Genomic DNA, 56,042 nt, shown 5'->3' on the forward strand with positions numbered 1-56,042 from the left:
TTGGCAATCCACACCTGACCGATGACTTCGGCGGCGGTGAGGTTGCTGTTGAAGCCTTGCTTGCCGGTGGAGCAGAAACTGCAATCCAGGGCACAGCCTGCCTGGGACGAAACGCACAGAGTGCCGCGCTTGCCCTGGGGAATGTACACGGTCTCGACGCAGCTGCCGGACGCCACGCGCACCACCCATTTACGGGTGCCGTCGCTGGAGATGTCCTCGCTGACCACTTCCGGACCACGTACTTCAGCAATGGCCTTGAGCTTGTCGCGCAAGGCTTTGCTGACGTTCGTCATGGCGTCGAAATCATCGACGCCAAAGTGGTGAATCCATTTCATTACCTGACCGGCACGGAAACGCTTCTCCCCGATTGAGTCGAAGAATTTTTCCATTTCCGGCTGGGTCAGACCCAGCAGGTTTGTTTTAACAGTCGATGTAGTCATGGATTCACCTTCACTCTGCAAGCAATGCTTAGCGAGTGGTTACTTCAGTAGCTGCGAAGAAGTAAGCGATTTCGCGAGCGGCAGCAGCTTCGGAGTCCGAACCGTGAACGGCGTTGGCGTCGATCGATTCAGCGAAGTCAGCACGGATGGTGCCGGCAGCAGCTTCTTTAGGGTTGGTAGCGCCCATCAGCTCACGGTTGCGAGCGATAGCGTTTTCGCCTTCCAGAACCTGAACGACAACCGGACCGGAAGTCATGAAAGCAACCAGGTCACCGAAGAAACCGCGCTCGCTGTGCTCAGCGTAGAAGCCTTCGGCTTCGGCTTTGGACAGTTGCTTCAGTTTCGAAGCTACAACGCGCAGGCCAGCGTCTTCGAAGCGAGTGGTGATCTTGCCGATCACGTTTTTAGCAACGGCGTCAGGCTTGATGATGGAGAAAGTACGTTGAACAGCCATGGTGTAACTCCAGAAACGGTAATTTGCGAAAAATTAAACCCGCGAATTATACGCGGGTTCTTGGGTATTGCCTAACCTGCGAGACGATCAGTCCAATTCTGCGGCCCAGAGCTCCTGAACCGCTTCGAGCACCTTCTCGCCGACCCGGCCAGAAGTAGCATCGAAGTCAGGCAGTTCAAGAATCATCTGCTGCAAACGGACAAAACCTACAGAATACGGGTCGAGTCCCTCATGGGCCTCGGCCAGCTCTTCTGCAATGCGTTGAACATCATTCCAACCGTAGCTCATGACAGTCTTACCAGTCAGTGCGGCGCTTCGGCCGCATGGTTAAGCGAATATTTCGGAATCTCGACGGTGAGGTCTTCCTCACCGACGATGGCCTGGCAAGCCAGACGCGATTGCGCTTCCAGGCCCCAGGCACGGTCGAGGAAGTCCTCTTCCAGCTCGTCGGCCTCTTCCAGCGAGTCGAAACCCTCGCGGATGATGCAGTGGCACGTGGTGCAGGCGCAGACGCCGCCGCACGCGCTTTCCATCTCGATATGGTGTTCGTGGGCCAGTTCGAGAATCGATGTGCCGGGCGCAGCCTCGACCACCATGCCTTCAGGGCAGAACTTCTCGTGGGGCAGAAAAATGACCTGCGGCATCAGATATCCTCGATTTCATTCAGGTTGCGCCCCGACAGAGCGGCTTTCACCGTCAGATCCATGCGGCGGGCAGCAAAAGCATCGGTCACTTGCGACAGACGTTTGGTCTGCTGCTCGATGGCGTAACCATCGGTACCTTTCATCAGTTCGGCCAGTTCCTGCATTTGCAGTTCGATGACCATGCGCTCTTCGGCGTCGAGCAGACGCTCGCCATCGGCCTCCAGCGCGCCCTGCACCGCTTCGAGCAGGCGCTGGGCATCGACTTGCTGCTCACGCAGAACGCGGGCGACCTTGTCGTCATTGGCGTGCTGGAACGAATCCTTGAGCATCTTGGCGATTTCGCCATCGGTCAGACCATAGGAAGGTTTGACCTGAATGCTCGCTTCAACGCCCGAACCCAACTCACGGGCAGACACGCTGAGCAGACCGTCGGCGTCGACCTGGAAGGTCACGCGAATTTTCGCTGCACCGGCCACCATTGCCGGAATGCCGCGCAATTCAAAGCGCGCCAGAGAGCGGCAATCGCTGATCAGCTCGCGCTCACCCTGCAAGACGTGGATCGCCATGGCCGACTGGCCGTCTTTATAGGTGGTGAAGTCCTGGGCGCGGGCGACGGGGATGGTGGTGTTGCGCGGAATCACCTTTTCCATCAGACCGCCCATGGTTTCCAAACCAAGGGACAGCGGAATCACGTCGAGCAGCAGCAGTTCGCCGCCATCGCGTTTGTTGCCAGCCAGCGTATCAGCCTGGATCGCGGCCCCGATGGCCACCACTTGATCCGGGTCGATTTCCGTCAATGGCTGACGACCGAAGGCTTCGGCAACGGCTTCACGAACACGTGGCACGCGGGTCGAACCGCCGACCATGACCACAGCGTGGACGTCTTCCAGTTCAATACCGGAATCGCGAACGGCGCGGCGGCAGGCTTTCAGGCTGCGCGCGACCATCGGCTCGATCAGCGCATCGAAGGCTTCGCGGGTCAGCTGTGCTTTCCAGTCGCCGTAAGCCACTTCCACACTGGCCGCATCGGTCAGGGCCTCTTTGGCCGCGCAGGCGGTTTGCAGCAGATTGCGTTGCGCGCCCGGGTCGAGATCGGCAGAGAGGCCAGCGCTCTCGATGATCCAGCCGGCAATCGCGTGATCGAAGTCATCGCCGCCCAGCGCACTGTCGCCGCCGGTGGCCAGAACCTCGAAAACGCCGCCAGTCAGACGCAGAATGGAAATATCGAAAGTGCCGCCACCCAGGTCGTAGATCGCCACCAGACCTTCAGCGTGTTGATCCAGACCATACGCCACAGCAGCAGCGGTCGGCTCATTGAGCAGACGCAACACGTTCAGACCGGCGAGCTTGGCCGCATCTTTGGTGGCCTGACGCTGCGCATCGTCGAAGTAGGCAGGAACGGTGATCACCGCGCCAACCAGTTCGCCACCCAAGGTCGCCTCAGCGCGCTGACGCAGGACCTTGAGGATATCGGCGGAGACTTCAACCGGGCTTTTCGGGCCTTGCACGGTGTCGATGAACGGCATGTGCGATTCGCCACCGACAAAGCGGTACGGCAGTTGTTCGCCCAATTGCTTGACGTCGGACAGACCACGACCCATCAAGCGCTTGACCGAGAGCACGGTGTTCAGGGGATCGGAGGCTGCTGCCAGCTTGGCGGACTCACCGACTTCGACGCGGTCGGCGTGATAACGCACGGCGGACGGCAGGATGACCTGCCCGTTGGCGTCGGCCAGCGGTTCGGAAAGACCACTGCGCAGCGCAGCGACCAGCGAATTTGTAGTACCCAAGTCGATGCCCACAGCCAGACGACGCTGGTGCGGTTGAGGACTTTGGCCGGGTTCGGCGATCTGCAGTAGAGCCATGGTGATCAGGTCTTGTCTGTCTGTCAGCGTGCAATCAGGGCAGCACTGGATTAATCGTCGAGGCGCTCTTCCAGCTGGCGCACTTCGTAGGTGAGCTTGTCGAGGAACTGCATGCGCCGCATCAGGCGTTCGGCCTGCTCGCGTTGCGCTGCATCATCCCAACAGGCTGCGAAGCTTTCGTTGAGCTGTTCCTGAGCCGCCTTCAAGCGACGCTTGAATACCGCGACACCGTCGAGGTCGGCACTGTCCTGCAGATCTTCGAGCTCTTCGCGCCATTGCATCTGCTGCAGAAGGAATTCGGGATCGTGGACAGTGACTTCCATCGGCACTTCGTGCCCGCTGATTTTCAGCAGGTAGCGTGCGCGCTGGGCCGGGCTCTTGAGCGTCTGGTACGCGTCGTTGAGCCGCGCCGATTGCTCGAGCGCCGAGCGCTGCTCGCGTTCGGATGCATCGGCAAAACGGTCAGGATGGACGCCGCGCGCCAACTCACGGTAGCGCGTGGCCAACTGCTCGAGATCCAGGCGGAAGCTCGGTTGCAGCTCGAATAAAGCGAAATGACAAGGAATACCCACGACCAGCCTCAGATGTTGAAGCTTTCGCCGCAGCCACATTCACCGCGCACGTTGGGGTTGTTGAACTTGAAGCCTTCGTTCAACCCTTCCTTGACGAAGTCGAGCTCGGTGCCATCCAGGTAGGCCAGGCTTTTCGGGTCGATGATCACCTTTTCGCCGTGACTCTCGAACACCTGATCCTCCGCCACTACCTCGTCGACAAACTCCAGCACGTACGCAAGGCCGGAACAGCCTGTGGTGCGAACACCCAGACGAATCCCTTCACCTTTGCCGCGCCCGTCGAGGGAGCGCCGCACGTGTCGAGCAGCCGCTTCTGTCATGCTGATAGCCATCGTTGACTCCTTACTCGTCGCCGAATCTTGAAATTCAGATCAAGCCTTTCTTCTGCTTGTAGTCGCGAACAGCCGCTTTGATAGCGTCTTCTGCGAGCACGGAGCAGTGGATTTTCACTGGCGGCAAAGCCAGTTCTTCGGCCAGCTGAGTGTTCTTGATGGTTTCGGCTTCGTCCAGAGTCTTGCCCTTCATCCACTCGGTAGCGAGGGAGCTAGAGGCGATTGCCGAACCGCAACCGTAGGTCTTGAACTTGGCGTCTTCGATAACGCCCTGATCGTTGACCTTGATCTGCAGACGCATCACGTCGCCGCACGCCGGAGCGCCGACCATGCCGGTGCCGACATCAGGATCTTCCGCGTTCATCTTGCCGACGTTGCGCGGGTTTTCGTAGTGGTCGATGACCTTTTCGCTGTAAGCCATGATTCTCAATCCTCACTCATCAGGGCCGCTCTTGAGACCCTGCAACTGCGCTGCGTTAACGCCGCGTCGCTACAGGATCTGTATCCGGCGGCTTCTATAGTTAGTGTGCCGCCCACTCGATTTTCGATATATCGACGCCGTCTTTGTACATGTCCCACAGCGGCGACAGAGCGCGCAGCTTGGTAACGGCCTCGCAGACTTTCTGCGCGGCGTAGTCGATTTCTTCTTCGGTGGTGAAACGGCCGAAGGTAAAGCGGATCGAGCTGTGTGCCAGTTCGTCGTTGCGGCCCAGGGCGCGCAGTACGTACGAAGGCTCCAGCGACGCCGAGGTGCAGGCCGAACCGGACGATACCGCCAGATCCTTGAGCGCCATGATCAGCGACTCGCCTTCAACGTAGTTGAAGCTCAGGTTCAGGTTGTGCGGAACGCGGGCGGTCAGGCTGCCGTTGACGTACAGCTCTTCCAGGTGCTCGACCTGCTTGTAGAAGCGATCGCTCAAGGCTTTGATGCGCACGTTTTCGGCAGCCATGTCTTCCTTGGCTACGCGGAACGCTTCGCCCATGCCGACGATCTGGTGGGTCGCCAGGGTGCCGGAACGCATGCCGCGCTCGTGACCGCCGCCGTGCATGGTCGCTTCGATGCGCACACGCGGCTTGCGGCTGACGTACAGCGCGCCGATGCCTTTAGGGCCATAAGTCTTGTGGGCGGAGAACGACATCATGTCGACTTTCAGCTTCTGCAGGTCGATCTCGACCTTGCCAGTGGACTGAGCCGCGTCGACATGGAACAGCACGCCTTTGGCGCGCAGCATCTCGCCGATGGCAGCGATGTCGTTGATGGTGCCGATTTCGTTGTTGACGTGCATCACCGACACCAGAATGGTGTCTTCGCGCAGTGCGGCGTCAATCATTGCCGGGGTGATCAGACCGTCTTCGGTCGGCTCGAGGTAAGTCACTTCGAAGCCTTCACGCTCCAGCTGGCGCATGGTGTCGAGGACAGCCTTGTGCTCGATCTTGCTGGTGATCAGGTGCTTGCCCTTGGAGGCGTAGAAATGTGCCGCGCCCTTGATCGCCAGGTTGTCGGATTCGGTGGCACCGGAGGTCCAGACGATTTCACGCGGGTCGGCGTTGACCAGATCGGCCACCTGACGACGGGCGTTTTCGACGGACTCTTCAGCCTTCCAGCCGAACACGTGGGAGCGGGACGCCGGGTTACCGAAGTTTCCGTCGACCAGCAGGCATTCACTCATTTTCTGCGCAACGCGCGGATCAACCGGGGTGGTTGCAGAGTAATCAAGGTAAATCGGCAATTTCATGGACTATCTCCTAAATCAGGGCTGGCGTGCCGCGGGTAGCTCTTCGGCTGTCATTCGACGGCGGACGCTTCAATCTTGTCCAGGCGTGGCGCCTTGCTGCTGCAACGGCGCTGGTCCTGACGCTGGGCCACTTCTTGTACCTCACGGCGAGTCACAAGGTCGGCCAAGCTGATACCGCTCAGAAATTCGTGAATCTGCAGGCTCAAGTCGCACCACAGATGATGGGTCAGGCAGGTATCACCGGAATGGCAATCGCCCTGGCCCTGGCACTTGGTGGCATCGACCGATTCGTTCACCGCATCGATCACCTGGGCGACCTGGATGCCCTGCATGTCGCGGGACAACTGGTAGCCACCACCCGGACCGCGAACGCTGGAAACCAGGTTGCTGCGGCGCAGCTTGGCGAACAGCTGCTCGAGGTAGGACAGCGAGATGCCTTGGCGCTCGGAGATATCGGCCAGAGACACCGGCCCGTGCTGCGCGTGCAACGCCAGGTCAAGCATGGCGGTCACGGCGTATCGGCCTTTTGTAGTCAGTCGCATGGACAGTTACCACGGAGTTCGGAATGGGCGGGAGTATGCAATTCCCGAGCATTTAAGTCAACTATAAGACCTAGTGCTTTAGTCGGGTTTACCCGCAAAAGAGCGCGCGCACTATAGCAAAGACGGGCTGCGGACAGCCAGCGCAACCGCGTGATCGATCTTCGCGAGCAGGCTCGCTCCCACATTGGAATGCATTGCTCTTGTGGGAGCGAGCCTGCTCGCGAAAAGCAGCGCCGCGGTTCAGCCGGCTTTCGATTCGTCCTTGCCTTTGACGCAAGCGAAGTCCTCTTCACGCAGCTCAGGCAGATCTTTCGCACAGTAATTGCTGCCCAGATCCTTCAGCGCGCCGCACATGCCTTCCAGACGCCCGTCCACCGCTTGCAGATGATCGAGCAACTGGCCGATGGCGCGGGCCACCGGGTCGGGCATGTCTTCGCTGACACCGTAGGCATCGAAACCGATCTTTTCCGCCATGGCTTTGCGCTTGGCGTCCTGCTCTTCATCGGTCTTGACGATGATCCGCCCCGGAATCCCCACCACAGTGGCGCCGGGCGGCACTTCCTTGGTGACCACAGCGTTGGAGCCGACTTTGGCGCCTGCACCCACCGTGAACGGACCGAGAACCTTGGCCCCGGCACCGACTACAACGCCGTCTCCGAGAGTCGGGTGGCGCTTGCCTTTGTTCCAACTGGTGCCGCCGAGGGTCACGCCTTGATAGATGGTGACGTCGTCGCCGATCTCGGCGGTTTCACCAATGACGATGCCCATGCCGTGATCGATGAAGAAACGCCGACCTATCTTGGCACCCGGATGAATCTCGATCCCGGTCAGCCAGCGACCGAAGTTCGACACCAGCCGCGCCAGCCATTTCAGTTCGTTGCGCCAGAGCATGCCGGCCAGACGATGAATCCAGATCGCATGCATGCCGGGGTAGCAGGTCAGGACTTCAAAAGCGTTACGCGCCGCCGGGTCTCGATGGAATACGCTCTGGATATCTTCACGCAAACGCTCAAACATCATTCAATCCTTCCGCTTTAGAAGCTCGCCACGGGCCGCTTTCTGGGTTTCCGTGAGGATGCCACGCAAAATATTCATTTCCGCCCGACTGACCGAGCTGCGTCCGTACAACCGGCGCAGGCGCGCCATCAAGTGCCGTGGTTTTTCCGGGTCGAGGAATTCGATGGCAACCAGCGTCTGCTCCAGGTGCTCATAGAATCGCTCCAGCTCATCCATGGTCGCCAGCTCGGCGCTTTTCACCGAGGCCACTTCTTCTTTCTCAACCTTGCTCGGCTGACCCTGTGCAGCCAGCCAGGCCATGCGCACTTCATAACTCAATACCTGCACCGCCGCCCCGAGGTTCAGCGAACTGAACGTCGGGTCGGAAGGGATGTGCACGTGAAAGTGACATCGCTGCAGCTCTTCATTGGTCAGGCCGGAGTCTTCACGGCCGAACACCAAAGCAATCTCCGCGCCCTGCCCGGCTTCCTCGACCACCTTGTTGCCGCATTCGCGCGGGTCCAGCAGTGGCCAGGGAATGCGCCGGTCGCGGGCGCTGGTGCCGAGCACCAGATTGCAGCCGACCAGAGCATCTTCCAAGGTGGCGACGACTTGCGCGTTTTCAAGGATGTCACCGGCACCGGAGGCGCGGGCGTCGGCCTCGTGGTGCGGGAAGACCCGCGGTTCGACCAGCACCAGTCGCGACAGACCCATGTTTTTCATGGCGCGCGCGGCCCCGCCGATGTTGCCGGGGTGGCTGGTGTTGACCAGGACGACACGAATGTTCTGCAGCAAGGGAGGCGCTCTCGGACACAGGAAAGGGGGGCAAATCTTACAGAACAGCCTACCGTTAAGCTATGAAAGCGAACAGCGTCCTTCACCTGAAGAAAAGTTCTGATAGAATGCGCGGCTTTCTTTAACAACCTTAGGTGACACATCCATGCAGCCCATGCTGAATATCGCGCTGCGCGCCGCCCGCAGCGCCAGTGAACTGATCTTCCGCTCCATCGAGCGCCTGGATACCATCAAGGTCGACGAAAAAGACGCCAAGGATTACGTATCCGAGGTCGATCGCGCCGCTGAACAGAAAATCATCGATGCCCTGCGCAAGGCTTACCCGAATCACTCGATTCAGGGTGAAGAAACCGGCCTGCACGCTGGCACCGGCATCGAAGGCGAAGAGTACCTGTGGATCATCGATCCGCTGGACGGCACCACCAACTTCCTCCGTGGCATTCCGCACTTTGCAGTGAGCATTGCCTGCAAATATCGTGGTCGCCTGGAACACGCAGTGGTTCTGGACCCGGTCCGCCAGGAAGAATTCACCGCCAGCCGTGGTCGCGGCGCTCAACTGAACGGTCGTCGCCTGCGCGTCAGTGGTCGCACCAGCCTCGACGGCGCTCTGCTCGGCACTGGGTTCCCGTTCCGTGACGACCAGATGGACAACCTCGACAACTACCTCGGCATGTTCCGCGCCCTGGTTGGCCAGACTGCCGGCATCCGCCGCGCCGGTTCGGCGAGCCTGGACCTGGCTTACGTGGCTGCCGGTCGTTTCGATGCGTTCTGGGAATCGGGCCTGTCCGAGTGGGACATGGCTGCAGGCGCCCTGCTGATTCAAGAAGCCGGCGGCCTGGTGAGCGATTTCACCGGCGGTCACGACTTCCTGGAAAAAGGCCACATCGTTGCCGGCAACACCAAATGCTTCAAGGCAGTGCTGACGGCGATCCAGCCGCACCTGCCGGCCTCGCTGAAGCGCTAAGCTTTACGCGAAACCAAAAAGCACCCTTCGGGGTGCTTTTTTTGTGCCTGCAATTCCAAACAGCACAATTCCCTGTGGGAGCGAGCCTGCTCGCGAATGGGCGTGCCAGCAAAGTAAATATCAACTGGTAGACCGTATTCGCGAGCAGGCTCGCTCGCACAGGTGAGAATCGCGCGCTGCCCTGAATCGCGGGTATAAAAAAAGCACCCCGCAGGGTGCTTCTTTTCACAACCGTAAATCCTTACTGAGCCGGCTCATTCTGCGACAGGATCAGCTTGCCTTCCTTGTCGACCGGAATCTGGTTGCCCGGATCGCGATCCATCCGCACTTTGCCTTCCTTGCCATCAAGCGAGTAACGCACATCGTAACCGACGACCTTGTCGCTGATGTCATTGACCGTGTTGCAGCGGGTTTGCGTGGTGGTGTAGGTGTCACGCTCCTGCATGCCCTCCTGCACCTTGTTGCCCGCATAACCGCCACCGACCGCACCGGCCACCGTGGCAATCTTCTTGCCGGTACCGCCGCCAATCTGGTTGCCCAGCAAACCACCGGCCAGCGCGCCGACCACGGTACCGGCGATCTGGTGTTGATCTTTTACCGGTGCCTGACGGGTCACCGTTACATCCTTGCATACTTCACGTGGAGTCTTGATCTGTGTCTTGACCGGCTCAACGGCTAATACTTGCGCATACTCAGGGCCGCTTTTAACCAGGCTGTAGGTGGCAACAGCACCCCCGGCTGTGACACCGACAGCACCCAATACCGCACCAACCAGCAACGACTTGTTCACATGAACCTCCTGACCATCACATGCGGGACACGCCCGCGCTTCTCCCAGCCTTGGAGCACAAAAAAAGGCGCGAGTTCAACTCGCGCCTTTTGTTGGCTGACAGCCGGGAAATCGCTGACCGTTATGGACGTTCGTCGACTTCCTTATCGGTGTTGGCCGGAGGAATCAGATCCTCGGTGGTCAGGTTCAGCCAGATCAGCACCACGTTGGCGATGTAGATCGACGAGTAGGTACCCGCCAGTACACCGATGAACAGTGCGATGGAGAAACCGAACAGGTTGTCGCCACCGAAGAACAGCAGCGCCGCGATCGCCAGCAGAGTGGAGATCGAGGTCGCCATGGTGCGCAGCAGGGTCTGGGTGGTCGAGATGTTGATGTTCTCGATCAGCGTCGCCTTGCGCAGCACGCGGAAGTTCTCACGCACCCGGTCGAAAACCACGATGGTGTCGTTCAGCGAGTAACCGATGATCGCCAGCACCGCTGCCAGCACTGTCAGATCGAAAGTGATCTGGAAGTACGAGAGGATACCCACGGTCACGATCACGTCGTGGATCAGCGAGACAATGGCGCCGACCGCAAACTTCCACTGAAAGCGGAACGCCAGGTAGATCAGGATGCCGCCGAGCGCCAGCAGCATGCCGAGGCCGCCCTGGTCGCGCAGCTCTTCACCGACCTGTGGGCCGACGAACTCGACACGCTTGACCGTAGCCGGGTTGTCACCGCCGACCTTTTGAAGCGCTTCCGCTACTTGATGGCCCAACTGCGGGTCTTCACCCGGCATGCGCACCAGCAGATCGGTGGTCGCACCGAAGTTCTGCACCACGGCTTCGTGATAACCGGAAGTCGCCAGTTGCTCGCGCACCTTGGTGACGTCGGCCGGACGCTCGTAGGTCAGCTCGATGAGCGTACCGCCGGTGAAGTCCAGGCCCCAGTTCATGCCCTTGGTGGCGACACTGAACAAGGCAATGACGGTAAGCAGCAATGTGACGCCGAACGCGAAGTTGCGAACGCCCATGAAGTTGATTGTACGTAACATGGCAGCCCCTTAAATCCACAACTTCTTGAAGTCACGTCCGCCAAAGATCAGGTTGACCATTGCGCGGGTCACCATGATGGCCGTGAACATCGAGGTAAAGATCCCGAGGGACATCGTCACTGCGAACCCCTTCACCGGGCCGGTGCCCATGGCGAAGAGAATGCCGCCGACCAGCAACGTGGTCAGGTTGGCGTCGAGAATCGCGGTGAATGCCCGGCCGAAGCCTTCGTTGATTGCCCGCTGCACAGTCATGCCAGCGGCGATCTCTTCACGAATCCGCGAGAAGATCAGTACGTTGGCGTCGACCGCCATACCCATCGTCAGGACGATACCGGCGATACCCGGCAGGGTCAGCGTGGCGCCCAGCAAGGACATCAACGCCAGCAGCAGCACCATGTTCACCGCCAGAGCGACGGTGGCGATGACGCCGAAGAAGCGGTAGATGGCGATGATGAACAGCGATACGAACAGCATGCCCCACAGGGAAGCATCGATACCTTTGGTGATGTTGTCAGCACCCAGGCTCGGACCGATTGTGCGCTCTTCAGCGAAGTACATCGGTGCAGCCAGACCACCGGCACGCAGCAGCAGCGCCAGTTCGGACGACTCGCCCTGACCGTTCAGGCCAGTGATGCGGAATTGCGCACCCAGCGGCGACTGAATGGTCGCCAGGCTGATGATCTTCTTCTCTTCCTTGAACGTCTGCACCGCAACGTCTTTCTCGACGCCATCAACCACTTGCTTGGTGTAAGTGGTGACCGGACGCTGTTCGATGAAGATCACCGCCATGCTGCGACCGACGTTGGAACGGGTCGCGCGGCTCATCAGCTCGCCACCATGACCATCCAGACGGATGTTCACTTCAGGCGTGCCGTGCTCGCCGAAACCGGCCTTGGCGTCGGTGACCTGGTCACCGGTGATGATCAGGCCACGCTCGATCTGCGCTGGCGGACGGTTGCCTTCGCGGAATTCGAACGATTCGGAAGTGGCTTTCGAAGCGCCCGGCTCGGCGGCCAGACGGAACTCAAGGTTGGCCGTCTTGCCGAGAATACGCTTGGCTTCGGCAGTGTCCTGCACGCCCGGCAGCTCAACCACGATGCGGTTGGCGCCCTGACGCTGCACGATCGGTTCGGCAACACCCAGCTCGTTGACGCGGTTACGTACCGTGGTCAGGTTCTGCTTGATGGAGTATTCACGGATTTCCGCCAGCTTGGCCGGGGTCATCGCCAGACGCAGCACCGGTTGACCGTTGAGGTCGGCCGGAACAATGTCGAAATCGTTGAAATTCTTGCGGATCAGCGCACGGGCCTGTTCGCGGGAATCTTCATCGCTGAAGCCCAACTGAATGGCACCGCCCAGTTGCGGCAGGCTGCGATAGCGCAGCTTCTCTTTGCGCAGCAGGCTCTTGACGTCGCCTTCGTAGACTTTCAGGCGCGCATCGAGGGCTTTGTCCATGTCCACTTCGAGCAGGAAGTGCACACCACCGGACAAGTCCAGACCCAGCTTCATCGGGTGCGCACCGAGGTTGCGCAGCCATTGCGGGGTGGTCTGTGCCAGGTTCAGCGCGACGACGTAGTCATCACCCAATGCCTTGCGTACAACGTCCTTGGCCGGCAGCTGATCTTCAGCCTTGCTCAGACGGATCAGACCGCCCTTGCCGCCCGCCGTCAGCGTAGCCGCCTTGACGTTGATGCCGGACTCTTTCAGCGCTGTGCTGACGCGAGCCAGATCGGCGTCATTGACCTGCAGAGCCGTGCTGGCGCCGCTGATCTGAATCGCCGGGTCATCGGGGTAAAGATTGGGAGCGGAATAAATCAGACCGATCGCCAGCACCGCCAGGATCAGAATGTATTTCCACAGAGGGTATTTGTTCAGCATCACGCCGCCCGTTATGAACGCGGGGCGCCTTGCGCGCCCCGTCGATTGAGTAGAAGTTGTTGCTCTTAGATCGCTTTCAGCGTGCCTTTTGGCAGCGTGGCGGCGATGGCGCCTTTCTGGAACTTCATTTCCACGGTGTCGGACACTTCCAGAACCACGAAGTCATCGGCAACCTTGGTGATCTTGCCGGCGATGCCGCCAGTGGTCACGACTTCGTCGCCCTTCTGCAGGCTGCTCAGCAGGTTCTTCTGCTCTTTGGCGCGCTTGGCCTGTGGACGCCAGATCATCAGGTAGAAGATGACCAGGAAGCCGACCAGGAAAATCCACTCGAAGCCGCCGCCCATTGGGCTTGCAGCAGCCGGTGCAGCTGCGTCAGCCATGGCGTTAGAGATAAAAAAGCTCATTTAGCACTCCAGTTGCAAATGTTGAATCTTGGGGTCAGAAAACTCAGTCCAAAGGCGGAACGGGAAGTCCGCGTTTGGCGTAGAAGGCATCGACAAAGGCGGCCAATGTACCCTGTTGAATAGCCTCGCGCAAACCAGCCATCAGCACCTGATAATGGCGCAAGTTATGGATGGTATTGAGCATGCTGCCGAGCATTTCGCCGCACTTGTCCAGGTGATGCAGATAAGCGCGTGAGAAGTTCTGGCAGGTGTAGCAATCGCAGGTCGGATCCAGCGGCGATTCATCATGGCGATGGAACGCGTTACGGATCTTCAGCACACCGGTATCGATGAACAGATGCCCATTGCGGGCATTACGGGTTGGCATCACGCAATCGAACATGTCCACCCCGCGGCGCACACCCTCAACCAGATCCTCCGGTTTGCCAACGCCCATAAGGTAACGAGGTTTGTCAGCGGGCATCTGGCCCGGCAGATAATCCAGCACCTTGATCATTTCGTGCTTCGGTTCGCCCACCGACAGACCGCCGATGGCGAGGCCGTCGAAGCCGATCTTGTCGAGGCCTTCGAGCGAGCGCATGCGCAGGTTTTCATGCATGCCGCCCTGAACGATGCCGAACAGCGCTGCGGTGTTGTCGCCGTGGGCATTCTTCGAACGCTGCGCCCAGCGCAGCGACAATTCCATCGATACGCGCGCGACGTCTTCGTCAGCCGGATACGGCGTGCATTCGTCGAAGATCATCACGATGTCGGAACCGAGATCGCGCTGCACCTGCATCGACTCTTCCGGGCCCATGAACACTTTGGCGCCGTCGACCGGAGAAGCGAAGGTCACGCCCTCCTCCTTGATCTTGCGCATCGCGCCGAGGCTGAACACCTGGAAACCGCCGGAGTCGGTGAGGATCGGGCCTTTCCACTGCATGAAATCGTGCAGGTCGCCGTGCTCCTTGATCACCTGAGTGCCGGGACGCAGCCACAGGTGAAAGGTGTTGCCCAGAATGATTTCCGCGCCCGTGGCGACGATGTCGCGCGGCAGCATGCCCTTGACCGTGCCGTAGGTGCCGACCGGCATGAACGCCGGGGTCTCGACGGTGCCACGGGGGAAGGTCAGGCGACCACGACGAGCCTTGCCATCGGTGGCCAGCAGCTCAAAGGACATTCGACATTCGCGACTCATTCTGTTTCCTCTGGGCCTGTCTGTTCAGGGGCAGTTGGAGCGGGATTGCGGGTGATGAACATTGCATCCCCGTAACTGAAAAAGCGGTATCCGTTTTCCACGGCGGCCTTGTAGGCGGCCATGGTTTCGGGATAACCGGCAAACGCGGAAACCAGCATCAACAGCGTGGATTCCGGCAAATGGAAATTGGTCACCAGGGCATCGACCACATGAAACGGCCGGCCCGGATAGATAAAGATGTCGGTGTCGCCACTGAACGGCTTGAGCACACCATCGCGCGCCGCGCTCTCCAGCGAACGCACGCTGGTGGTGCCGACCGCAACCACCCGACCGCCACGCGCACGGCACGCCGCCACCGCATCGACCACATCCTGGCCGACTTCCAGCCACTCGCTGTGCATGTGGTGATCTTCGATATTCTCGACACGCACCGGCTGAAACGTCCCCGCGCCGACGTGCAACGTCACGAACGCAGTCTCGACGCCCTTGGCAGCAATCGCCTGCATCAGCGGCTCGTCGAAATGCAGCCCCGCCGTCGGCGCTGCGACCGCGCCCAGACGCTGGGCATACACGGTCTGATAACGCTCGCGATCCGAGCCTTCATCCGGGCGGTCTATATAAGGAGGCAACGGCATGTGCCCGACGCGGTCGAGCAACGGCAAGACTTCCTCGGCAAAACCCAGCTCGAACAGCGCATCATGACGCGCGAGCATCTCGGCTTCGCCACCGCCGTCGATAAGGATCTTCGAACCCGGCTTCGGCGACTTGCTGGAGCGCACATGGGCCAGCACGCGGTGCGCATCGAGCACGCGCTCGATGAGAATTTCCAGCTTGCCGCCGGACGCTTTCTGCCCGAACAGCCGCGCCGGAATCACCCGGGTATTGTTGAACACCATCAAATCGCCCGGTCGCAAATGCTCAAGCAAATCAGTGAATTGACGGTGTGCCAGGGCGCCGCTCGGCCCATCAAGGGTCAGCAGGCGACTACCGCGACGCTCGGCCAACGGATGGCGGGCGATCAGCGAATCAGGAAGCTCGAAAGTAAAGTCAGCAACGCGCATGATGGGGTTCGTCTAGCAGGGCCGGAAAGTCTAGCGGAAATATCGAAAATTGACCATGAAACGTGATTGACCAACGGTAATCACCTCTCTATACTTCGCCGCCATTGAGCCCTGATGGCGGAATTGGTAGACGCGGCGGATTCAAAATCCGTTTTCGAAAGGAGTGGGAGTTCGAGTCTCCCTCGGGGCACCAACACAGAGAAAAAGGTCTTGCGAAAGCAAGGCCTTTTTTTTCGTCTGGTGGAAAGTGGTTGGTGCCTATCTGGCCTTCCTACCCAAGATCAAATCAGTTCCCGAAATCGGACGTGTGCCCACCCTACTCCTTGACTGCAAACATCCGATCAGCAATCTCCCGCCCCCGCTCCAACCCTTCCTCCGTCAACCATATCGATTTGTTCCGGTTCACCGGATTACTGATCAAACCCTGTTCGTGCAAGCGGTTCATGATCTCGAAGTCATAGCCCTTCCACGCATTGCCAGCGTCGGAGCTATAGGCTGCCAGGAGAGCAAGGACGGCGTCGTCGATCAGTTTCATGTCGTATTCCATGATGGTCGCTCCGCTGATGTTCAGTGTTTGTAATCAAAGCGTCGTATCAAAGTGGATGTCAATGCTGCGCGAGCTTGTAGGTTTTAGATGCCCGATTGCTGGTTGCCTCGACTGCGATCCCCGCCCGTATAATCACGCCCGCACGGCAAACCTCCTCTGGCGTTTTGCGCATTGGTTTCAAGCCTTCCACTTCACTGACAGACATCCCCATGGAAACCTCACTGGAAACCGTCGCCCTCTTCTCCCTCAAACTCGCCTACGAAGAAGAAGGCCTGAGCCCGATCCTGCGCGATGACATGGTCATGGGCGATTATCAGAAAGACGTTTTCGAGTTACTGGTGAAACGCGGCGATGTCGAGGCCATTCAGTTCAAGATGAACGAATGCCTGAACCTGGCGCTGGATGCCTTGGGTGGGGTCGAAAAGCCGTTGGGGCGGGAGTTGCGCAAGTTGTCGGCGGAGTTGGCTCAGGCGCGGTCGGTGGAGCAGCTGGGTCAGCCGCTGCTCGCGCTGAAGGGGTATCTGCGCGACATTCTTTGAGTGGTGCGCTACAGCCATGCCGCTATCTCGTCCGATCAGCGACGAGCTTTCAGTACTCGAATATCCGTTGGAAAGCCGTCAGCGCCAGCCAGTTTTTTCCAGCCCATGTATTGAAACTCACCATTGGGATCAATGTAGTCGCCCTTCTCTGCCTGCCCGCCGCCAACTATCGCGACACGCTTCACTTCGCCGCAGCCGCCATCCGATGGTCGCACCGTGTAGATCACATAGGGCTTCACGTATTGCGTGGCGCGGAAGTATTGGCCGCAGATTTCGTCGACGGTGATGAGCATGGTTTTCAGGCGGGCTTCGCCGTCGGTGTCTTCGTGCAGTTTCAGGAAGGAGATGTCGCCGACGTCGCTGTAGCCGAGAGAACGGGCGCGTTGGTAGGCGGGGGAGTTCTGGTGTGCAATTCTGCCTTCCTCCACACCGCGTTGCATTTGCGCGGCGAACTCGGCTTTGCCTTGGGCCAGGGTTGCCTCGGCGTGGGCGGCGACGTTTTCGCAGTGGGCGTACTCGCTGGAGTCGAGGTGTTGCGGTAGCAGGTTGAGGCGGCGCTCGTTCATGGAGGCGAGGCTGTCTTGCAGGCCCGACGTGGCTGCATAGGCAGCGGAGACGCGACCGCTCTGGACGTCGGCGATTGTCTCCTGCATCCGCTGGCAATTGGCGAGGTAGTAATTCCAGCTGGCTTGCGGGTGTTCTTTCGCGAAGCAGAAGGCTGGGGTAATGGAGATGGCAAGGGTGAGAGCGCCGAGTAGTTGCAGCAAACGGGTTGTGGAAAACATGGGTAGTCCATTACAGAGAAGGCATGGCGGGACGCTACTATTTTGCTATCGTGCCGTCCACTCTCTACAGGCGAGCAAGTTGCCGCCTCTGTCTCGTAGCCAGGAAAGAAATCCGATGGATGCTGTGTTGTGTTTGGTAGTCATGGCTGCAATGTGGTTCTGGGTGGTGCGACAGCGCGGGCACTGGAATCTGTTGTTGGCAAACCTCGCCGGAGCGGGCAGCGCTGTGGTGGCGGGCATTGTCTTCACGCTGCTTTACGACGGGCTGTTCGGCACCACCATGGCAGCGCCGGGACTGCATAATAGCCTGGTGGTGTTCATGACCAGCGCGGGCGTTCTGGCGGGTGTGTGGTTGTGGATCGCCAAACGTCGTCAGCCAGCGCATCCGGTTGCACGTCAACTGCTCGCGGGCGCCTGTGGCGTTGCCGCAGGCATGGTCACGTTGATTTTTCTGGCGGCGAATTATTTTCCGCAACCGTAGCCGGACGGCGCGTCTATTTTGCTATCTTGCCGCGCATCGTCGGGGCTTGCTGATCGTCTCGCGCCGCGCTTGGATTGTTGAAAGGTAAGGAAAGGATCAAATGGAGTTTTTGCGTTTTCTGGCGTTCGTCGCTGTCTGGGGTTTCATGTGGCGCTGGGTGGTGAAGAACCGCGGCAGCTGGAATATTTTCTACGGCAACATCGTTGGCGCGGCGGGTGGGTTCATTGTCGGGCTGGTGATGTTGTCGATCACCTTTTCGCTGTTTCCTTCGTCGCTCGATCACGAGGCGCAGGCGCAAAACACGCCAGTCGTCGAGTCGACCTCTGTACTGCCTGACGCCGAGGCAGTCACGCCCGCCACCGAACTGAAAGATGCGACGGTTTTTGCTGCCATCGAAGCGGATGACAAGCCTTCCCCGCCGGACTCCGCACTGTTGCCGAATAACGTCAGCCGAGCGCCGAAATCAATGGCGGTACAGACGGTGCTGAATCAGAGCGACTACGAGGGTCGCATGGCCCTGGCCGCGCTGAACAAGAAGTTGCGCGGCGACGCACAGGCCGACAAGTCGATGATCGCGTATGTCATGTGCAGCCCGTTTGTCACCAGCACCCTGCGTTATCCCGCTTCGGCGCGTTTTGCCGACAGCAAAGCGCTGGTCAGCCATCGCTACAAGGATCAGGTCTACAGCTTCAGCAACAGCGTCACTGCGCGCAACATGAATGGCGACGATGTCACCTACCGTTTTGATTGCTCCGTGCAGGAATTGCCACGGGTTGATGCGACGGCTGGGGAGTGGCGTTTGCTGGCGCTGAAACTGCAAAAAGCCGACTCTTAAGGCTGATTTAAGGGATCAAGGCGCCGGCTGCGCTATCATCGCCGGCCTGTGCGCCTTGAACTTTATCCTCAATGTTTCCAACACCCGATAACCTGATCTCGCTGCCTCCCGTCCTGGCCGGCCCGCTGCTGCGGCGGCTGGAGCCGACGCGCGTAGTGCTGTGGCTAGTGGGCTCGCGTGAACTGTCGCTGACCTTGCGCCTGCAAGGTGTAGGAGATATTCCGCTCGACTCAGAGAAATGCACGGTCATTGCCGTAGGCCGTCATGCGTTCGTGCATCTGATCGACGTTCAACTTGAAAGCGCCCTGCCCTGCGACACGTTTATCGCTTACGACCTGCTGATCGATGACGCCATCGGTATGGCTGAGTGGGCGCCTCATCTGCTTTACCCCGGCGCTACCTGCGCGAACCTCGTCGTGCGTTCGCGGATCGAGCAATTGCTCCACGGCTCCTGCCGCAAGCCGCATCATCCGGCAACCGATGGTTTGCTCTGCGTCGATCAATTGCTGGCCGACGAAACCGATGCGCAACGGCGCCCGGCGCTGCTGATGATGAGCGGTGATCAGGTCTATGCCGACGACGTTGCCGGGCCGATGCTGCGGGCGATTCATGCCCTTATCGAGCGTCTGGGTCTGTTCGATGAGCACCTTGACGGTGCCGTGGTCAGCGACAGCGCCAAGCTCTATCAACACCCGGCCAGCTACTACCACCGTGCGGATTTGTTACCGGCGCTAGAGAGCAACGAGACCTTGCGCGAGCGATTTTTCGGTGGCGCGCGTAAGCCGATTTTCACCAGCAGCAGTGCCGACAATCACCTGGTGACATTCGCCGAAGTCATGGCCATGTACATGCTGGTGTGGTCGCCGACGCCGTGGTCGCTGATCAATCCGAGCGCGCCGACGCTGACGCCGGAACGCCGCAAGCGCTACCACCTCGAGCAGACGCGCATCGATGCCTTCAAGACGGGCCTGGGCAACGTCGCGCGGGCGCTGGCGCATCTGCCGAGCCTGATGATTTTCGATGACCACGACATCACCGATGACTGGAATCTTTCTGCGCAGTGGGAGGAAACCGCCTACGGCCATCCGTTCTCCAAACGCATCATCGGCAACGCGCTGATTGCTTATCTGTTGTGTCAGGGCTGGGGCAACAATCCGGATGCCTTCAAAGGAATGCTGGAGCAGACCGCGCAACTGAGCGCCAGTGGCGACGACGGCTATCTGGACATGCCGGTGCAGGACAATCTGATTGATCAGTTGCTGCGTTTTCAGCAGTGGCATTTCGTATTGCCGAGCACTCCGGCACTGGTGGTGATCGACACGCGCACCCGGCGCTGGCGCAGCGAGATGGCGCTCAAGCAACCATCGGGCCTGCTCGACTGGGAAGCCTTGAGCGAACTGCAACAGGAACTGCTCGATCACCCTTCGGCAATCATCGTGTCGCCGGCGCCGATCTTCGGCGTCAAGCTGATTGAAACCGTGCAGAAGGTGTTCAGCTGGTGCGGTTATCCGCTGCTGGTCGACGCGGAAAACTGGATGGCCCATCGCGGCGCGGCACAGGTGATCCTGAACATTTTCCGACACTCGCGCACACCGGGGAACTACGTGGTGCTGTCCGGCGATGTGCATTATTCCTTCGTCTACGAAGTCCTGATCCGCCACCGCAAGGCCGGCCCACGGATCTGGCAGATCACCAGCAGCGGCATCAAGAACGAGTTCCCGCCAACGCTGCTGGAATGGTTCGACCGCCTCAACCGCTGGCTCTACTCACCGCGCTCGCCATTGAACTGGTTCACCAAACGCCGCCTGATGCGCATCGTCCCGTATACGCCGGAACATGCCGAGGCCGGGGAGCGGCTGTGGAATTCGGCGGGGATTGGACAGGTGTTTTTCAATGAACAGGGGCAACCGAGCGAGATTGTTCAGCACAACTCGAATGGGGCGGAGAAGACGAGGATGCTGGCGCCGGAGTTGGGAGATGGGCCAGACTGAAACCAGATCTGAGCATAGGTGGAGGGCCCGGCAACGGGCACTCCACCTGCTGACAATTACAGCAGATAAGGATTACAAGCCTCTCGGAAACGTCTCCGAAGTGCTTAAGTGATACTGGGCGCAATCACAGTCGACCTCGCTGTGTACCAACCACTCGCAGGCCCACATCATGCAAACCATCACCTTCAGCAAAACCACAGCTCACCTGGCCTTGTCGATGGACCAAGCAACCAATGATCGCGAACCGTTGCTGATTACCAGGCGCGGTGCCGAACCGGTTGTGATGATAGGTCTGACTGACTATGAGTCACTTTTGCGGACAGTCAATTCGCTGTCCTTACCAGACACTCCGCAGCAGTGATTATGCAGATAGGGCTGACGACAACGCCCGCCCAACCCCTCTGACAATCATCCCTACCTCGCGCTCATCAATCGTCAGCGGCGGCAGCAACCTGATGGTCTTGCCACGAGTCACGTTGATCAACAAGCCGTGATCCCGCGCGGCGATCAGCGTCAGGTCGCGCACCGGTTGTTTCAGCTCGATGCCGATCATCAGGCCCTGCCCCCGGATTGCCAGCACGTTCGGGTTGTCTGCCAATTCGGCGCGCAAGCGTTCCAGCAGCCGTGCGCCCTGCACCCGCGCATTCTCCAGCAGGCCTTGCTCTTCGATGATGTCCAGCACCGTGCAGCCAACCCGACAGGCCAGCGGATTGCCACCGAAGGTGCTGCCATGGCTGCCCGGGGTGAACAGGTCGGCCGCGCGGCCACGGGCCAGGCAGGCGCCGATCGGCACGCCATTGCCAAGGCCTTTGGCCAGGGTCATGACATCGGGCACGATGCCTTCGTGTTGAAAGGCGAACCACTGCCCGGTACGGCCGATGCCGGTCTGGATTTCATCGAGCATCAGCAGCCACGCGTGGCGATTGCACAGGTCGCGCAGGGCCTTGAGATAACCCGGCGGCGCGATTTGTACGCCGCTTTCGCCCTGAATCGGCTCGACCAGAATCGCCACGATGCGCGCGCCGTGTTTGCGTTGTATTTGCTCCAGCGCGGCGAGATCGCCGAAAGGCACTTTGACGAAATCCCCCGGCAGTTCGTTGAAGCCCAGGCGCACCGCCGGGCCATCGCTGGCAGACAGCGTGCCGAGGGTGCGGCCATGAAACGCGTTGGCCATGACCACCACCAGCGGCTGCTCGATGCCTTTGCGCCAGCCGTACAGACGCGCCAGTTTCAGTGCCGTCTCGTTCGCTTCGGCGCCGGAGTTGTTGAAGAACGCGCGCTCCATCCCCGACAACGCCGTCAGCCGTTTGGCCAGTTGTTGCTGCCAGTCGATGCTGTACAGGTTTGAGGTGTGCAGCAGCAGCCCCGCTTGCTCACTGATCGCCGCGACGATGCGCGGATGCGAGTGGCCGACATTGGTCACTGCCACACCGGCAACGGCATCCAGATATTCGCGCCCCGCCTGATCCCACAGGCGCGTGCCCAGGCCCTTGGTGAAACTCAGGGCCAGGGGTTGGTAGGTGTTCATCAGGGCGGCGGTCATGACGCGAAACTCCATTGCAGGTCGGTGTATTTGCAGTATGGTTAGCCACCTGAGCTGGATAAACTCGGAAAAACTTCAATCATTTAAAAGCCGAGCTTGATAATGGATTTGTTTCAGTCGATGGGCGTGTACGTCAAAGTGGTCGAAACCGGGAGCATGACGGCCGCCGCTGCGAAGTGCGAAATGTCGACGACGATGGTAGGCAATCATCTGCGCGCGCTGGAGCAACGGCTCGGCGTGCAACTGCTGCAACGCACCACGCGGCGCCAGCGCCTGACCGAATTCGGCAGCGTCTATTATCAGCGCTGCCTGGAAGTGCTCGGCTTGGTGGCCGATTCCGAACGCCTTGCCGAACAAGCGTCGGACGAGCCGCGCGGCTTGCTGCGTATCACCGCGCCGCTGACCTTCGGCGTCGAACGACTGACCCCGGCCCTCAGCGAATATTCCTTGCTCTATCCGCAAGTGAAGCTTGACGTGGTGCTGACCAACGGCCGTCCGGATCTGCTGGAGAACGGCCTCGATGTCGCATTCCGCCTAGGCAATTTCGACCAATCCAACCTGATCGCCCGGCCTTTGATCGACTACACCCTGACGGTCTGCGCCTCCCCCGAATACATCGCGCGGCGCGGCATGCCGCACACGCCACAGGATTTGCAGCAACACGATTGCCTGTCCTTCGCCTACCCGGCTGGGGATGACTGGCAGTCGGTGGAAAAACGCTGGCGTCTGAGCGGCCCGGAAGGTGAAGTCCTCGTCGACGTCAGCGGGCCGATGCTGATCAACAGCTCCGCCGGTCTGCACCAGGCGGCGCGCAACGGCATGGGCATCATGATGCTGCCCGACGCGCTGGTGGAACAGGATCTGCGCGACGGCAAACTGGTCAGGGTAATGACGGACTACCAACCGCCGAGCAGGCCGATGCATCTGTTGTATGCGCAGGATCGCTATCGATTGCCGAAGCTGAGACGCTTTGTCGAGTTTGCGATGCGTACTTGGGGCAAATCTGACGCTGGGCGTTCAACAATCTGAAAAGGAGTTCAACCCATGCGAAACACTCTCAACGTACGTAACCTGCGTCCCGATGAAACAGAGTTGGCACGGCTGTTTCTCGGCAAGCATGGCTGGAGTCATCGCACTGGCGATGCAGAATCGTTCGCTCGCCTGATTCAAAACTCACAGCGCACGGCTGTGGCCATTCAGGGCGAGCAGATTGTCGGTTTCGCCCGTGGCATCACCGACGAATTGTCCAATGGTTACCTGTCGATGGTAGTGGTCGATGATCGCCATCGGCGCAAAGGAATCGGGCGGGCACTGGTGGAGTACGTCATGGGTGACAACCCGGACATCACCTGGGTGCTGCGCGCTGGACGCGAAGGCGCTGAAGCTTTTTTCGCCGGCCTGGGCTTCGAGAAGTCCGTGATTGCCATGGAACGTCAGCGCCGCAAATAGCGCACGGTGGAAAATTCCCGACCACCAGACCGTTGCTCCGTGACAACGCCGCGCCGCTCCCCTAAATTAGTCGGCCTGAAAAAGACCTCGTGCTTTCTCGCCTCAACTCAAGTTAAAAAGTAGTGAAATTTCAATGTCCGATTTCAACACCGCTGAATCCGTAGTCACCCAGTCGTCCAAAGCGGAATACGAAAACTCCATCAATCTTTCACAACACCTGCCACAAGCCAAAATCATCAGCGAGATGGTCCTCGACGCGTTCCAGTCGACCCGCGAGAGCGACCAGATCCGTGAATTGCGTGCGGCGATCCGTCAGGCGCATGACAGTTTTGATGACGACAAGGCGTACGAGCTGATGGGCGAACTCAAGCGCCTGAAAGACGCCGAGGCAGCGGACATCGCCGCGCTGGAAGACCTGAGCAGCAAGTTCTCGATCGGGCGCATTCTGTCCTGCTTCAAGGACGATCCGGCGTTTCAGGAAATCGTTTATGGTCTGGCGCTGAAAGTGCTGAATCAGACCCATCAGGCGATCAGCAATCCGAGCGGCGGCAAGAGCAAGGCCGCCAAAAAGAAAGAAGTGGAAATCTTCACCATCAGCAAGGACGGCGCCAGCGTGACCCTGCCAATGCGCACGCCGCGTTCGCGCCTGAATGTTGATCGTGAGGCACTGGAATTCCTCGGTTTCACCTTCGTCGGTGAAGGCGATGAAGCCGAGCTGGAGAGCGAAACCTTCGTCGATAACGCCGGTACGGAACAGGCGGTGAACCGCAAGAACATCATCACCGCACTGCAGCAGCAGACGGCGTTTGATGGTTACAGCATCGCGGCGCAGTAATCTGCCAAGCGCTTGTGAAAAAGCCCCGCACTGAGATTCAGGCGGGGCTTTTTGTTGTCCGGCTTGTGATTCGTGAGGAGGCGAAAATCGTCGCCCCTCATCGGAACGCCGCCCGCCCAGCCCTCTCCCGAGGTAAAGGGAGCCGACTTGTGTGATTTTCAAACCTGAGTTCGGCTCGGTATTTCAGGTCGGCGTATATCTTGAGAGCCCCTCAGTCAGTCCCCTCTCCCTCCGGGAGAGGGTTAGGGTGAGGGCAAACCGCTAACCCCCCCTCAAGCCGAAGGATGCAACGCCGCAATCATGTCCACTTCAATCGCCGCATTCTTCGGCAACTGATACACGCCGATGGTCGTGCGCGTATGCCGTCCGGCATCGCCCAGCACATGGCTGAACACGTCCGAAGCGCCGTTGGCCACTTCGCTCAGGTCGACAAAGTCAGCAGTCGACTTCACATACACCGTGACCCGCAACAACGCGCGAATCTTGTCCAGCGAACCGACCGCATCGACGATCAGCGCCAGGCAACGCATGGCGCTGATGCTCGCCGCTGCTTGTGCATCCTTGAGGTTCAGTTCCAGCCCCACGCGACCGGGATAGAGAATCTTGCCATTGACCCGCGGCACCATCCCGCTGATGTACAGCTCGTCGTGATGACGATCAGCGGCGCGTAATTGCCACCGGCGGTGTTCTCGCCATAGATGTCGTAGTTGAGTTCTTCAGCCAGGGCGATAAAGCGCTCATCGCAGGTCATCCGTTCGGTCATTGCGCCCAGCCTTTTGATCAATGCACGGGTTGAGACAGTCGAGCACCGAAGGATGGCTTGGAGCTACTACTGTCGGGGTTGGATCCGAATCTAGGTCTTTTACCGAATGGCCGCAACCGCAAACTGTGGGAGCGAGCCTGCTCGCGAATGGCAGCACCCCGAACGAGCATATTTCAACCAACAAAAAACCCCGCACATCTCTCAACGTGCGGGGTTTTTTCTGAAGCTTGCAAACCTTACGGCGCGTACGTCAGCAACAGCTCTGTCGGCACCTTGAAGTCCAGGGACATCATGACGCTCAACGCAGTGATGGTGAAGATCGAGAACACGAACAGCTTGCGTGCCCAGACGGTGTCATCGACTGCCTTGTAGCCGGTCCAGGCCATGTACAGCCAGTACATGCCCATGGCGGCGGCGACGGCGAGGTAGCTCATGCCGGCGTAGCCGCTGAAGGTCAGCATCAAGGTCGCCACGAGGAACGCCAGGATGTAGAGCAGGATGTGCTTCTTCGCCACTTGAATGCCGCGTTTCACTGGCAGCACCGGAATCGATGCGGCCAGGTAATCGTTGAAACGGAAAATCGCGATGGCGTAGGAATGCGGCATCTGCCACAGGCTGAACATCACCAGCAGGGTCAGTGCGGCCATGTCGAAGCTGTTGGTCACGGCAACGTAACCGATCACTGGCGGCATGGCGCCCGACAGACTGCCCACCAGCGTGCCGTGAACCGACTTGCGCTTGAGGTACAGGCTGTAGAAGCCGACGTAGATGATGAAGCCGATTACTGCGAACAAGGCAGCCAACGGGTTGGCCACCTTGTACAACAAGGCAACGCCGAGAACACCCAGAATGGTCGCGTAAACCAGGGCCAGTTTCAGGGAGATGAGGCCCTGGACCAGCACACGGTTCTTGGTGCGTTCCATCTTCAGGTCGATGTCGCGGTCGATGCAGTTGTTGAACACGCAACCGGAGGCCACGACCAGGGAAGTACCGATCATGGCGGCCAGAAACACCGCCAGATCGACATGCCCTTTCGAGGCCAGGAAGAACCCGCCTGCCACAGAAAGCACGTTACCGAAAATGATCCCCGGTTTGGTGATTTGGATAAAGTGCTTGAGCGACATCGGGTCTACCTCACTTCGCCATCATGTACGTGTGGATGCTGAACATGATCCACAGCGACAGGCCAACCAGCAGCACGATCACGATCGCCGTAAAGACGAATGCGATCACGTTGTTACGCTGTGCAATGGAACGGTCCAGGTGCAGGAAGTAATACAGGTGAACGATCACCTGGATCACTGCGAACAGCAGAACGATTGCCAGCGTCGTCGACTTCGGCAGGGTCGGGTACATCACCAGACCGAACGGAATGACGGTCAGGATTACCGACAGGATGAAGCCGATGGCGTACGACTTGACGCTGCCGTGGCCAGCATCGTGGCTGTCATGGGAGTGTGCGTTAGCCATTACAGAGTCCCCATCAGGTAAACAACGGTGAAGACGCAGATCCAGACCACGTCCAGGAAGTGCCAGAACAGGCTCAGGCAGCTCAGACGGGTCTTGTTGGTCGACGTCAGGCCATGCTTGTTGACCTGATACATCATGATGCCCATCCAGATCAGACCGGCCGAAACGTGCAGACCGTGGGTACCGACCAGGGTGAAGAACGCCGACAGGAAGCCCGAACGGCTAGGACCGAAGCCCTCGGAGATCAGCAGGTGGAACTCGTTGATCTCCATGGCGATGAAGCCCGCGCCGAGCAGGAAGGTCATGAACAACCAGCCCAGGACCGCCTGCTTCTTGCCCTTGTACAACGCCAGCATGGCGAAGCCGTAGGTGATCGAACTGAACAACAGCAGAGCGGTTTCGCCCAGCACGTAAGGCAGTTCGAAGATCTCGTGGCCCGACGGGCCACCGGCAACGTTGTTTACCAGTACTGCGTACACCGCGAAGATCGACGCAAACAGAATGCAGTCGGTCATCAGGTAGAGCCAGAAACCGTATACGGTCATCTCGCCCGAGTCGTGGTGATGGTCATCGTGCCCATGGTCACCATGGGCGTGTCCAACATTGGTCACTAAGTTCGACATGGTTTAAGCCTGTTCCAACGAGGTTTCAACACGGGTGGCATTGGCCGGGATTTTCCCTGCCGCGACCAGACGCTTGTGCTGCTCGGCTTCGATACGCTCGATCGTTTCAACCGGAACCATATAGCCCTGGTCGTCACGTGCAGCGTGGATCACGAAGTAAACGACGGTGCCCACCAGGCTCGCGATCGCCAGCCACCAGATGTGCCAGATCATCGCGAAACCGAAGACGGTCAACAGCGCGCCCATCACCACGCCAGTAGCGGTGTTGTTCGGCATGTGGATCGGCTCGTACTTGGCCGGACGCTGGTACGCAGTACCGTTTTCCTTGGCTTCGGTGAACGGGTCGATGCAGTCAGCCTTAGGCAGCACAGCGAAGTTGTAGAACGGTGGTGGCGACGAGGTCGACCATTCCAGGGTGTGTGCATTCCACGGGTCACCGTGATCGCAAACGTTCTCTGGCTTGTTGCGGTCACGCACACTGACGTACAGCTGGATCAGTTGGCAGGCGATACCTACAGCAATCATCACCGCACCGAACATGGCAACGTACAGGTACGGTACCCACTCAGGGTTGGTGGTGGCGTTCAGACGACGGGTCATGCCCATGAAGCCCAGTGCATAGAGCGGCATGAACGCGACGAAGAAGCCCGAGATCCAGAACCAGAACGCTGCTTTACCCCAGCCTTCGTGCAGCTTGAAGCCGAACGCTTTCGGGAAGTAGAACGCGAAGCCAGCGATGTAACCGAATACCGCACCGCCGATGATCACGTTGTGGAAGTGCGCGATCACGAACAGGCTGTTGTGCAGCACGAAGTCAGCACCCGGGATGGCCAGCAGTACGCCGGTCATGCCGCCGATGGCGAAGGTCACCATGAAGCCCAGAGTCCACATGACTTGGCTGGTGAAGCGCAGACGGCCCTGGTAGATGGTGAACAGCCAGTTGAACAGCTTCACACCCGTCGGGATGGAAATCAGCATCGTCGCCAGACCGAAGAAGGCGTTGACGCTTGCACCCGAACCCATGGTGAAGAAGTGGTGCAGCCAGACCATGAAGCCCAGTACCGAGATCGCGCCCGAGGCGTAGATCATCGAGTGGTGGCCGAACAGTTTCTTGCCGGTGAAGGCCGAGATCACTTCCGAGAAGATGCCGAAGGCCGGCAGGATCAGGATGTAAACCTCAGGGTGGCCCCACGCCCAGAACAGGTTGACGTACATCATCGGATTGCCACCAAGTTCATTGGTGAAAATGTGGAAATCCATGTAACGGTCAAGGGTCAGCAGTGCCAGGGTAGCGGTCAGGATCGGGAACGAAGCCACGATCAGAACGTTTGCCCAGGTGCAGGTCCAGGTGAAGATCGGCATGTCCATCAGTTTCATGCCAGGGGTACGCATTTTCAGTACGGTCGCGAGGAAGTTGACCCCGGTTAACGTCGTACCCAATCCGGATAGCTGTAGCGCCCAGATGTAGTAATCCATACCCACGCCAGGGCTGTATTGCAGACCCGACAGCGGCGGATACGCAACCCAACCGGTCTTGGCGAATTCACCGATACCCAGCGACAGGTTGATCAGCACAACGCCGGACACCAGCAGCCAGAAGCTCAGGGAGTTCAGGAACGGGAACGCAACGTCACGCGCGCCGATCTGCAGCGGCACTGCAAGGTTCATCAGGCCGGTGAAGAATGGCATCGCCATGAAGATGATCATGATCACACCGTGAGCGGTGAAGATCTGGTCATAGTGTTCAGGTGGCAGGTAGCCAGGCGAACCCTCGGTGGCCATGGCCAGCTGGGTACGCATCATGATCGCGTCGGCAAAACCGCGCAGCAGCATGACCATGGCGACGATGATGTACATCACGCCGATTTTCTTGTGGTCGACCGAAGTCAGCCATTCGGTCCACAGGTACGTCCACTTCTTGAAGTAAGTGATCGCAGCGAACAGCGCCAGACCACCGAGGGCGATCATGGCGATGGTCACCATCACGATCGGCTCGTGGAATGGGACTGCTTCCCAACTTAATTTACCAAACATCGTTTACTCCTCTGCCCCGGCAGCTGAATGCGAACCCGCGTCAATATCCGTGGCCGCCACTTCTTTCTCTTTCTTCTCGTGCTTCAGCGGCTTGCCCGGCTTCATACCTTCGTACTTGTCGACGATGATCTGGAACTGGTTCGGCGTGACCGACGAGTAGAGTTCGACTGGGTTGTTCTGGCTCGGTTTGGCCAGGGCCGCGTATTCAGCCTGATCAAGCTGTTTAGGCGACTTCTTGACTTCACTTACCCAGGCGTCGAAATCTTCCTGAGTGGTGGAGATAGCCTTGAATTTCATACCGGTGAAACCGGCACCGCTGTAGTTGGCGGAGATACCGTCCATTTCAGCGTTGCGGTCAGCGATCAGGTGCAGCTTGGTCTGCATGCCCGCCATCGCGTAGATCTGGCCGCCCAGGCCCGGGATGAAGAACGAGTTCATCACGGCGTCGGAGGTGATCTTGAAGTTGATTGGCGTGTGCGCCGGGAACACGATCTTGTTGACCGTGGCAATGCCTTGTTCCGGGTAGATGAACAGCCACTTCCAGTCCAGCGCGACGACTTCGATGGTCACCGGCTTGACGTCAGACTCGATCGGACGATACGGGTCCAGCTCGTGAGTCGAGATGTAAGTGATGTAGCCCAGGGCGATGATGATCAGCACCGGGATGGTCCATACGGCCACTTCGATCTTGGTCGAGTGCGACCACTTCGGCGTGTAGACGGCGTTCTTGTTCGAAGCGCGGTACTTCCAGGCAAACAGGAAGGTCATGACGATGACCGGCACGACGACCAACAGCATCAGCAGCGTGGCGGTGATGATCAGGTTGCGCTGTTCCAGGCCGACCTGGCCCGTTGGATTGAGCAAGGTCATGTTGCAGCCTCCCAGCAACAACGTGCCGAGCAGCGGCACTAGGCCTAGTAATCTGGGGTACCTGTTTTTACTCATCTCACGACCTCTAAAGCAGCTTGCGCAATGCAGTTGGGTTTTGATCGCCAACACTTCACCCTGCCAAGGGTTGGCATTTTCTTTGGATTGAATAAGGGCCGCCCGTCGCGCGTCTCACGCTCGACAAAACCTTGGGACAGCGTTCAGTTCTTATTCGAATTCGTGGTCAAAGGCCTTGTTACAGACCAATTCCATTTGGTGCGGAAAATTGGAAAGGCACCGACACCAGGGTGTCTCGAAAACCTCGCGGCTCGCTCGACACCCGACCTCCTGATCAGTTCCTTGATAAAGGCTGAACAGCGTCGGGAATTCAGTGCGGGCGATTGTAGATAGGTAGCGCCCTATACACCATGTCTTATCCCGAAATAATTTTTATCACTCAGAGCAACAATCCATCGCCATTTTTGCAAAAGTTGCGCAAGTTATCGAAAGCGTTTCTCAATAAAAGCAGCAAAATCCGTCAGCAAAACCGCCTCAAATCAGACAGCTCTGCACCCGATCTACAAACGCTGGAGCGGCGCAAAGCCCGATATTCCAAGGGCTTCGTCCATCTGCCGGCGCCTGTTAAAACTGCCTGCTCTGGTACGTCCGTGCTGAAGCCCGAAAACGCTGAAACTGGCCAATGTTTTTATGTAACAGTCGGCCAATCCGCCGCATCCCGAGTCCCTGCGACAGCCCCTGTGTGACAACATGTCGCACATTTGCCGCACGCTTCATTGCCGTTCGTCACGGTGTTTTCACAAACGCTCTGAAATGCAAAACGCCCCGATTTTCAGCAGCGAAAATCGGGGCATTTTGTTTATCGGCAGCTCTGCCGAGAAGTTGACTTCAGTGCAGCGCTTTTCGATTACGCGAAGTCAGCAGAGGCACCAGAATGACCACCAGCACGAACGCCACCAGCGCCCATTGCGCCAGCGACAGGCCGAGGATCGGCGGATACGGCGTCGAGCAGAAACCGTCAACCCGGAAGCCCAGCGGGAAGATCTTCGCCAGCGGCAGATCATCGACAATCGGCTGCAGCACATCGACGCCACAGCTCACCGCCGGATAGAACTGCGTATAGACGTGATGCCCGGCCACACCGGCCCCGGCGATCGCACAGATCACCACCAGCGTCTCGAACACGGTGATGCTGCGACGGCTGCGCATGCCCGCACCAATGAAGGCGAACAGTGCAATCAGCAACAGTGCATAGCGCTGCAGGATGCACAGCGGGCAAGGTGCTTCGCCGAGCACGACCTGCATGTAAAGTGCGCCGCCGATCAACGCCAGGCAGATGATCCCCAGCAACACCAGATAGCGCCGCTCACGCCCCAACCGCATCGTTTCCTCGCTCATTGCCTTTCCTTTGTAAGTCCATGGTCCAGCCGGCCGGCGGCTGAAATTGTCGCAAGTCTACACCGGGGCAATAAACGATAGAGCGGTTAAGGAATGATTAACCAACATGGCTTTGCGGCGCGCAGAAGATTCGCGTGCAGGCTCGCTCCCACCGGACCTGCGTCGAACGCAAATCCGGTGGGAGCGAGCCTGCTCGCGAACGAGACAACTCGGTCTCGGATCACTCCAGAGCAGCAGCCGGGCCGAAGAACTCGTAACGGCTCTGTTTCTCCGGAACGCCCAACGCTTTCAGATGCCGCTTGATCGCGCCCATGAACCCTTTCGGTCCGAGGAAGTACGCATCGACATCGCGCTGTACCGGCAGCCACTGGCCGAGCAGTTCTTCGTTGAGCAGGCCAACCTTGTCCGCCGCCGGGCTGACGCCATCCTCTTCGGCGTAGCAATAGAAGCGCTTGAGTTGCGGATGACGCGCCGCGAGCCCATCGACCCAGTCGCGGAACGCATGGACGCTGCCATTGCGCGCGCAGTGGATAAAGTGCACCGGACGTTCGGTGGCCAGCGCGGCTTCCAGCATCGCCAGCGTCGGGGTGATGCCGACGCCGCCGCTGATCAGCACCAGCGGCTTGTCGCTGGCCGCCAGGGTGAATTCGCCCGACGGCGGGAACAGTTGGATGCTCGCGCCGACGTGCAGTTGATCATGCAGGTAGTTGGACGCGCGACCATTCGGTTCACGCTTGACGCTGATGCGGTACTGACCGTTATTGGCCAGTGCCGAGAGCGAATAGTTGCGGCGGATTTCTTCGCCGTCGAGGATCAGCTTCATGCCGATGTACTGACCCGGTTCGGCCGCAAGAATCAGCCCTTTGTCTGCCGGTTCGAAGTAGAACGAGGTGATTTCCGCGCTCTCCTGCACTTTCCCCGCGACGATGAATTCCCGCGCACCGCGCCAGCCGCCGACGGCGTGTTCCTTCTGGTCATAGATCGCGGTTTCCGCGCCGATCAGGATGTCGGCCAGTTGCCCGTACGCAGCGCCCCAGGCACTCATCACCTCAGGCGTGGCGATCTCTTCGCCGAGCACTTCGGAAATGGCGCGCAGCAGGCAGCTGCCGACGATCGGGTAATGCTCCGGCAGAATCTGTAGAGCGACGTGTTTGTTGATGATTTTCGCCACCAGATCGCCCAACTGGTCGAGTTGATCGATGTGCCGGGCGTACATCAGCACGCCGTTGGCCAAGGCACGCGGCTGATCGCCACTGGCCTGATGCGCCTGGTTGAACAGTGGGCGCACCTGCGGGTATTCGGAGAGCATCATGCGGTAGAAATGCGTGATCAACGCCTCGCCGCCGCTTTCCAGCAGAGGCACGGTGGATTTGATGATGGCACGATCCTGGACGCTAAGCATAAAAGTAACTCCTGCGCTTTCTTGAAAGATTGCCTTGGGGATATCAGCTTTCGTGCCAACTAATTAATCGTTTAAATTCAATGAGTTGAGATGCGCATAGTCATTTAGACACAAATGAACGTATAGTCATCTCGACTACACCTTGTCTCTTTGACTACAAAAAATCATGACCGCTAAATCCTTGCTTACCGCCCTGCTGCCTCTGGTCGCCGACCTCTCCCGCGAACTGCCCGAAGGTGAGCGCTACCGGCGCCTCCTCGAGGCCATGCGCGCCTTGTTGCCTTGCGATGCCGCCGCGTTGTTGCGTCTGGATGGCGAATCATTGGTGCCGCTGGCGGTAGACGGCTTGAGTACCGACACCCTCGGGCGCCGCTTCAAGGTCAGCGAGCATCCGCGTTTTGAAATCCTGCTGGCCGGCGCCGGGCCGACGCGCTTCGCTGCCGACAGCGACCTGCCCGATCCTTATGACGGTTTGGTCGATGGCCTCGACGATCACCTCGAAGTTCACGACTGCCTCGGCTGTCCTTTATTCGTCGATGAAAAACTCTGGGGCCTGATCACCCTCGACGCGCTGGACCCCGAGCGTTTCGAGCCGATCGAACTCGACGCCCTGCAAGCCTTCGCCAGCCTCGCCTCGGCCACAGTCAATGCGGCCGAACGCATCGAACGGCTGGCCACTCGTGCCGAGGACGAACATCAGCGCGCCGAGGTTTACCGTCAGGCCAGCGGCCAGCAGAACCGCGAAATGATCGGCCAGAGCAAAGCGCACAAACGTCTGGTGGAAGAAATCAATCTGGTCGGCGGCAGCGACCTGACCGTTCTGATCACCGGCGAAACCGGCGTCGGCAAAGAGCTGGTCGCCCAAGCCATTCACGCTGCTTCCGCGCGCGCCGACAAACCGATCATCAGCCTCAACTGCGCCGCGCTCCCCGACACGCTGGTGGAAAGCGAACTGTTCGGCCACGTGCGCGGCGCCTTCACCGGCGCCACCAGCGACCGCCGCGGCAAGTTCGAACTGGCCAACGGCGGCACGTTGTTTCTTGACGAAGTTGGCGAGCTGTCGCTGACGGTCCAGGCCAAGTTGCTGCGCGTATTGCAGAGCGGTCAGTTGCAGCGCCTGGGCTCGGACAAGGAGCATCAGGTCGACGTGCGTCTGATTGCCGCGACCAATCGCGATCTGGCCGAAGAAGTGCGCAGCGGTCGCTATCGTGCCGACTTCTATCACCGCTTGAGCGTGTACCCGCTGCGGGTGCCGGCCCTGCGCGATCGCGGGCGCGACGTGTTGCTGCTCAGTGGCTTCTTTCTCGAGCAGAACCGCTCACGCATGGGCCTCAATAGCCTGCGTTTGAACAGTGATGCTCAGGAAGCGCTGCTCGCCTATACCTGGCCGGGCAATGTCCGCGAGCTGGAGCATTTGATCGGGCGCAGTGCGCTGAAGGCGTTGGGCAACTGCAAAGTGCGGCCGAAAATTTTGAGTCTGAGCGCGGCGGATCTGGATCTGCCCCGTGAGGTTGTGAATAACGTGGTTGCGCCTGCCAATGCAGATTTGGCTAATGTGATGCCGATGATCGGTGGTGATTTGCGCAGTGCCACCGATGAGTTTCAGCGGCGCCTGATCAGTGCAGCGCTGGAGCGTCATCAGGATAACTGGGCGAGTGCGGCCCGGGAGTTGGGGGTGGATCGGGCGAATCTGGGGCGGATGGCCAAACGACTAGGCATGAAGAGCTAAAAGTGCAGTGGTCAACTAATTCCGGACACCTCGATAGGTGGTTTTGACGCCATCGCCCGCTCATAGACGGTCGGTGGCAGATAGCCCAGTTTCGAGTGCAGCCGTTCGTTGTTGTAAAACCCAACGATGTACTCGGTGATGTCGCGGATCGCTTCAGCATGGTTCGCGTAGTCACGTCGCCATACCCGTTCCATTTTCAAACTCAGGAAGAAGCGCTCCATCACGGCATTGTCCCAGCAATTACCTTTACGGCTCATGCTCTGCTGCATGTCGTTTCTTGCCAATAACTCTCTGTAAGTTGCGCTCGCGTATTGGCTGCCACGATCCGAGTGGGCAATCAGTCCTGGCGGTGGTTGACGTTGCGCGATGGCCAGCTGCATTGCGGTGCACACCAGCTCTGCCGGCATGTTGGGAGCCATCGACCAGCCCACGATCTTGCGTGAAAACAAGTCCAATACCACGGCCAGGTACAGCCAGCCACTGCGGGTGCGGATGTAGGTGATGTCAGCCACCCATGCCTTGTTTGGTGCCGCTGGATCAAATTTTCGGTTCAGCACATTCCCAGCAATCGGCAGGTCATGATTGCTATCGGTCGTGTGTACAAACTTGCGCTTCCATGCCGAGCGTAGGCCGTTGGCACGCATCAGACGGCGGATTTTATACAGCCCAACAGACAAGCCTTTGCCACGCAAAGCGTCGCGCAATGGGCGGCTGCCGTAGCAGCCACCACTCTCGGCAAAAGAAGCCTTGAGCTGCACAACGACAGGGCAACTCTGCCGAACGGGCGCATCAACCCGCTTCTGAGACTCATAGAAGCCCGAACGGCTAATGCTCAGTAGTCGACAGACATGTGCCACTGAGTAAGCCTTCTCTTGCAGCTGCCGAACCAGTCGATACCTTACTTCAGCTCGCGGGCAAAGAAGGCGGTAGCCTTTTTTAGGATGTCGTTATCCACTTTGAGCTGCCGATTTTCCTGCTCCAATTGCCGGATGCGCTGTTGCTCCGCCGTTAATGGTTTACCGATTCCGGCCTGCCCCAATTGCTCTGCCTCGTATTGCTGAAGCCAGCGTCGAACGGCTGTCTCACCAATGTTCAGATCCTGGCAAACCTGCGAAACGGTTAGCCCCTGATCCTTGACCATCTTCACGACTTGCAGCTTGAAGCTGTCGTCGAATGCCCTGCGTTTTTTGGTCATGAATAACTCCTCGATAGATGTATTTTCCACCTATCGGGGTGTCCGGGGAAATTAGACCACTGCAAAGCACACCCTCACCCTAGCCCTCTCCCAGAGGGAGAGGGGACTGATTGGGGGATATTGAAGAATTCCACTGACGTGAAAGATTTCTTCCGAATTCATAATCGACTCGGTCGTTCAGGTCGGTGTAAAACGCCAGACACCTCCGTCGGCCCCCTCTACCTCTGGGAGAGGGCTGGGGTGAGGGGCAGTGATAGAGAGAACAGCGATCAACTAAAGCCGACTACCCGACAACTAACCTAAAGCCCATCCCTTTAACGCCGATAACACGGCATCAAAGGTTTCTGGCGATTTCCACTCTCGCCCCACAGAAGGTTCTTATGTCTTCCACCAAAGCCCGCGCAGATTCACTTTCGCTTCTGCTGTTTACCTTGCGCAGCGGCAAGCTGATGGCGATCAACCTGCTGAAAGTCAGTGAAATCATCCCCTGCCCGCCGCTGACCAAGCTGCCTGAGTCGCATCCGCACGTCAAAGGCATCGCCTCCCTGCGCGGTGCATCGCTGTCGGTGATCGACCTCAGCCGCGCGATCGGCGAGCGGCCGCTGGAAGATCCCAACGGTGGCTGCCTGATCGTCACCGATGTCAGCCGTTCCAAGCAGGGTCTGCATGTGCAGGCGGTGAGCAAGATCGTCCATTGCCTGACCACCGACATCAAGCCGCCACCGTTCGGCTCCGGCGGCTCGCGCGCCTACATCACCGGCGTGACCTCGGTGGACGGCACGCTGGTACAGGTGCTGGACATCGAAAAAGTCATCCACAGCATTGCCCCGGCGCAGATCGAAATGGCGCCGACCGACCTGACCATGGAAGACGCTGAAGTGCTCGGCAACGCGCGCATTCTGGTGGTCGATGACAGCCAGGTGGCCCTGCAGCAATCGGTGCACACCCTGCGCAACCTCGGCCTGCAATGCCACACCGCGCGCAGTGCCAAGGAAGCCATCGACTGCCTGCTCGACCTGCAAGGCACCGCGCAGCAGATCAACCTGATCGTCTCCGACATCGAGATGTCGGAAATGGACGGCTACGCCTTCACCCGCACCCTGCGCGAGACCCCGGACTTTGCGCACTTGTACGTCTTGCTGCACACCTCCCTCGACAGCGCGATGAACAGTGAAAAGGCCCGGCTGGCCGGTGCCAATGCGGTGCTGACCAAGTTCTCCTCGCCTGAGCTGACCCAACGCCTGATCGAAGCCGCCAAACACGTCGCGGCGAACGGGCACTGAGTCTTGGCCGAGACGTTTTGCTTTTTGCTGCGCCGCGACTTGAGTGGGGTTCTGCCGGATGCGCAGTGGCCGGAGGGGATTGAGCTGTCCGTCTACCGCGAGGAGCTGGCGCCGGCGGTGCATCAGTTGATGCAGCTCGGACAGCTGGAAGGTGGCGGTCGAGTGCCGTCACTGCACGACTGGCGTCAGCGCTTTGCCAGCGACCCTGAATACGATCCAGCATTGTGTTTCGTGGCCTGCGATGCCGAGGGCGTGGTGGGCGTGGCGCAGTGCTGGACCAGTGCCTATATCAAGAATCTGGTGGTGCATCCGCGAATGCAAGGCCGGGGGCTTGGGCGGGCGTTGTTGCTGCATGCCTTCAGCGTCTTTCAACAGCGCCGCGAGGGGTTTGTCGATTTGCGGGTTCTGGAGGACAACCTGCGGGCGCGGCGGTTGTATGAGAGTGTCGGGATGTGTGTGGTCCGCCGGGAATTGGTGCCGAACTGATCAAAGTCAAAAGATCGCAGCCTCCGTCCTACAGGAAACCGCATTTCCATGTAGGAGCTGCCGAAGGCTGCGATCTTTTAGCGGTGCCCCAGGCAACAAAACTCTTCAGGCAGACTCAAACCTTGGCCATAACCAAGGATGCCCCAACCATGAAAGCCATCACCCTGGCCCTGCTCAGCCTCACCGCCCTGGCCTCCCAGGCCCACGCCTCCAGCCCCGACGCCTGGGCCGCCTACGACAAAACAGTGCTCGCCAGTTGCACGAAGACCAGCGGGCTGAAAAACGTAAAACCGGTCGGCACGCCCGCGCAATTCGACGACCGCGTCGGTTACACCGCCGTTCTGCTGCAAGGCCAATACCCGCAAAAACACATGAAAGGCCAGCAAGGCAGCGAGCTGTGCCTGTACAACAAACAGTCGAAAACCGCGTTCGTCACCGAGTGGGATTCGATTCGCCCGACCGCCAAATATCAGTGAATGGCGCACAACTTGCTTCGATCCGGCCCTGTGCGGTGGTTTTCCGCCACCGTTTCACACCCTGATTGAAGAAAGATCGCTCAATGAATACGACGTTTTCCTGCGTAGGTTGCGGCAAATGCTGCACCGACCACCATGTCCCGCTGACGCTCGCCGAAGCCCGCATGTGGGCGGCCGATGGCGGTCAGGTGATCGTGCTGGTCGAGGCATTTCTCGGCAATGGCCTGGGCCTGCCGGCGCAGCAGCGCGAACATGCCGAGCGCCGTTCGGCAGTGGTCCGCAGTGGCACTGCCGATGCTCATGTGGCGATCACCTTTGCCGCCTACAACGTCGGCCCCTGTCGGAATCTTGACGACGACAAGCGCTGCCGAATCTACGAGCGCCGCCCGCTGGTGTGCCGGATTTACCCGGCGGAAATCAATCCGCACATCCCGCTCAATCCAGCTGCCAAGGATTGCCCGCCAGAGTCGTGGGAGCAGGGGCCGGAGTTGATTGTGGGAGGCGAGCTGGTTGATCGGGAACTGGTTGAGCTGATCCAGCGTTCGCGTCAGGCGGATCGGGATGACATCAAACTCAAGGATGCGATCTGCGCAACGTTGGGAATTCGCACCACGGCGCTCAAGGGCGACGGGTTCACCGCGTACTTGCCGAACATGGATGCGTTTGCAGCAGTGATCGACCAAGTGAGCGCGCAACCGCTGGCGGCGCAAACCAGTGAATGGCTGTTTCATTTGTCCGGCGATGACGTGGCCGGACAGGTACTGGCTGCGGGTGGGCAGGTGGTGACGGAACCGGCGCAGACTTATGCGTTCATTTCATTGCGCGCGGCTTGATCTGATATTTGTGCTGTAGCGGATGTCGCTTTCGCGAGCAGGCTCGCTCCCACAGGTTTGGGTTCTACACAAATCCAATGTGGGAGCGAGCCTGCTCGCGAAGAGGCCAGCACAAGCACCATCGCTTTCCGATGTCAGCGCTTGCCCATCGACCGACGCGTGCCCGGCGGCGCCATGCCCGGGGTTTTGGTGTGGCCATTCTTCGCGCCATTCTTGTACCACGGCTGATTCGAGCCTTTCGCCGAAGCCAGCTCGCCCGGCTTGAACGGGAACTTGAACGCCGGGATCTCGGCCTTGGTTTCGCTGGCGTCAGCCACTTCAGCCGGGACGTCGCTCACAGCGTCGTCAACCGGTGGTTGGGTCGGGGAAGTCATAAAAGCTCCGGGAACAAAAAGTCGGCCCGATCAGAGAGCCGCAAAGGCGCGCAGTATACCTGTGCGCTCTGGCTCGGCATCTGAAGATTTGCGCGATGCGCTGAATGGCTGCCTGGCACTGACACTGCGTGATGATATTTCAGTTCATGCGATGCTGAACGTCACTCAACAATTGCGAGGTGCTCTCCAGCAACTGCTCAAGAAGCGCGTCATCTTCATCCATATAGCCTTCATATTCGGCGAGATTGCGCCGCTCGTGGCATAGCGCAAACAATCGCACCTGAACCTTGCTGCTTTGAGTGGTATGGATCAGGCACTGGAATACCAGATAGCGCTTGTCCGATCGATAGCCACTCAAGCGAAGAGCTGTCAGCGCCAGCGCGTGAGCGGCGTTGTAGGCCAAATCGAACCGGCTGGAAAACGACAGTGTGCAAGTGTGCGCATCCTTGAGCCTGTCCAAAGCCGATCGCATCAGACCTTCACACTCCTTGCGGTCAGGTGGCTCCGCTTTCAGTACACCGCTACGTAGAAGATTCTCCAGACTCTCGTTGCTGCCCATCCTTGGACTCCAAAGGGTTTGCCCCTGACAGATCGATTTTTTCCTGCTGCATCACTCGCATGACAAAACTGTTCTGTGCCGCCAGCTTCCTGGCCCAGTCTTGCGGGGTGTATAGCGTCGGGTTGATGGGACGCCCCAATTGCTCCTCCAACGGCATGAGTCGCTCCATCAACTCACTGTAGTGCAGACCTTCGCCAATCAGCATGAGATCTATGTCACTGAGTGTGTTCGCCGAGTTTTTGGCGATGGAGCCATACACAAACGCCCACGTGATCTGTTCGGCAAACGGTTCTAATGCCTGACGAAGAGGCTCGGCAAAACCGAATGTCTTGCGCGTGATGCCCAGAAGCTCCGCGTAAATAGGACATGCGGGATTGGCCTGGTAATGGGTCTGGTTACCCACTCGAGTCATGCTGAGGATCCCGGCTCTTTGCAATCGATCGAGTTCACGCATCAGGCCGCCTTTGCCAACCTGTGCCCAGCGCACAATTTCGTTGGCGTAGAACGTCTGGTCAGGCTTGCCGAACAACAATCCCAACACTTTTTGCTGGGTGGCGGTGAACAGGGCTTCGCTTAAAGAAAGGTTTTCCACTGGCGCAAACCGAAGAGTCCCAAAACAGGAACGATAGGTCCCTTTTAGGGACTTATCAACTCAACGGTAATCGCAGCCAGAGCAATTAACGTCGGAAACTGACAATCCTGACAGCCAGGCGTCACCCTGCCGACCGCCTGACCGGTTTATAACTGGTCAATCTGCCCAAACTCCAGACTTCGGCGCCGCGCATGTCCATCCAGAAAAACAAAATCCTGCTGGCCACTCTCCTGATTCTGCTGGCAGCCGCCGGCCTGTGGTTCGCGCTCAAGCCAGCGCCGACCAAACTGGCCAGTCCGACCGCCATCCCGGTACGCGTCGTAACGGTCAGCGCCAAAGACGTGCCGCGTTACACCAGCGGCATCGGCTCGGTGCTGTCGCTGCACAGCGTGGTGGTGCGTCCGCAGATCGACGGGATCCTGACGAAAATTCTGGTCAAGGAAGGTCAGCTGGTCAAAGCAGGCGACCTGCTCGCCACCATCGACGATCGCTCGATCCGCGCCAGCCTCGACCAGGCCCGGGCGCAGTTGGGCGAGAGTCAGGCGCAGTTGCAGGTCGCGCTGGTCAATCTCAAGCGCTACAAACTGCTCAGCGTCGACGACGGCGTATCGAAACAGACCTTCGACCAGCAGCAAGCGCTGGTCAATCAGCTCAAAGCCACCGCGCAAGGCAATCAGGCCTCGATTGATGCGGCGCAGGTGCAACTGTCCTACACGCAGATTCGCTCTCCGGTTACTGGGCGCGTCGGTATTCGTACGGTCGATGAAGGCAACTTCCTGCGCATGACCGACACCCAAGGCCTGTTCACCGTCACGCAGATCGACCCGATCGCCGTCGAGTTCTCCCTGCCGCAGCAGATGCTGCCGACCCTGCAGAGTCTGATCAGCGATCCGCAACGCGCCCCGGTCAAGGCGTACATCGGAGCCGATACTGATGGCGAAACCGGCAATCTGCTCGGCGAAGGTCAGCTGACCCTGATCGACAATCAGATCAACGCCAACACTGGCACCATCCGCGCCAAGGCCGAATTCGCCAATGCCAGCCAGAAGCTCTGGCCGGGTTTGCTGGTGACGGTAAAAATTCAGACGGCTGTGGATAAAGATGCGCTGGTGGTTCCGCCCACCGTCGTACAGCGTGGCCTCGAACAACACTTTGTTTACCGCGTGAAGGACGACAAGGTCGAGGCGGTGCCGGTGCAAATGGTTTATCAGGGCAGCGGCCAGGACATCATCAAAGGTGTCAACGCTGGTGACGTCCTGGTGACCGATGGCCAGTCGCGACTCAAACCGGGCTCGAGCGTGCAAGTCATGAGCGAGCCAGCGCAAGTGGTGCAGGCGGAGCCGAAGCCATGAACTCGCACAAAGGCATATCGACCTGGTGCATCGATCACCCGGTGGCGACGATTTTGCTGACGTTCGCTCTGGTACTGGTCGGCGTAATTGCCTTCCCGCGTTTGCCGATTGCGCCACTGCCGGAAGCGGAATTTCCTACGATCCAGGTCTCGGCACAGTTGCCCGGCGCCAGCCCCGACACCATGGCTTCCTCAGTGGCCACGCCGCTGGAGGTGCAATTCAGCGCCATCCCCGGCATGACCCAGATGACCTCCAGCAGCGCGCTGGGCTCAACTCTGCTGACCTTGCAGTTCACCCTTGAGAAAAGCATCGACACCGCCGCCCAGGAAGTACAGGCGGCGATCAACACCGCCGCCGGCAAGTTGCCCAAAGACATGCCGACGCTGCCAACATGGAAGAAGGTCAATCCGGCCGACAGCCCGGTGCTGATTCTCAGTGTCAGCTCGACACAGATGCCCGGCACCGAACTCAGCGACCTGGTGGAAACCCTGCTGTCGCGTCAGATCAGTCAGGTCGACGGCGTCGGCCAGATCAACATCACCGGTCAGCAACGTCCGGCGATTCGCGTACAAGCCTCGGCGGACAAACTCGCGGCCATCGGCCTGACGCTGGCCGACATTCGGCTGGCGATCCAGCAAACCAGCCTTAATCTGGCCAAAGGTGCGTTGTACGGCGAATCGAGTATCTCGACGCTGTCGACCAACGACCAGCTGTTCCACCCCGAGGACTACAGCCAACTCATCGTTTCCTACAAGGATGGCGCCCCGGTTCACCTGCGTGATGTCGCCAAAGTCGTCAACGGTGCGGAAGATGCCTACGTGCAGGCCTGGGCCGGTGATCGCCCCGGTGTGAATCTGGTGATTTTCCGCCAGCCCGGCGCCAACATCGTTGAAACCGTCGACCGCATTCAGGCCGCCCTGCCCGGCCTCGAAGCGATGCTGCCGGCCTCGGTGCAGGTGAAAACCCTGATCGACCGCACGCAGACCATCCGCGCCTCACTGCATGAAGTCGAAATCACCTTGCTCATCGCGATCCTGCTGGTGGTCGCGGTGATGGCGCTGTTCCTGCGCCAGTTGTCGGCGACGCTGATTGTCTCGGCGGTGCTCGGCGTCTCGCTGATCGCCAGTTTCGCCCTGATGTACATCCTCGGCTTCAGCCTGAACAACCTGACGCTGGTGGCGATTGTCGTCGCGGTCGGCTTCGTCGTGGACGATGCGATCGTGGTGGTGGAAAACATCCATCGCCATCTCGAGGCCGGCGACGATATGCGCGAGGCGGCGATCAAGGGGGCCGGCGAGATTGGCTTCACCGTCGTTTCGATCAGTTTCTCACTGGTGGCGGCGTTCATTCCGCTGCTGTTCATGGGCGGTGTGGTCGGGCGCCTTTTCAAGGAATTCGCCCTGACCGCGACTTCGACGATCATGATTTCCGTGGTGGTGTCGCTGACCCTGGCGCCAACCCTTGCCGCGCTGTTTATGCGTAAGCCGGTACATCACGCCAACGCCAAACCCGGTTTCAGCGAACGCCTGCTCGGCTGGTACGAAAAGGGCCTGCGCAGCGCCCTCGACCACCAGAAACTGATGATTGGTGTATTTGGCCTTTCGCTGGCGTTGGCGGTCGCCGGGTACATTTTCATTCCCAAGGGGTTCTTCCCGGTGCAGGACACCGGGTTCGTCCTCGGCACCACCGAAGCCGCTGCGGATATTTCCTACGGCGACATGGTGAAAAAACACTTGGCGATGGCCGAAATCGTCGCGGCCGATCCGGCGGTGCAGGCCTTCTCGCACTCGGTCGGGGTGTCCGGCAGCAACCAGACCATCGCCAACGGGCGCTTCTGGATCGCCCTGAAAAAACGTGGCGATCGTGATGTCAGCGCCAGCCAGTTCATTGATCGCATCCGCCCGCAACTGATGAAAGTCCCCGGCATCGTCCTGTATCTGCGCGCCGGGCAGGACATCAACCTAAGCTCCGGCCCCAGCCGTGCGCAGTACCAATACGTACTCAAGAGCAACGACGGCGCGACCCTCGCCACCTGGACCCAGCGCCTGACCGAAAAACTGCGCAGCAATCCGGCATTCCGCGACATATCCAATGACTTGCAACTGGGCGGCAGCATCACTCACATCAGCATCGACCGCAGCGCCGCCGCGCGTTTCGGCCTGACCGCCAGCGATGTCGACGAGGCGCTGTACGATGCATTCGGCCAACGGCAGATCAATGAATTCCAGACCCAGGTCAACCAGTACAACGTGATTCTGGAACTGGATACCAAACAGCGCGGCAAGGCCGAAAGCCTCAACTATTTCTACCTGCGCTCGCCACTGAGCGGCGAGATGGTGCCGCTGTCGGCGCTGGCAAGGTTTGACGCGCCAACCATCGGCCCGCTGTCGATTGCTCACGACGGCATGTTCCCCGCCGCCAACATGTCATTCAACCTCGCCCCCGGCGTGGCATTGGGCGATGCGGTGATTCAGCTCAATCAGGCCAAGGCCGAGATCGGCATGCCCACCGCGATCAGCGGAAATTTCCAGGGCGCGGCGCAGGCGTTCCAGAGTTCGCTGGCCAGCCAGCCGTGGCTGATTCTGGCGGCGCTGGTGGCGGTGTACATCATTCTCGGCGTGCTTTATGAAAGCTTCGTGCATCCGCTGACGATCATTTCGACCCTGCCGGCGGCAGGTCTGGGCGCGGTGATCATGCTGTGGATCTGCGGCCAGGACTTTTCGATCATGGCGTTGATCGGCCTGGTGCTGCTGATCGGTATCGTCAAGAAGAACGGCATCCTGATGATCGACTTCGCGCTTGAAGCGCAGCGCCAGCGTGGCCTGCCGCCGCAGGAGGCGATTTTCGAGGCGTGCATCACCCGGTTCCGGCCGATCATCATGACCACCCTCGCCGCCCTGCTCGGCGCATTGCCGCTGATGCTCGGCTACGGCACCGGCGCCGAATTGCGCCAGCCGTTGGGCATTGCCGTGGTCGGTGGTTTGCTGGTCAGCCAGATGCTGACGCTGTTTACCACTCCGGTCATATACTTGTGGCTTGAGCGGCTGTTCCACCGGCCCAAACCTGCGCCTGTAGCGGCGTTGGCGACCACAGACTGAGGCAGGGTCATGCGCGTTCTGATTATCGAAGACGAAGAAAAAACCGCGGATTATCTGCACCGTGGCCTGACCGAACAGGGCTACACCGTCGACCTTGCCCGCGACGGTGTCGAAGGCCTGCATCTGGCGCTGGAATGCGACCACGCCGTGATCGTCCTCGACGTCATGCTGCCGGGGCTCGATGGCTTCGGCGTACTGCGCGCATTACGTGCGCGCAAGCAGACCCCGGTGATCATGCTCACCGCCCGCGAGCGCGTCGAAGATCGGATAAAGGGCCTGCGCGACGGCGCCGACGATTACCTCGGCAAACCGTTTTCCTTCCTTGAACTGGTCGCTCGCCTGCAAGCGCTGACCCGGCGCAGCGGCGGCCATGAACCGGTGCAAGTGAGCATCGCCGACCTGTGGATCGATTTGATCAGCCGCAAAGCCACCCGCGCCGGCACGCGCCTGGATCTGACCGCGAAAGAATTCTCCCTGCTCAGCGTGCTCGCCCGTCGCCAGGGCGAAATCCTTTCGAAGACCGCAATCGCGGAAATGGTCTGGGACATCAATTTCGACAGTGACGCCAACGTCGTCGAAGTCGCGATCAAACGCCTGCGCGCCAAGCTCGACGGCCCGTTCAACGAAAAGCTGCTGCACACCATTCGCGGCATGGGTTATGTGCTGGAGAGCCGTGGTGTCCAGTAACTCGATTGCCTTGCGCCTGAGCGGCATGTTCACGCTGGTGGCGCTGGTGGTGTTTCTGTTGATTGGCGGCGCGCTGTATCAGCAGGTCGACAAGGGCTTGGGATTGTTGCCCGAAGCCGAGCTGGATGCGCGTTACAGCGTGCTCGAATCCACCGTCGGCCGTTACGGCACGCCGGAGCATTGGGTGAAGATCAACAACAAGCTCAAGCTGCTCGGCGAAGAAGACAAGCGCATCAGTTTCTGGATCAGCAGCGGTGATCCGCGCTACGAATACGGCAACCTTACCCCGCAGATCCGTGCCGCCATCAATGGCCCGTTGGGCATGCACGATCTGCAACTGCCCGATCAACCCTATCCGCTGAAAGTGCTGGTCAGTCAGTTCCCCGCCAAGGACCAGCGCCCGCCGCTGCGCTTCATGATCGGCATCGCCACCGAGACGCTGCATCAGACCCAGCATCACTTGCTCATCGCCCTGATCAGTCTGGCGATTGTCGGGGTGCTGCTGGCCTCTGCATTGGGCTATTGGGTCGCAAGAATCGGTCTGAAGCCGTTGATCAAACTATCGCAGGAAGCCCAGCGTCTGGCCCCACCGCTGCGCGCCGGACGCTTGCGCCTGTCGCCGCTGCCGCCGGAACTGGAACAGTTTGTCGAGTCGTTCAACTCGACCCTGGAACGGGTCGAACTGGCCTATTCACGGCTGGAATCATTCAACGCCGACGTCGCCCATGAACTGCGCTCGCCGCTGACCAACCTGATCGGCCAGACCCAGGTCGCACTGACTCGCGGGCGCTCCGCCGAACACTATTTCGAAGTGCTGCAATCGAACCTCGAAGAGCTGGAGCGGCTGCGTTCGATCATCAACGACATGCTGTTTCTGGCCAGCGCCGATCAGGGCAACAAGGCGACCAAACTGACCTCGACGTCATTGGCTGATGAGGTGGCGACGACGCTGGACTATCTGGATTTCATCCTTGAAGACGCGCAGGTTGAAGTGCAGGTCAGAGGAGATGCGCAGGTGCAGATCGAGGTCGCGCATTTGCGCCGGGCGCTGATCAATTTGCTCAGCAACGCGGTGCAGCACACCGAACCGGGTCAAGTGATCGAGGTGCGCATCGAGGTTGAAGAACATCAGGTGAGCATTGGCGTAGCCAATCCCGGGTCGCCGATTGCCAGCGAGCATCTGCCGAGGTTGTTCGAGCGGTTTTATCGGGTCGATGCCTCGCGCAGCAACAGCGGCAATAACCACGGGCTGGGGCTGGCGATCGTCAAGGCGATTGCGCTGATGCATGGCGGGGATGTGTTTGTGCGCAGTGACCGGGGCATGAACACCTTCGGCATTCACCTTCCGGTCTGAATGCTCAGCCAAGCCCTGTGGCGAGGGGATTTATCCCCGCTCGACTGCGCAGCAGTCGCAAATCCTGTGCACAAGGTCCAAGAATCTTTGAGGCTGGAATTCTTGGGGCCGCTTCGCAGCCCAACGGGGATAAATCCCCTCGCCACAGGCCACCATCACGCACAGACCGGGTTGTTACCCGTGCCGATCTTTGCTTTTGCTGTAACAGTCATTTATGAAAATCACGCTGTTTCCCAACGCGCGGCAACCTTATCTTTGCCCGCACCAAACAGCACTCGCCAAGCGAGAAGGTTTTCAAGATGTCCAACAGTATGGGTATTGCCAGCGCATTCGTTTTGTCCTCATTGATCCTGTCGCCGATGGCGATGGCTGAAGAATCGCAAGCGTTCGTGGCGCACAACGTCGCTCGTGCGCAGGCATTCGATCAGCATCAGGCCGAAGTGATGGCCAGGGCTCAAGACGCGACGCAATCCCCGCAGGCCGCTACTTCCCAGGCTCAAGCGTTCGAGAAAGACAGCTGAGTCTCACCGCGAAAGGTTTCCCTCGACGCGGTTGTTTGGCTCTTCCCGTTCAACCGTCGTCACTCCAGGCCGCTGCCATTCAGCGGCCTTTTTTCGTTGTGGTCTGAAAGCCGCCTGGTGCGTCTGTAACAACAAGAAACATCAAGCCGCTCATGAAACAGAGCGGCCCGCTGACCCAAGGAGCCCCACCACACGTGTTTTACCCTGTCCGCCTCACCCCGCTGTTCATTGCAATTGCCGCAACGATTGCCCCCGCTGTCCACGCCGATGAGCCTGCCCAACAGGGCTTCGTCGCAGGCTCGAGCCTCAACCTCAACGCCCGCAACTACTACATGAATCGCAACCGCTTGCAGAAGGCCGACGACAATATCGAGTGGGGTCAGGGTTTTCTCGGCGTGTTCCAGTCCGGCTACACCGAAGGCACGGTCGGCTTCGGCGTCGATGCTCACGCCATGCTCGGCCTGAAACTCGACGGTGGTGGCGGTACCGACGGTTCGAGCATCCTGCCGATCAGCGATGGCAACGGCAAAGCGCCGGGCTCGTTCTCCACCGCAGGCGGGACGTTGAAGATGCGCGCCTTCGATACCGAGTTGAAGGCCGGTGATCTGTTCCTCACCAACCCGGTCATCGCCGGCGGCGACACGCGGATGCTGCCGCAGACCTTTCGTGGCATCAGCCTGAGCAACCACAGCTTCGACGGCTGGCTGATCGAAGGTGGCCAGGCCAGTTTCACCAAACCCTATAACCAGAGTGGTCATACCCGAATCGGAACGTCATACGGCACCCTCGCCGACGGCGACGAAAGCCAGCACCTGAACTGGGCCGGTGTGGCCTGGAGCGGCGTTGAGGGCCTGACCAGCAGTCTTTACGCGTCCGAGCTCAAGGACATCTGGAACCAGTACTACTACGACCTTGACTACACCTGGCAACTGAACGATCTGGTCAGCCTCAACCCGGGCCTGCACTTCTATCACACGCAAGACACCGGTGATGCGCTGCTCGGCGATATCGACAACAACACCTGGAGCACGCATCTCACCGTCGGCATCGGCAGTCACAGCGTTACCGCCGCCTATCAGCGGGTCAACGGAAATACGCCGTTCGACTACATCAGCCAAGGCGACAGCGTTTATCTGGACAACTCTCAGCAATACTCGGACTTCAACGGCCCGAACGAACGCTCGTGGAAGCTGAAATACGCTTACGACTTCACCGGTGTCGGCATCCCCGGCCTGACTTCGGCGCTGTCTTATTCACGCGGCACGTTGGACCTGACCAAAGCCGACCCTAACAGCGCAGGCTATTCGAGCTGGTACAGCGCCGATGGCCGCAACGCCAAGCATTGGGAACGCGACATCGATTTGCAGTACGTCGTACAAAGCGGCCACGCCAAAGACCTCGCGGTGCGCCTGCAATGGGCCACCAACCGTGGCGGCAACGGCTACGGCGTGATTGATTCGGATACAGATGAATACCGCGTGATCATCGACTACCCGGTCAACGTCTTCTAAGATCGGCGCTGCGTTTTTCAGACCCTGTGATTTCCCCTGTGGGAGCGAGCCTGCTCGCGAACGCGGTTGATCCATCAACATTGATGTTGAATGGCACACCGCTTTCGCGAGCAGGCTCGCTCCCACAAGGTTGTCCGGCGTCAGCCCTACTAAGCTTACGAAACCACTCCTACCGACAGCCCATCATGATCGCCAGCCGCACGCCTTCCATCACAGGCCTTACCGGTCGCCCCGAGCGCCTGCTGATCCTCGGCAGCCTGCTGACCGTGATTGCGATGGTGTGCATCGTCACCTTCCTGCTGATCCGCGAGTACGCCAGTGCGCAGGAAGTCGCCACGCGCCGCGCCACGACCATCGCGCAATTGATCGATGCCGATGTGCTGCGCACCGTCGAGCTGTACGACCTGACGCTGCAAGGGCTGATCGCCGCCGCTCAGCGTGACGACCTGCAGAACGTCTCGCCGCAGATCCGTCATCTGGCGCTGTTCGATCGCTCTGCCACCGCGCGCTTCAAGGGCGACATCCTCCTGCTCGACAAGCATGGCGAGGTGATCGCCGATTCCTCGCGCATCGAAGCGAAACCGGGCAATTTCGCCGACCGCGATTATTTTCTCGCTCACGCATTCAACCGCGATATCGGCATGTTCATCAGCCGTCCGTTCAAGACCCGCTGCGATTGCGAAGAGGCCGACCAGTGGCGCATCAGCTTCAGCCGGCGCATCTCCTCGCAGACCGGTGAATTCCTCGGCGTGGCGGTGGCGTCGCTGAAACTCGACTATTTCGACGACCTGTTCAAAAGCCTCGACATCGGCACCGACAGTACGTTGAACATCATCAACAGCGATGGCGTGCTGCTTGCGCAGAAGCCGTATCTGCAGAGCGATTCGGTCGGCAAGAGTTTCGGCAACCGCCCCAATGTCGTGCGGATTCTCAACGATCGCGATGGCAGCGGCAGTTTCACCAGCACTTCGAGCATGGATGAACAGCGGCGGCTCTACACCTACTCGCGGGTCGGCAATCTGCCGTTGACCGTGATGGTCGCACTGTCCAGCGATGAAGTGTTCGGCACCTGGCGGCGCACGGCGATTTTGATCAGCGTCGCCACCGGTGTGCTGTGCGCGGGCCTGCTGTGGCTGACCTGGCTGCTCGCCCGGGAGCTGCGCTTGCGCCATCGCGCCGAACGCGAACTGGCGCAACTGGCTGCCACCGATGATCTGACCGGCGTAGCCAACCGGCGCATGCTCGATCAGACCCTGCGCCACGAATGGTTCCGCGCCCAGCGCTCGGGCCAGCCGCTGTCGGTGATGATGATCGATGCCGACCACTTCAAGGCCTTCAATGATCGCCATGGCCATCAGGCTGGGGATCAAGTCTTGCGTGAACTGGCCAAGGTAATCACCGCGAACGTGCGGCGCCCGGCGGATCTGGTCGCGCGGTATGGCGGTGAAGAGTTTTCGGTGATTCTCGCCGAGACCGACAGCGCAGGAGCGCAGCAGATCGCCGAGCAGATTCGCCAGGCTGTGGAAAACTTGCCCTGGGTCGAAGGCGCTGAGCGGGCGATGACCGTGAGTATCGGTATCGCCACCTGGACATCGGCGAGCGAGATGACACTGGAGCAATTACTGTTTGCGGCGGACAAGGCGCTGTATCAGGCCAAGGAAGGCGGGCGTAATCGCGTTGTAGTGTCAGTTTAAAGTCAAAAGATCGCAGCCTTCGGCAGCTCCTACATCTGGAATGCGTTCCCCTGTAGGAGCTGCCGAAGGCTGCGATCTTTTGCTTTTGAAAGGGCATAAAAAAAGGCCATCCGAGGATGGCCTTCAAAAAACTAGAGAGGTTTTTTACTTACACCGCCGCAACCGGGCGCATGTAAGAGATTGGTGCGGTGCTGGCGTCTTCGAACGTCACCACTTCCCAAGCGTCTGTCTGCTCAATCAATTTGCGCAGCAGCTGGTTGTTCAGTGCATGACCGGACTTGAAGCCTTTGAACTCACCAATCAGGCTGTTGCCCAGCAGGTACAGGTCACCAATCGCATCGAGGATCTTGTGTTTGACGAATTCGTCTTCATAACGAAGACCGTCTTCGTTCAACACGCCATCAGCGTCGACCACGATCGCGTTTTCCACGCTGCCGCCGAGTGCGAGGTTGTGCTTGCGCAGGTACTCGATGTCACTCATGAAACCAAAAGTACGGGCGCGGCTGACTTCTTTAACGAACGAAGTGCTGGAAAAATCCACGCTTGCACTCTGGGTGCGGTCCCGGAATACCGGGTGATCGAAATCGATCTCGAAGCTCACCTTGAAGCCTTCGAAAGGGACGAAAGTGGCGCGCTTGTCGCCGTCTTCCACTGTCACTTCACGCAGGATGCGGATGAATTTCTTGGCGGCGTCCTGTTCTTCCAGGCCTGCCGATTGAATCAGGAATACGAAGGGTCCAGCGCTGCCATCCATGATCGGGACTTCGGACGCGGAGAGCTCGACGTAGGCGTTATCGATGCCCAGGCCAGCCATGGCCGAGAGCAAGTGCTCTACCGTGTCCACTTTGACGTCGCCATTGATCAGCGTCGTCGACATAGTGGTTTCACCGACGTTTTCCGCGCGGGCAGGAATCTGCACCACAGGGTCGAGGTCAGCGCGACAAAACACAATGCCAGTGTCGACAGGCGCAGGCTTGAGGGTCAGATAGACCTTCTCGCCGGAGTGCAGGCCTACACCTGTGGCACGGATAATATTTTTCAGTGTGCGTTGTTTAATCATGGCTTGGGCCGCTTCAGCGCAAATTGCGAACTGGTATCAACAAAGGCTGGCGATGATAGCAGACCATGCCTTTGCTGAACACCAATCACCTTCATAGCCCTGATACATTCCATCAATCGGCCTGACGACGCAGGAATGCCGGAATGTCCAGGTAGTCCAGGTCATCCTGCGGATTCATCTTCGCGGCAGCCGCAGCACCGGCCTGAGCCTGGTTGCGCATGACGGTCGGACGGTCCAGATCACGGTAGTTCACCGCTGGCTGCTCCTGACGGGCCGGAGCCGGTTGTTGCACCTGCGCCGAAGCCATCGAGGTGTGAACGGTGTTGTCGATAACCTTCACAGGCTTCTCGATTTTCGCGCCCAGACCGGTGGCAACCACGGTTACGTGCAGCTCGTCGCGCATGTCCGGATCGATAACGGTACCGACCTTGACCATCGCGTGCTCGGAAGCAAAGGCTTCGATGATCGAACCAACGTCGGAGTACTCACCCAGGGACAGGTCAGGACCGGCGGTGATGTTCACCAGAATGCCGCGCGCGCCTTGCAGGTTGACGTCTTCCAGCAGCGGGTTGCGGATTGCCGCTTCGGTTGCTTCACGTGCACGGTTCGGACCGCTGGCGCAGCCAGTGCCCATCATCGCCATGCCCATTTCGCTCATCACGGTGCGTACGTCGGCGAAGTCGACGTTGATCATGCCCGGACGCTTGATGATGTCGGAGATACCGCGAACGGCACCGGCCAGAACATCGTCAGCCTTGGCGAAAGCCGACAAGAGGCTTGCGTCTTTGCCGAGGATGGTCAGCAGTTTTTCGTTCGGAATGGTGATCAGCGAGTCAACGCTTTCCGAAAGCATGCGAATGCCTTCGTCGGCGATCTGCATACGCTTGCGGCCTTCGAACGGGAACGGACGGGTAACGACCGCAACGGTCAGAATGCCCATTTCCTTGGCCACTTCAGCGATGATCGGCGCTGCACCGGTACCGGTACCGCCGCCCATGCCGGTGGTGATGAACACCATGTTGGTGCCGGCCAGCACTTCAGCGATGCGCTCGCGGTCTTCCAGAGCGGCTTGACGGCCGACCTCAGGATTGGCGCCGGCGCCCAGGCCTTTGGTCACGCCGGTGCCCAGTTGCAGGATGGTCCGCGCGCCGATGTTTTTCAGCGCTTGAGCATCGGTGTTGGCGCAGATGAACTCAACGCCTTCGATGTTGCTCTTGACCATGTGATTGACAGCGTTGCCGCCGCCACCGCCGACACCGATAACTTTGATTACCGGGCTTGCGGGGATGTTGTCTACGAGTTCGAACATTTTCCCTCTCCTTACATTCTCTAGTTTTTTCGCCTACTGCTGTTTGTAGCGGTGTTGCGGTAAAGCTTTTAAAAATTGCCCTGAACCCACTTTTTCAGTCGGTCCAGCAGCGGCGCCTGAGGCTCTTCGCTGCTGTAGCTGTCGCGGCTGCCGATGCCGGAGAACGAAACTCCATCGGACTGCTTTTGCAGGCCGTACATCAACAACCCGACGCCAGTGGAATAAATCGGGTTGCGCACCACGTCATCCAGACCTTTCACGCCATGCGGCACACCGAGGCGCACCGGCATGTGGAAGATCTCTTCGGCCAGTTCAGTGGCGCCTTCCATTTTCGAGGTACCGCCGGTGAGCACGATGCCCGCCGGGATCAGGTCTTCGTAGCCGCTGCGACGCAGCTCGGCCTGGATCAGGGTGAACAGTTCGTCGTAACGCGGCTCGACCACTTCGGCCAGGGCCTGACGCGACAGTTCGCGCGGTGGACGGTCGCCAACGCTCGGCACCTTGATGGTTTCGCCGGCACCGGCCAGTTTCGCCAGGGCGCAGGCGTAACGGATCTTGATCTCTTCGGCGTACTGGGTCGGAGTGCGCAACGCCATGGCGATGTCGTTGGTCACTTGATCACCGGCAATCGGGATCACCGCGGTGTGACGGATCGCGCCTTCGGTGAAGATCGCGATGTCGGTGGTGCCGCCGCCGATGTCGACCAGGCACACGCCCAGTTCTTTCTCGTCGTCGGTCAGCACCGAGTAGGCCGAGGCCAGTTGCTCGAGAATGATGTCGTCGATTTCCAGACCGCAGCGACGCACGCATTTTTCAATGTTCTGAGCAGCGTTGACGGCGCAGGTGACCACGTGAACCTTGGCTTCCAGACGCACGCCGGACATGCCCAGCGGCTCGCGCACGCCTTCCTGGTTATCGATCACGTAATCCTGCGGCAGGGTGTGCAGCACGCGCTGGTCAGCCGGGATCGCCACGGCCTGGGCGGCGTCGAGTACACGCTCAAGGTCCGCCGAGCTGACTTCGCGATCACGGATCGCAACGATGCCGTGGGAATTCAGGCTGCGGATGTGATTGCCGGCCACGCCGACGAACGCCGAGTGAATGCGGCAGCCGGCCATCAGTTGGGCTTCTTCGATCGCGCGCTGGATCGACTGCACGGTGGATTCGATGTTGACCACCACGCCCTTCTTCAGGCCGCGGGACGGATGCGTGCCGATCCCGACGATTTCCAGCTGGCCGTCGTCCGCGACCTCGCCTACCAGCGCCACCACTTTGGAGGTGCCGATATCCAGACCGACGATCATTTTGCCGCTTTGCACGTTTGCCATGGGTCCTGCCTCTTCTTAATTCTTTGCGACAGCGGGTTGGGCTGTCGTCGGCGCTACGGGTTCCCGCCAGCCAACAGCGAGGCCGTTGGCGTAGCGCAGATCGATGCGCGCAATGTTCGTAATCTGCTCTTTCAGCGTCTTGTCATAGATGGCGATGAAGCGGCGCATCTTTTCCACCAGGTTGCCGCGTCCCAGCAGCAACTCGATGCCGGGGCCGGAACTGCCGGCACCGGTGGTCAGGAACCAGCTGCCGCGTTCACGCAATTCCAGGCGTGCAATCGAAAAACCCAGCGGGCGCAACATCTGGCTCAGCACCTGATACTGCTGCATCACCTGCTGCTGAGCCCGTTGTGGGCCGAACAGCTGCGGCAGGTGTTCATAATTCGCCAGTTCCTTGGGCGTGAACGCCTGGCCCTGGTTGTTGAGCAACGACTCGTCGCCCCAACGCGCCACCGGCAATTGCTCTTCGAGGCGGATCACTACCTGATCCGGCCACACCCGACGCACTTCGGCGTGGGCGATCCAAGGCATCTGCTCAAGCTCGGTACGCATACCGGCGAGGTCGATGGTGAAGAAGCTCGACGCCACGAACGGCGCGATCCGCTGCTGCACCGCCTGCTGGCTGATGTAACTCAGGTCGCCCTGCACCGCGACCTTGCTGATCGGCCGGTCGGCGTACGGCAGCAGACGCTGCGCGCCTTCGTAGGTGCCAAAGCCCAGCGCCACCAGCAGCACTGGCCAGAACAGGCTTTTCAGAAAGCTGAAATTGGCTTTCGGCAGGCGCGCGGACATCGGCTCTTTCGCCACCATTCGGCTGGCACCCCGCGGCACCGGCTTGCGGCCGGGTGCGGGTGGCTGATGTCTGAGATGAGCGCCTTGCATGGTCTTAACCTCGCGCCTCTGTTGCGCCTGCGTCTTCAACGCTGGCGGCCAGAATGGCCAGAACCAGTTGCTGGAAATCCAGACCGGCAGCCCGCGCCGCCATCGGCACCAGGCTGTGATCGGTCATGCCCGGTGCGGTATTGACTTCGAGGAACCAGAACTGCCCGTCGGCGTCCTGCATCACGTCCGCCCGGCCCCAACCGGCGATACCCAGCGCCTCACAGGCCTTGGCCGTGAGTTCCATGAGTTCCTGTTCCTTGGCCGCGTCGAGCCCGCACGGAATGCGGTACTGGGTATCGTTGGCGATGTACTTGGCGTCGTAGTCGTAGAACGTGTGCGGTGTACCCAGGGCGATAGGAGGCAACACCTGGTCACGCAGGGTGGCGATGGTGAACTCCGGACCTTGAATCCATTGCTCGACCAACACTTGCGAATCGTAGGTACTGGCCGCTT

General features: G+C 59.5%; 59 protein-coding genes, 1 tRNA gene and 1 pseudogene (2 of these 61 only partly in view). 23 read left to right on the plus strand and 38 right to left on the minus strand.

Annotated features, from left to right (window positions below):
* From rlmN to trmJ, 12 genes are all read right to left on the minus strand, one after another.
* Positions 1-440: the 5' portion of a dual-specificity RNA methyltransferase RlmN gene (gene rlmN / locus HU724_RS22945; protein ID WP_186569503.1), read on the minus strand. It extends 709 nt beyond the left edge of the window; only the first 440 of its 1,149 coding nucleotides appear in the window; its start codon is at positions 438-440; its stop codon lies beyond the left edge, outside the window.
* Between the two features lie 28 nt (positions 441-468).
* A complete protein-coding gene (gene ndk / locus HU724_RS22950) occupies positions 469-894 on the minus strand; it encodes a nucleoside-diphosphate kinase (RefSeq protein ID WP_024014216.1) in 426 nt (141 codons plus the stop codon).
* An 87-nt stretch (positions 895-981) separates the two neighbouring features.
* The gene (iscX, locus tag HU724_RS22955) at positions 982-1,182 is read right to left on the minus strand and encodes a Fe-S cluster assembly protein IscX (protein ID WP_016773328.1); all 201 of its coding nucleotides are present in this window, start codon (positions 1,180-1,182) and stop codon (positions 982-984) included.
* A 14-nt stretch (positions 1,183-1,196) separates the two neighbouring features.
* Positions 1,197-1,538, minus strand: a complete 342-nt coding sequence (fdx, locus tag HU724_RS22960) for an ISC system 2Fe-2S type ferredoxin (RefSeq protein WP_016773327.1) — start codon at positions 1,536-1,538, stop codon at positions 1,197-1,199.
* Positions 1,538-3,403 (minus strand): Fe-S protein assembly chaperone HscA, encoded by a 1,866-nt coding sequence (hscA, locus tag HU724_RS22965; protein WP_073473310.1) that lies wholly within the window; start codon positions 3,401-3,403, stop codon positions 1,538-1,540. Before hscA ends, fdx begins: the two co-directional genes overlap by 1 nt.
* Positions 3,404-3,453: 50 nt before the next feature.
* Positions 3,454-3,975, minus strand: a complete 522-nt coding sequence (gene hscB / locus HU724_RS22970) for a co-chaperone HscB (protein ID WP_016773325.1) — start codon at positions 3,973-3,975, stop codon at positions 3,454-3,456.
* Positions 3,976-3,983: 8 nt separating this feature from the next.
* The gene (iscA, locus tag HU724_RS22975; protein ID WP_003227904.1) at positions 3,984-4,307 is read right to left on the minus strand and encodes an iron-sulfur cluster assembly protein IscA; all 324 of its coding nucleotides are present in this window, start codon (positions 4,305-4,307) and stop codon (positions 3,984-3,986) included.
* A gap of 34 nt (positions 4,308-4,341) precedes the next feature.
* Positions 4,342-4,728 carry a Fe-S cluster assembly scaffold IscU gene (gene iscU / locus HU724_RS22980; protein ID WP_003227907.1) on the minus strand — a complete coding sequence of 129 codons (387 nt, stop codon included), beginning with the start codon at positions 4,726-4,728 and terminating at the stop codon, positions 4,342-4,344.
* A gap of 100 nt (positions 4,729-4,828) precedes the next feature.
* Positions 4,829-6,043: an IscS subfamily cysteine desulfurase gene (locus tag HU724_RS22985; protein WP_016773324.1), complete on the minus strand. Its 1,215-nt coding sequence runs from the start codon at positions 6,041-6,043 to the stop codon at positions 4,829-4,831.
* A 50-nt stretch (positions 6,044-6,093) separates the two neighbouring features.
* Positions 6,094-6,585 (minus strand): Fe-S cluster assembly transcriptional regulator IscR, encoded by a 492-nt coding sequence (gene iscR / locus HU724_RS22990; protein ID WP_016773323.1) that lies wholly within the window; start codon positions 6,583-6,585, stop codon positions 6,094-6,096.
* 240 nt (positions 6,586-6,825) lie between these two features.
* On the minus strand, positions 6,826-7,602 hold the full coding sequence (cysE, locus tag HU724_RS22995; RefSeq protein WP_186569504.1) for a serine O-acetyltransferase: 777 nt from the start codon (positions 7,600-7,602) through the stop codon (positions 6,826-6,828).
* A 3-nt stretch (positions 7,603-7,605) separates the two neighbouring features.
* Entirely contained in the window at positions 7,606-8,376 is a 771-nt protein-coding gene (trmJ, locus tag HU724_RS23000) for a tRNA (cytosine(32)/uridine(32)-2'-O)-methyltransferase TrmJ (RefSeq protein ID WP_073473313.1), read from the minus strand.
* 145 nt (positions 8,377-8,521) lie between these two features.
* Here trmJ and suhB point away from each other — a divergent pair, with 145 nt between their 5' ends.
* Complete coding sequence (gene suhB / locus HU724_RS23005; protein ID WP_016773320.1) at positions 8,522-9,340, plus strand: type III secretion system regulator SuhB; 819 nt, start codon at positions 8,522-8,524, stop codon at positions 9,338-9,340.
* A gap of 241 nt (positions 9,341-9,581) precedes the next feature.
* Here the strand turns inward: suhB and HU724_RS23010 are convergent, their stop codons facing one another.
* The 6 genes from HU724_RS23010 to queA form a co-directional block, all read right to left on the minus strand.
* Positions 9,582-10,130, minus strand: a complete 549-nt coding sequence (locus tag HU724_RS23010; RefSeq protein WP_007916907.1) for a glycine zipper 2TM domain-containing protein — start codon at positions 10,128-10,130, stop codon at positions 9,582-9,584.
* Positions 10,131-10,251: 121 nt separating this feature from the next.
* Entirely contained in the window at positions 10,252-11,166 is a 915-nt protein-coding gene (gene secF, locus HU724_RS23015) for a protein translocase subunit SecF (RefSeq protein WP_186569505.1), read from the minus strand.
* A 9-nt stretch (positions 11,167-11,175) separates the two neighbouring features.
* Positions 11,176-13,044, minus strand: a complete 1,869-nt coding sequence (secD, locus tag HU724_RS23020) for a protein translocase subunit SecD (RefSeq protein WP_016773318.1) — start codon at positions 13,042-13,044, stop codon at positions 11,176-11,178.
* 65 nt (positions 13,045-13,109) lie between these two features.
* On the minus strand, positions 13,110-13,448 hold the full coding sequence (gene yajC / locus HU724_RS23025; RefSeq protein ID WP_016773317.1) for a preprotein translocase subunit YajC: 339 nt from the start codon (positions 13,446-13,448) through the stop codon (positions 13,110-13,112).
* A gap of 43 nt (positions 13,449-13,491) precedes the next feature.
* Positions 13,492-14,607 carry a tRNA guanosine(34) transglycosylase Tgt gene (gene tgt / locus HU724_RS23030; RefSeq protein WP_160768392.1) on the minus strand — a complete coding sequence of 372 codons (1,116 nt, stop codon included), beginning with the start codon at positions 14,605-14,607 and terminating at the stop codon, positions 13,492-13,494.
* A gap of 14 nt (positions 14,608-14,621) precedes the next feature.
* Complete coding sequence (queA, locus tag HU724_RS23035) at positions 14,622-15,686, minus strand: tRNA preQ1(34) S-adenosylmethionine ribosyltransferase-isomerase QueA (RefSeq protein ID WP_186569506.1); 1,065 nt, start codon at positions 15,684-15,686, stop codon at positions 14,622-14,624.
* Between the two features lie 108 nt (positions 15,687-15,794).
* Here queA and HU724_RS23040 point away from each other — a divergent pair.
* Positions 15,795-15,879: transfer RNA gene (locus HU724_RS23040), tRNA-Leu, on the plus strand.
* 123 nt (positions 15,880-16,002) lie between these two features.
* On the opposite strand, the gene HU724_RS23045 is transcribed toward HU724_RS23040, so the two are convergent.
* The gene (locus tag HU724_RS23045) at positions 16,003-16,221 is read right to left on the minus strand and encodes a DUF6429 family protein (RefSeq protein ID WP_225927642.1); all 219 of its coding nucleotides are present in this window, start codon (positions 16,219-16,221) and stop codon (positions 16,003-16,005) included.
* 221 nt (positions 16,222-16,442) lie between these two features.
* Between HU724_RS23045 and HU724_RS23050 the strand changes: the two genes are divergently transcribed.
* Entirely contained in the window at positions 16,443-16,772 is a 330-nt protein-coding gene (locus tag HU724_RS23050) for a hypothetical protein (RefSeq protein WP_016773313.1), read from the plus strand.
* Positions 16,773-16,807: 35 nt separating this feature from the next.
* Here HU724_RS23050 and HU724_RS23055 read toward each other — a convergent pair whose 3' ends face one another.
* Positions 16,808-17,557, minus strand: a complete 750-nt coding sequence (locus HU724_RS23055) for a hypothetical protein (protein ID WP_186569508.1) — start codon at positions 17,555-17,557, stop codon at positions 16,808-16,810.
* 115 nt (positions 17,558-17,672) lie between these two features.
* Here HU724_RS23055 and HU724_RS23060 point away from each other — a divergent pair, with 115 nt between their 5' ends.
* The 4 genes from HU724_RS23060 to HU724_RS23075 all read left to right on the plus strand — a co-directional run bounded on the left by HU724_RS23060 (position 17,673) and on the right by HU724_RS23075 (position 21,225).
* Complete coding sequence (locus HU724_RS23060) at positions 17,673-18,038, plus strand: hypothetical protein (protein ID WP_016773311.1); 366 nt, start codon at positions 17,673-17,675, stop codon at positions 18,036-18,038.
* A gap of 100 nt (positions 18,039-18,138) precedes the next feature.
* Positions 18,139-18,873 carry a hypothetical protein gene (locus HU724_RS23065; RefSeq protein WP_186569509.1) on the plus strand — a complete coding sequence of 245 codons (735 nt, stop codon included), beginning with the start codon at positions 18,139-18,141 and terminating at the stop codon, positions 18,871-18,873.
* A gap of 71 nt (positions 18,874-18,944) precedes the next feature.
* Positions 18,945-20,864, plus strand: a complete 1,920-nt coding sequence (locus tag HU724_RS23070) for an alkaline phosphatase D family protein (RefSeq protein WP_186569510.1) — start codon at positions 18,945-18,947, stop codon at positions 20,862-20,864.
* Between the two features lie 169 nt (positions 20,865-21,033).
* Entirely contained in the window at positions 21,034-21,225 is a 192-nt protein-coding gene (locus HU724_RS23075) for a type II toxin-antitoxin system Phd/YefM family antitoxin (protein WP_016770565.1), read from the plus strand.
* On the opposite strand, the gene HU724_RS23080 is transcribed toward HU724_RS23075, so the two are convergent.
* Positions 21,226-22,407 (minus strand): aspartate aminotransferase family protein, encoded by a 1,182-nt coding sequence (locus tag HU724_RS23080; protein WP_186569511.1) that lies wholly within the window; start codon positions 22,405-22,407, stop codon positions 21,226-21,228.
* A gap of 102 nt (positions 22,408-22,509) precedes the next feature.
* Here HU724_RS23080 and HU724_RS23085 point away from each other — a divergent pair, with 102 nt between their 5' ends.
* The 3 genes from HU724_RS23085 (at position 22,510) to HU724_RS23095 (ending at position 24,691) form a co-directional block, all read left to right on the plus strand.
* On the plus strand, positions 22,510-23,436 hold the full coding sequence (locus HU724_RS23085; RefSeq protein ID WP_186569512.1) for a LysR family transcriptional regulator: 927 nt from the start codon (positions 22,510-22,512) through the stop codon (positions 23,434-23,436).
* Positions 23,437-23,451: 15 nt separating this feature from the next.
* Positions 23,452-23,856: a GNAT family N-acetyltransferase gene (locus tag HU724_RS23090; protein WP_186569513.1), complete on the plus strand. Its 405-nt coding sequence runs from the start codon at positions 23,452-23,454 to the stop codon at positions 23,854-23,856.
* 133 nt (positions 23,857-23,989) lie between these two features.
* Positions 23,990-24,691, plus strand: coding sequence for a hypothetical protein (locus HU724_RS23095; RefSeq protein ID WP_186569514.1), 702 nt, complete (start codon positions 23,990-23,992; stop codon positions 24,689-24,691).
* A 272-nt stretch (positions 24,692-24,963) separates the two neighbouring features.
* On the opposite strand, the pseudogene HU724_RS23100 reads toward HU724_RS23095, so the two are convergent.
* The 6 genes and pseudogenes from HU724_RS23100 to cyoA all read right to left on the minus strand — a co-directional run bounded on the left by HU724_RS23100 (position 24,964) and on the right by cyoA (position 30,526).
* A pseudogene (locus HU724_RS23100) lies at positions 24,964-25,454 on the minus strand (RidA family protein).
* Between the two features lie 236 nt (positions 25,455-25,690).
* On the minus strand, positions 25,691-26,578 hold the full coding sequence (gene cyoE, locus HU724_RS23105; RefSeq protein WP_016773305.1) for a heme o synthase: 888 nt from the start codon (positions 26,576-26,578) through the stop codon (positions 25,691-25,693).
* 10 nt (positions 26,579-26,588) lie between these two features.
* The gene (gene cyoD, locus HU724_RS23110; RefSeq protein ID WP_011335842.1) at positions 26,589-26,924 is read right to left on the minus strand and encodes a cytochrome o ubiquinol oxidase subunit IV; all 336 of its coding nucleotides are present in this window, start codon (positions 26,922-26,924) and stop codon (positions 26,589-26,591) included.
* Positions 26,924-27,547 carry a cytochrome o ubiquinol oxidase subunit III gene (cyoC, locus tag HU724_RS23115; protein WP_024014230.1) on the minus strand — a complete coding sequence of 208 codons (624 nt, stop codon included), beginning with the start codon at positions 27,545-27,547 and terminating at the stop codon, positions 26,924-26,926. The genes cyoD and cyoC overlap by 1 nt, the downstream gene beginning before the upstream one ends.
* Before the next feature lie 3 nt (positions 27,548-27,550).
* Positions 27,551-29,581: a cytochrome o ubiquinol oxidase subunit I gene (cyoB, locus tag HU724_RS23120; RefSeq protein ID WP_016773302.1), complete on the minus strand. Its 2,031-nt coding sequence runs from the start codon at positions 29,579-29,581 to the stop codon at positions 27,551-27,553.
* Positions 29,582-29,584: 3 nt separating this feature from the next.
* A complete protein-coding gene (cyoA, locus tag HU724_RS23125) occupies positions 29,585-30,526 on the minus strand; it encodes a ubiquinol oxidase subunit II (protein WP_024014231.1) in 942 nt (313 codons plus the stop codon).
* 350 nt (positions 30,527-30,876) lie between these two features.
* Between cyoA and HU724_RS23130 the strand changes: the two genes are divergently transcribed.
* Positions 30,877-31,212, plus strand: coding sequence for a hypothetical protein (locus HU724_RS23130; RefSeq protein ID WP_186569515.1), 336 nt, complete (start codon positions 30,877-30,879; stop codon positions 31,210-31,212).
* A 142-nt stretch (positions 31,213-31,354) separates the two neighbouring features.
* Here HU724_RS23130 and HU724_RS23135 read toward each other — a convergent pair whose 3' ends face one another.
* A complete protein-coding gene (locus tag HU724_RS23135) occupies positions 31,355-31,864 on the minus strand; it encodes a disulfide bond formation protein B (protein WP_186569516.1) in 510 nt (169 codons plus the stop codon).
* Between the two features lie 220 nt (positions 31,865-32,084).
* Complete coding sequence (gene hmpA, locus HU724_RS23140; RefSeq protein ID WP_186569517.1) at positions 32,085-33,266, minus strand: NO-inducible flavohemoprotein; 1,182 nt, start codon at positions 33,264-33,266, stop codon at positions 32,085-32,087.
* Positions 33,267-33,432: 166 nt separating this feature from the next.
* On the opposite strand from hmpA, the gene norR reads away from it, so the two are divergent.
* A complete protein-coding gene (gene norR / locus HU724_RS23145; RefSeq protein WP_186569518.1) occupies positions 33,433-34,995 on the plus strand; it encodes a nitric oxide reductase transcriptional regulator NorR in 1,563 nt (520 codons plus the stop codon).
* Between the two features lie 11 nt (positions 34,996-35,006).
* On the opposite strand, the gene HU724_RS23150 is transcribed toward norR, so the two are convergent.
* A protein-coding gene (locus HU724_RS23150; protein WP_217847178.1) for an IS3 family transposase occupies positions 35,007-36,190 on the minus strand; the annotation gives its coding sequence in 2 pieces (ribosomal slippage) (positions 35,007-35,926 and positions 35,926-36,190; 1,185 coding nt in all).
* 380 nt (positions 36,191-36,570) lie between these two features.
* On the opposite strand from HU724_RS23150, the gene HU724_RS23155 reads away from it, so the two are divergent.
* The 4 genes from HU724_RS23155 to HU724_RS23170 all read left to right on the plus strand — a co-directional run bounded on the left by HU724_RS23155 (position 36,571) and on the right by HU724_RS23170 (position 39,268).
* Complete coding sequence (locus HU724_RS23155) at positions 36,571-37,473, plus strand: chemotaxis protein CheV (RefSeq protein WP_016773296.1); 903 nt, start codon at positions 36,571-36,573, stop codon at positions 37,471-37,473.
* A 3-nt stretch (positions 37,474-37,476) separates the two neighbouring features.
* Positions 37,477-37,959 (plus strand): GNAT family N-acetyltransferase, encoded by a 483-nt coding sequence (locus HU724_RS23160; RefSeq protein WP_186569195.1) that lies wholly within the window; start codon positions 37,477-37,479, stop codon positions 37,957-37,959.
* Between the two features lie 149 nt (positions 37,960-38,108).
* Positions 38,109-38,435: a hypothetical protein gene (locus HU724_RS23165; RefSeq protein WP_186569194.1), complete on the plus strand. Its 327-nt coding sequence runs from the start codon at positions 38,109-38,111 to the stop codon at positions 38,433-38,435.
* A gap of 83 nt (positions 38,436-38,518) precedes the next feature.
* A complete protein-coding gene (locus tag HU724_RS23170) occupies positions 38,519-39,268 on the plus strand; it encodes a YkgJ family cysteine cluster protein (RefSeq protein ID WP_186569193.1) in 750 nt (249 codons plus the stop codon).
* Positions 39,269-39,402: 134 nt separating this feature from the next.
* Here the strand turns inward: HU724_RS23170 and HU724_RS23175 are convergent, their stop codons facing one another.
* From HU724_RS23175 to HU724_RS23185, 3 genes are all read right to left on the minus strand, one after another.
* Entirely contained in the window at positions 39,403-39,642 is a 240-nt protein-coding gene (locus HU724_RS23175) for a hypothetical protein (protein ID WP_016773292.1), read from the minus strand.
* Between the two features lie 139 nt (positions 39,643-39,781).
* Complete coding sequence (locus tag HU724_RS23180) at positions 39,782-40,201, minus strand: hypothetical protein (RefSeq protein WP_065616625.1); 420 nt, start codon at positions 40,199-40,201, stop codon at positions 39,782-39,784.
* Complete coding sequence (locus HU724_RS23185; protein ID WP_110646179.1) at positions 40,164-40,793, minus strand: nucleotidyltransferase domain-containing protein; 630 nt, start codon at positions 40,791-40,793, stop codon at positions 40,164-40,166. Before HU724_RS23185 ends, HU724_RS23180 begins: the two co-directional genes overlap by 38 nt.
* A gap of 191 nt (positions 40,794-40,984) precedes the next feature.
* Here HU724_RS23185 and HU724_RS23190 point away from each other — a divergent pair, with 191 nt between their 5' ends.
* The 7 genes from HU724_RS23190 (at position 40,985) to HU724_RS23220 (ending at position 51,010) form a co-directional block, all read left to right on the plus strand.
* Complete coding sequence (locus HU724_RS23190; RefSeq protein WP_186569192.1) at positions 40,985-42,145, plus strand: efflux RND transporter periplasmic adaptor subunit; 1,161 nt, start codon at positions 40,985-40,987, stop codon at positions 42,143-42,145.
* Positions 42,142-45,243 (plus strand): multidrug efflux RND transporter permease subunit, encoded by a 3,102-nt coding sequence (locus HU724_RS23195; protein ID WP_186569191.1) that lies wholly within the window; start codon positions 42,142-42,144, stop codon positions 45,241-45,243. The genes HU724_RS23190 and HU724_RS23195 overlap by 4 nt, the downstream gene beginning before the upstream one ends.
* A gap of 9 nt (positions 45,244-45,252) precedes the next feature.
* Positions 45,253-45,930, plus strand: a complete 678-nt coding sequence (locus tag HU724_RS23200) for a heavy metal response regulator transcription factor (protein ID WP_186569190.1) — start codon at positions 45,253-45,255, stop codon at positions 45,928-45,930.
* Positions 45,920-47,284 carry a heavy metal sensor histidine kinase gene (locus HU724_RS23205; RefSeq protein WP_186569189.1) on the plus strand — a complete coding sequence of 455 codons (1,365 nt, stop codon included), beginning with the start codon at positions 45,920-45,922 and terminating at the stop codon, positions 47,282-47,284. Before HU724_RS23200 ends, HU724_RS23205 begins: the two co-directional genes overlap by 11 nt.
* A gap of 299 nt (positions 47,285-47,583) precedes the next feature.
* The gene (locus HU724_RS23210; protein ID WP_186569188.1) at positions 47,584-47,805 is read left to right on the plus strand and encodes a hypothetical protein; all 222 of its coding nucleotides are present in this window, start codon (positions 47,584-47,586) and stop codon (positions 47,803-47,805) included.
* Between the two features lie 152 nt (positions 47,806-47,957).
* On the plus strand, positions 47,958-49,316 hold the full coding sequence (locus tag HU724_RS23215) for an OprD family porin (RefSeq protein ID WP_189691497.1): 1,359 nt from the start codon (positions 47,958-47,960) through the stop codon (positions 49,314-49,316).
* A gap of 185 nt (positions 49,317-49,501) precedes the next feature.
* Positions 49,502-51,010 (plus strand): sensor domain-containing diguanylate cyclase, encoded by a 1,509-nt coding sequence (locus HU724_RS23220; protein WP_186569186.1) that lies wholly within the window; start codon positions 49,502-49,504, stop codon positions 51,008-51,010.
* A 148-nt stretch (positions 51,011-51,158) separates the two neighbouring features.
* Here HU724_RS23220 and lpxC read toward each other — a convergent pair whose 3' ends face one another.
* The 5 genes from lpxC to HU724_RS23245 all read right to left on the minus strand — a co-directional run.
* Positions 51,159-52,070, minus strand: coding sequence for a UDP-3-O-acyl-N-acetylglucosamine deacetylase (gene lpxC, locus HU724_RS23225; protein WP_007916984.1), 912 nt, complete (start codon positions 52,068-52,070; stop codon positions 51,159-51,161).
* A gap of 112 nt (positions 52,071-52,182) precedes the next feature.
* Positions 52,183-53,379 (minus strand): cell division protein FtsZ, encoded by a 1,197-nt coding sequence (gene ftsZ, locus HU724_RS23230; protein ID WP_016773283.1) that lies wholly within the window; start codon positions 53,377-53,379, stop codon positions 52,183-52,185.
* 68 nt (positions 53,380-53,447) lie between these two features.
* Complete coding sequence (gene ftsA, locus HU724_RS23235) at positions 53,448-54,707, minus strand: cell division protein FtsA (RefSeq protein ID WP_016773282.1); 1,260 nt, start codon at positions 54,705-54,707, stop codon at positions 53,448-53,450.
* 15 nt (positions 54,708-54,722) lie between these two features.
* A complete protein-coding gene (locus HU724_RS23240; RefSeq protein WP_024014242.1) occupies positions 54,723-55,589 on the minus strand; it encodes a cell division protein FtsQ/DivIB in 867 nt (288 codons plus the stop codon).
* A gap of 4 nt (positions 55,590-55,593) precedes the next feature.
* Positions 55,594-56,042: the final stretch of a D-alanine--D-alanine ligase gene (locus tag HU724_RS23245; protein ID WP_016773280.1), read on the minus strand. The gene runs 526 nt beyond the window's last position; the window shows 449 of its 975 coding nt (coding positions 527-975); the start codon falls outside the window, past its right edge — the gene reads right to left on this strand; it ends in the stop codon at positions 55,594-55,596.

This window comes from Pseudomonas iranensis, from assembly GCF_014268585.2.
GTDB lineage: Bacteria > Pseudomonadota > Gammaproteobacteria > Pseudomonadales > Pseudomonadaceae > Aquipseudomonas > Aquipseudomonas iranensis.

Coding starts and splice junctions, on each gene's coding strand:
- HU724_RS23095 (WP_186569514.1), top strand. CDS start 23,990: ATGTCCGATTTCAACACCGCTGAATCCGTAGTCACCCAGTCGTCCAAA.
- HU724_RS23195 (WP_186569191.1), top strand. CDS start 42,142: ATGAACTCGCACAAAGGCATATCGACCTGGTGCATCGATCACCCGGTG.
- secF (WP_186569505.1), bottom strand. CDS start 11,166: ATGTTACGTACAATCAACTTCATGGGCGTTCGCAACTTCGCGTTCGGC.
- HU724_RS23085 (WP_186569512.1), top strand. CDS start 22,510: ATGGATTTGTTTCAGTCGATGGGCGTGTACGTCAAAGTGGTCGAAACC.
- tgt (WP_160768392.1), bottom strand. CDS start 14,607: ATGTCCTTTGAGCTGCTGGCCACCGATGGCAAGGCTCGTCGTGGTCGC.
- HU724_RS23220 (WP_186569186.1), top strand. CDS start 49,502: ATGATCGCCAGCCGCACGCCTTCCATCACAGGCCTTACCGGTCGCCCC.
- HU724_RS23135 (WP_186569516.1), bottom strand. CDS start 31,864: ATGAGCGAGGAAACGATGCGGTTGGGGCGTGAGCGGCGCTATCTGGTG.
- HU724_RS23240 (WP_024014242.1), bottom strand. CDS start 55,589: ATGCAAGGCGCTCATCTCAGACATCAGCCACCCGCACCCGGCCGCAAG.
- cyoB (WP_016773302.1), bottom strand. CDS start 29,581: ATGTTTGGTAAATTAAGTTGGGAAGCAGTCCCATTCCACGAGCCGATC.
- HU724_RS23200 (WP_186569190.1), top strand. CDS start 45,253: ATGCGCGTTCTGATTATCGAAGACGAAGAAAAAACCGCGGATTATCTG.
- secD (WP_016773318.1), bottom strand. CDS start 13,044: ATGCTGAACAAATACCCTCTGTGGAAATACATTCTGATCCTGGCGGTG.
- cyoC (WP_024014230.1), bottom strand. CDS start 27,547: ATGTCGAACTTAGTGACCAATGTTGGACACGCCCATGGTGACCATGGG.
- HU724_RS23080 (WP_186569511.1), bottom strand. CDS start 22,407: ATGACCGCCGCCCTGATGAACACCTACCAACCCCTGGCCCTGAGTTTC.
- iscU (WP_003227907.1), bottom strand. CDS start 4,728: ATGGCTTACAGCGAAAAGGTCATCGACCACTACGAAAACCCGCGCAAC.
- lpxC (WP_007916984.1), bottom strand. CDS start 52,070: ATGATTAAACAACGCACACTGAAAAATATTATCCGTGCCACAGGTGTA.
- iscX (WP_016773328.1), bottom strand. CDS start 1,182: ATGAGCTACGGTTGGAATGATGTTCAACGCATTGCAGAAGAGCTGGCC.
- ftsA (WP_016773282.1), bottom strand. CDS start 54,707: ATGGCAAACGTGCAAAGCGGCAAAATGATCGTCGGTCTGGATATCGGC.
- HU724_RS23045 (WP_225927642.1), bottom strand. CDS start 16,221: ATGAAACTGATCGACGACGCCGTCCTTGCTCTCCTGGCAGCCTATAGC.
- cyoD (WP_011335842.1), bottom strand. CDS start 26,924: ATGGCTAACGCACACTCCCATGACAGCCACGATGCTGGCCACGGCAGC.
- HU724_RS23130 (WP_186569515.1), top strand. CDS start 30,877: ATGTCTTATCCCGAAATAATTTTTATCACTCAGAGCAACAATCCATCG.
- fdx (WP_016773327.1), bottom strand. CDS start 1,538: ATGCCGCAGGTCATTTTTCTGCCCCACGAGAAGTTCTGCCCTGAAGGC.
- HU724_RS23165 (WP_186569194.1), top strand. CDS start 38,109: ATGAAAGCCATCACCCTGGCCCTGCTCAGCCTCACCGCCCTGGCCTCC.
- cysE (WP_186569504.1), bottom strand. CDS start 7,602: ATGTTTGAGCGTTTGCGTGAAGATATCCAGAGCGTATTCCATCGAGAC.
- iscA (WP_003227904.1), bottom strand. CDS start 4,307: ATGGCTATCAGCATGACAGAAGCGGCTGCTCGACACGTGCGGCGCTCC.
- HU724_RS23060 (WP_016773311.1), top strand. CDS start 17,673: ATGGATGCTGTGTTGTGTTTGGTAGTCATGGCTGCAATGTGGTTCTGG.
- HU724_RS23190 (WP_186569192.1), top strand. CDS start 40,985: ATGTCCATCCAGAAAAACAAAATCCTGCTGGCCACTCTCCTGATTCTG.
- HU724_RS23090 (WP_186569513.1), top strand. CDS start 23,452: ATGCGAAACACTCTCAACGTACGTAACCTGCGTCCCGATGAAACAGAG.
- suhB (WP_016773320.1), top strand. CDS start 8,522: ATGCAGCCCATGCTGAATATCGCGCTGCGCGCCGCCCGCAGCGCCAGT.
- HU724_RS23215 (WP_189691497.1), top strand. CDS start 47,958: ATGAAACAGAGCGGCCCGCTGACCCAAGGAGCCCCACCACACGTGTTT.
- HU724_RS23070 (WP_186569510.1), top strand. CDS start 18,945: ATGTTTCCAACACCCGATAACCTGATCTCGCTGCCTCCCGTCCTGGCC.
- queA (WP_186569506.1), bottom strand. CDS start 15,686: ATGCGCGTTGCTGACTTTACTTTCGAGCTTCCTGATTCGCTGATCGCC.
- HU724_RS23180 (WP_065616625.1), bottom strand. CDS start 40,201: ATGGGCAGCAACGAGAGTCTGGAGAATCTTCTACGTAGCGGTGTACTG.
- cyoA (WP_024014231.1), bottom strand. CDS start 30,526: ATGAGTAAAAACAGGTACCCCAGATTACTAGGCCTAGTGCCGCTGCTC.
- HU724_RS23175 (WP_016773292.1), bottom strand. CDS start 39,642: ATGACTTCCCCGACCCAACCACCGGTTGACGACGCTGTGAGCGACGTC.
- HU724_RS23055 (WP_186569508.1), bottom strand. CDS start 17,557: ATGTTTTCCACAACCCGTTTGCTGCAACTACTCGGCGCTCTCACCCTT.
- ftsZ (WP_016773283.1), bottom strand. CDS start 53,379: ATGTTCGAACTCGTAGACAACATCCCCGCAAGCCCGGTAATCAAAGTT.
- ndk (WP_024014216.1), bottom strand. CDS start 894: ATGGCTGTTCAACGTACTTTCTCCATCATCAAGCCTGACGCCGTTGCT.
- HU724_RS23155 (WP_016773296.1), top strand. CDS start 36,571: ATGTCTTCCACCAAAGCCCGCGCAGATTCACTTTCGCTTCTGCTGTTT.
- iscR (WP_016773323.1), bottom strand. CDS start 6,585: ATGCGACTGACTACAAAAGGCCGATACGCCGTGACCGCCATGCTTGAC.
- yajC (WP_016773317.1), bottom strand. CDS start 13,448: ATGAGCTTTTTTATCTCTAACGCCATGGCTGACGCAGCTGCACCGGCT.
- HU724_RS23170 (WP_186569193.1), top strand. CDS start 38,519: ATGAATACGACGTTTTCCTGCGTAGGTTGCGGCAAATGCTGCACCGAC.
- hscA (WP_073473310.1), bottom strand. CDS start 3,403: ATGGCTCTACTGCAGATCGCCGAACCCGGCCAAAGTCCTCAACCGCAC.
- norR (WP_186569518.1), top strand. CDS start 33,433: ATGACCGCTAAATCCTTGCTTACCGCCCTGCTGCCTCTGGTCGCCGAC.
- HU724_RS22985 (WP_016773324.1), bottom strand. CDS start 6,043: ATGAAATTGCCGATTTACCTTGATTACTCTGCAACCACCCCGGTTGAT.
- HU724_RS23075 (WP_016770565.1), top strand. CDS start 21,034: ATGCAAACCATCACCTTCAGCAAAACCACAGCTCACCTGGCCTTGTCG.
- HU724_RS23065 (WP_186569509.1), top strand. CDS start 18,139: ATGGAGTTTTTGCGTTTTCTGGCGTTCGTCGCTGTCTGGGGTTTCATG.
- cyoE (WP_016773305.1), bottom strand. CDS start 26,578: ATGTCGCTCAAGCACTTTATCCAAATCACCAAACCGGGGATCATTTTC.
- HU724_RS23050 (WP_016773313.1), top strand. CDS start 16,443: ATGGAAACCTCACTGGAAACCGTCGCCCTCTTCTCCCTCAAACTCGCC.
- HU724_RS23210 (WP_186569188.1), top strand. CDS start 47,584: ATGTCCAACAGTATGGGTATTGCCAGCGCATTCGTTTTGTCCTCATTG.
- hmpA (WP_186569517.1), bottom strand. CDS start 33,266: ATGCTTAGCGTCCAGGATCGTGCCATCATCAAATCCACCGTGCCTCTG.